49 protein-coding genes, 3 tRNA genes and 3 pseudogenes are annotated in these 45,795 nt (G+C 63.0%); 18 read left to right on the top strand and 37 right to left on the bottom strand.

What is annotated here, in order from left to right; genetic code table 11:
- From VJS90_RS04845 to VJS90_RS04835, 3 genes and pseudogenes are all read left to right on the top strand, one after another.
- Positions 1 to 159, top strand: a pseudogene (locus VJS90_RS04845) (HNH nuclease family protein); the annotation flags it as partial.
- Positions 160 to 206: 47 nt separating this feature from the next.
- Positions 207 to 677 (top strand): RNA methyltransferase, encoded by a 471-nt coding sequence (locus tag VJS90_RS04840; RefSeq protein WP_158460164.1) that lies wholly within the window; start codon positions 207 to 209, stop codon positions 675 to 677.
- A gap of 66 nt (positions 678 to 743) precedes the next feature.
- Entirely contained in the window at positions 744 to 1,106 is a 363-nt protein-coding gene (locus VJS90_RS04835; RefSeq protein ID WP_324119563.1) for a DUF2892 domain-containing protein, read from the top strand.
- A gap of 3 nt (positions 1,107 to 1,109) precedes the next feature.
- Here the strand turns inward: VJS90_RS04835 and VJS90_RS04830 are convergent, their stop codons facing one another.
- Both VJS90_RS04830 and VJS90_RS04825 read right to left on the bottom strand, forming a co-directional pair.
- Positions 1,110 to 2,330, bottom strand: a complete 1,221-nt coding sequence (locus VJS90_RS04830) for a hypothetical protein (protein WP_324119561.1) — start codon at positions 2,328 to 2,330, stop codon at positions 1,110 to 1,112.
- A 47-nt stretch (positions 2,331 to 2,377) separates the two neighbouring features.
- Positions 2,378 to 2,827 carry a YcgN family cysteine cluster protein gene (locus VJS90_RS04825; RefSeq protein ID WP_324119559.1) on the bottom strand — a complete coding sequence of 150 codons (450 nt, stop codon included), beginning with the start codon at positions 2,825 to 2,827 and terminating at the stop codon, positions 2,378 to 2,380.
- A 150-nt stretch (positions 2,828 to 2,977) separates the two neighbouring features.
- On the opposite strand from VJS90_RS04825, the gene VJS90_RS04820 reads away from it, so the two are divergent.
- Positions 2,978 to 3,571 carry a nitroreductase family protein gene (locus tag VJS90_RS04820; protein ID WP_324119557.1) on the top strand — a complete coding sequence of 198 codons (594 nt, stop codon included), beginning with the start codon at positions 2,978 to 2,980 and terminating at the stop codon, positions 3,569 to 3,571.
- 12 nt (positions 3,572 to 3,583) lie between these two features.
- On the opposite strand, the gene VJS90_RS04815 is transcribed toward VJS90_RS04820, so the two are convergent.
- Genes VJS90_RS04815 through rnd form a run of 3 tightly spaced genes read right to left on the bottom strand, consistent with a single transcriptional unit; the run spans position 3,584 to position 5,942 of the window.
- Positions 3,584 to 4,516 (bottom strand): D-2-hydroxyacid dehydrogenase, encoded by a 933-nt coding sequence (locus tag VJS90_RS04815; protein ID WP_324119555.1) that lies wholly within the window; start codon positions 4,514 to 4,516, stop codon positions 3,584 to 3,586.
- Between the two features lie 2 nt (positions 4,517 to 4,518).
- Positions 4,519 to 4,812 (bottom strand): YcgL domain-containing protein, encoded by a 294-nt coding sequence (locus tag VJS90_RS04810; RefSeq protein WP_324119553.1) that lies wholly within the window; start codon positions 4,810 to 4,812, stop codon positions 4,519 to 4,521.
- A complete protein-coding gene (gene rnd / locus VJS90_RS04805) occupies positions 4,812 to 5,942 on the bottom strand; it encodes a ribonuclease D (RefSeq protein WP_324119551.1) in 1,131 nt (376 codons plus the stop codon). The genes VJS90_RS04810 and rnd overlap by 1 nt, the downstream gene beginning before the upstream one ends.
- A 153-nt stretch (positions 5,943 to 6,095) precedes the next feature.
- On the opposite strand from rnd, the gene VJS90_RS04800 reads away from it, so the two are divergent.
- The gene (locus VJS90_RS04800) at positions 6,096 to 6,335 is read left to right on the top strand and encodes a hypothetical protein (RefSeq protein WP_324119549.1); all 240 of its coding nucleotides are present in this window, start codon (positions 6,096 to 6,098) and stop codon (positions 6,333 to 6,335) included.
- A 196-nt stretch (positions 6,336 to 6,531) separates the two neighbouring features.
- Here the strand turns inward: VJS90_RS04800 and VJS90_RS04795 are convergent, their stop codons facing one another.
- Positions 6,532 to 7,707 carry a trans-sulfuration enzyme family protein gene (locus VJS90_RS04795; RefSeq protein ID WP_324119575.1) on the bottom strand — a complete coding sequence of 392 codons (1,176 nt, stop codon included), beginning with the start codon at positions 7,705 to 7,707 and terminating at the stop codon, positions 6,532 to 6,534.
- A gap of 105 nt (positions 7,708 to 7,812) precedes the next feature.
- On the opposite strand from VJS90_RS04795, the gene VJS90_RS04790 reads away from it, so the two are divergent.
- The 4 genes from VJS90_RS04790 to VJS90_RS04775 all read left to right on the top strand — a co-directional run bounded on the left by VJS90_RS04790 (position 7,813) and on the right by VJS90_RS04775 (position 11,287).
- Complete coding sequence (locus tag VJS90_RS04790) at positions 7,813 to 8,271, top strand: Lrp/AsnC family transcriptional regulator (RefSeq protein WP_324119547.1); 459 nt, start codon at positions 7,813 to 7,815, stop codon at positions 8,269 to 8,271.
- Positions 8,272 to 8,376: 105 nt separating this feature from the next.
- Positions 8,377 to 9,381 carry a GTP 3',8-cyclase MoaA gene (gene moaA, locus VJS90_RS04785; protein ID WP_324119545.1) on the top strand — a complete coding sequence of 335 codons (1,005 nt, stop codon included), beginning with the start codon at positions 8,377 to 8,379 and terminating at the stop codon, positions 9,379 to 9,381.
- 22 nt (positions 9,382 to 9,403) lie between these two features.
- Complete coding sequence (locus VJS90_RS04780) at positions 9,404 to 10,303, top strand: bestrophin family protein (protein ID WP_324119542.1); 900 nt, start codon at positions 9,404 to 9,406, stop codon at positions 10,301 to 10,303.
- A gap of 87 nt (positions 10,304 to 10,390) precedes the next feature.
- Positions 10,391 to 11,287, top strand: a complete 897-nt coding sequence (locus VJS90_RS04775) for a LysR family transcriptional regulator (RefSeq protein ID WP_324119573.1) — start codon at positions 10,391 to 10,393, stop codon at positions 11,285 to 11,287.
- A 56-nt stretch (positions 11,288 to 11,343) separates the two neighbouring features.
- Here the strand turns inward: VJS90_RS04775 and mqo are convergent, their stop codons facing one another.
- From mqo to dapA, 6 genes are all read right to left on the bottom strand, one after another.
- Entirely contained in the window at positions 11,344 to 12,981 is a 1,638-nt protein-coding gene (mqo, locus tag VJS90_RS04770; protein WP_324119540.1) for a malate dehydrogenase (quinone), read from the bottom strand.
- A gap of 412 nt (positions 12,982 to 13,393) precedes the next feature.
- Positions 13,394 to 13,483: transfer RNA gene (locus VJS90_RS04765), tRNA-Ser, on the bottom strand.
- Positions 13,484 to 13,576: 93 nt separating this feature from the next.
- Positions 13,577 to 14,287, bottom strand: a complete 711-nt coding sequence (gene purC, locus VJS90_RS04760) for a phosphoribosylaminoimidazolesuccinocarboxamide synthase (protein WP_324119538.1) — start codon at positions 14,285 to 14,287, stop codon at positions 13,577 to 13,579.
- Positions 14,288 to 14,315: 28 nt separating this feature from the next.
- A complete protein-coding gene (locus tag VJS90_RS04755) occupies positions 14,316 to 15,074 on the bottom strand; it encodes an MBL fold metallo-hydrolase (RefSeq protein WP_324119536.1) in 759 nt (252 codons plus the stop codon).
- Positions 15,075 to 16,190, bottom strand: a complete 1,116-nt coding sequence (gene bamC / locus VJS90_RS04750; protein WP_324119534.1) for an outer membrane protein assembly factor BamC — start codon at positions 16,188 to 16,190, stop codon at positions 15,075 to 15,077.
- A 17-nt stretch (positions 16,191 to 16,207) separates the two neighbouring features.
- Positions 16,208 to 17,086 (bottom strand): 4-hydroxy-tetrahydrodipicolinate synthase, encoded by an 879-nt coding sequence (dapA, locus tag VJS90_RS04745; RefSeq protein ID WP_324119532.1) that lies wholly within the window; start codon positions 17,084 to 17,086, stop codon positions 16,208 to 16,210.
- A 259-nt stretch (positions 17,087 to 17,345) separates the two neighbouring features.
- Between dapA and VJS90_RS04740 the strand changes: the two genes are divergently transcribed.
- Positions 17,346 to 17,906, top strand: a complete 561-nt coding sequence (locus VJS90_RS04740; protein ID WP_324119530.1) for a glycine cleavage system protein R — start codon at positions 17,346 to 17,348, stop codon at positions 17,904 to 17,906.
- A gap of 10 nt (positions 17,907 to 17,916) precedes the next feature.
- On the top strand, positions 17,917 to 18,390 hold the full coding sequence (locus tag VJS90_RS04735; protein WP_324119528.1) for a peroxiredoxin: 474 nt from the start codon (positions 17,917 to 17,919) through the stop codon (positions 18,388 to 18,390).
- Between the two features lie 42 nt (positions 18,391 to 18,432).
- On the opposite strand, the gene VJS90_RS04730 is transcribed toward VJS90_RS04735, so the two are convergent.
- Both VJS90_RS04730 and VJS90_RS04725 read right to left on the bottom strand, forming a co-directional pair.
- Positions 18,433 to 19,503, bottom strand: coding sequence for an AI-2E family transporter (locus VJS90_RS04730; RefSeq protein WP_324119526.1), 1,071 nt, complete (start codon positions 19,501 to 19,503; stop codon positions 18,433 to 18,435).
- Between the two features lie 23 nt (positions 19,504 to 19,526).
- On the bottom strand, positions 19,527 to 19,766 hold the full coding sequence (locus VJS90_RS04725) for a sulfurtransferase TusA family protein (protein WP_324119524.1): 240 nt from the start codon (positions 19,764 to 19,766) through the stop codon (positions 19,527 to 19,529).
- A 116-nt stretch (positions 19,767 to 19,882) separates the two neighbouring features.
- Here VJS90_RS04725 and VJS90_RS04720 point away from each other — a divergent pair, with 116 nt between their 5' ends.
- A complete protein-coding gene (locus VJS90_RS04720) occupies positions 19,883 to 21,316 on the top strand; it encodes a M48 family metalloprotease (RefSeq protein WP_324119571.1) in 1,434 nt (477 codons plus the stop codon).
- Positions 21,317 to 21,397: 81 nt separating this feature from the next.
- Here VJS90_RS04720 and nadA read toward each other — a convergent pair whose 3' ends face one another.
- From nadA to VJS90_RS04620, 20 genes are all read right to left on the bottom strand, one after another.
- Positions 21,398 to 22,456, bottom strand: a complete 1,059-nt coding sequence (nadA, locus tag VJS90_RS04715) for a quinolinate synthase NadA (RefSeq protein ID WP_324119522.1) — start codon at positions 22,454 to 22,456, stop codon at positions 21,398 to 21,400.
- 245 nt (positions 22,457 to 22,701) lie between these two features.
- A complete protein-coding gene (locus tag VJS90_RS04710; protein ID WP_324119520.1) occupies positions 22,702 to 24,210 on the bottom strand; it encodes a YdgA family protein in 1,509 nt (502 codons plus the stop codon).
- A gap of 187 nt (positions 24,211 to 24,397) precedes the next feature.
- A tRNA-Lys gene (locus tag VJS90_RS04705) sits at positions 24,398 to 24,473 on the bottom strand.
- 60 nt (positions 24,474 to 24,533) lie between these two features.
- Complete coding sequence (gene queC / locus VJS90_RS04700; RefSeq protein ID WP_324119518.1) at positions 24,534 to 25,208, bottom strand: 7-cyano-7-deazaguanine synthase QueC; 675 nt, start codon at positions 25,206 to 25,208, stop codon at positions 24,534 to 24,536.
- A gap of 16 nt (positions 25,209 to 25,224) precedes the next feature.
- Entirely contained in the window at positions 25,225 to 25,872 is a 648-nt protein-coding gene (gene queE, locus VJS90_RS04695) for a 7-carboxy-7-deazaguanine synthase QueE (protein WP_324119516.1), read from the bottom strand.
- 159 nt (positions 25,873 to 26,031) lie between these two features.
- Complete coding sequence (gene ybgF / locus VJS90_RS04690) at positions 26,032 to 26,856, bottom strand: tol-pal system protein YbgF (protein WP_324119514.1); 825 nt, start codon at positions 26,854 to 26,856, stop codon at positions 26,032 to 26,034.
- 6 nt (positions 26,857 to 26,862) lie between these two features.
- Entirely contained in the window at positions 26,863 to 27,363 is a 501-nt protein-coding gene (pal, locus tag VJS90_RS04685; protein ID WP_043201913.1) for a peptidoglycan-associated lipoprotein Pal, read from the bottom strand.
- 58 nt (positions 27,364 to 27,421) lie between these two features.
- On the bottom strand, positions 27,422 to 28,693 hold the full coding sequence (gene tolB, locus VJS90_RS04680) for a Tol-Pal system beta propeller repeat protein TolB (protein WP_324119569.1): 1,272 nt from the start codon (positions 28,691 to 28,693) through the stop codon (positions 27,422 to 27,424).
- Between the two features lie 26 nt (positions 28,694 to 28,719).
- Positions 28,720 to 29,796: a cell envelope integrity protein TolA gene (gene tolA, locus VJS90_RS04675; RefSeq protein WP_324119511.1), complete on the bottom strand. Its 1,077-nt coding sequence runs from the start codon at positions 29,794 to 29,796 to the stop codon at positions 28,720 to 28,722.
- Entirely contained in the window at positions 29,796 to 30,248 is a 453-nt protein-coding gene (tolR, locus tag VJS90_RS04670) for a protein TolR (RefSeq protein WP_324119510.1), read from the bottom strand. The genes tolA and tolR overlap by 1 nt, the downstream gene beginning before the upstream one ends.
- 14 nt (positions 30,249 to 30,262) lie before the next feature.
- A complete protein-coding gene (tolQ, locus tag VJS90_RS04665) occupies positions 30,263 to 30,958 on the bottom strand; it encodes a protein TolQ (RefSeq protein ID WP_010223192.1) in 696 nt (231 codons plus the stop codon).
- 3 nt (positions 30,959 to 30,961) lie between these two features.
- Complete coding sequence (gene ybgC, locus VJS90_RS04660; RefSeq protein ID WP_324119506.1) at positions 30,962 to 31,414, bottom strand: tol-pal system-associated acyl-CoA thioesterase; 453 nt, start codon at positions 31,412 to 31,414, stop codon at positions 30,962 to 30,964.
- A 125-nt stretch (positions 31,415 to 31,539) separates the two neighbouring features.
- Entirely contained in the window at positions 31,540 to 32,586 is a 1,047-nt protein-coding gene (ruvB, locus tag VJS90_RS04655; protein ID WP_324119505.1) for a Holliday junction branch migration DNA helicase RuvB, read from the bottom strand.
- Complete coding sequence (gene ruvA, locus VJS90_RS04650) at positions 32,583 to 33,200, bottom strand: Holliday junction branch migration protein RuvA (protein ID WP_324119504.1); 618 nt, start codon at positions 33,198 to 33,200, stop codon at positions 32,583 to 32,585. Before ruvA ends, ruvB begins: the two co-directional genes overlap by 4 nt.
- Positions 33,201 to 33,307: 107 nt before the next feature.
- Positions 33,308 to 33,832, bottom strand: coding sequence for a crossover junction endodeoxyribonuclease RuvC (gene ruvC / locus VJS90_RS04645; RefSeq protein WP_324119503.1), 525 nt, complete (start codon positions 33,830 to 33,832; stop codon positions 33,308 to 33,310).
- A gap of 112 nt (positions 33,833 to 33,944) precedes the next feature.
- Positions 33,945 to 34,691 carry a YebC/PmpR family DNA-binding transcriptional regulator gene (locus VJS90_RS04640; RefSeq protein WP_324119502.1) on the bottom strand — a complete coding sequence of 249 codons (747 nt, stop codon included), beginning with the start codon at positions 34,689 to 34,691 and terminating at the stop codon, positions 33,945 to 33,947.
- 114 nt (positions 34,692 to 34,805) lie between these two features.
- Positions 34,806 to 36,581, bottom strand: coding sequence for an aspartate--tRNA ligase (aspS, locus tag VJS90_RS04635; protein ID WP_324119501.1), 1,776 nt, complete (start codon positions 36,579 to 36,581; stop codon positions 34,806 to 34,808).
- A 93-nt stretch (positions 36,582 to 36,674) separates the two neighbouring features.
- The gene (locus VJS90_RS04630) at positions 36,675 to 36,896 is read right to left on the bottom strand and encodes a zinc ribbon domain-containing protein (RefSeq protein ID WP_324119500.1); all 222 of its coding nucleotides are present in this window, start codon (positions 36,894 to 36,896) and stop codon (positions 36,675 to 36,677) included.
- A gap of 94 nt (positions 36,897 to 36,990) precedes the next feature.
- Complete coding sequence (locus VJS90_RS04625) at positions 36,991 to 37,320, bottom strand: ribbon-helix-helix domain-containing protein (RefSeq protein ID WP_324119567.1); 330 nt, start codon at positions 37,318 to 37,320, stop codon at positions 36,991 to 36,993.
- Between the two features lie 194 nt (positions 37,321 to 37,514).
- Positions 37,515 to 37,988: a Dps family protein gene (locus tag VJS90_RS04620; protein ID WP_324119499.1), complete on the bottom strand. Its 474-nt coding sequence runs from the start codon at positions 37,986 to 37,988 to the stop codon at positions 37,515 to 37,517.
- 212 nt (positions 37,989 to 38,200) lie between these two features.
- On the opposite strand from VJS90_RS04620, the pseudogene VJS90_RS04615 reads away from it, so the two are divergent.
- Both VJS90_RS04615 and VJS90_RS04610 read left to right on the top strand, forming a co-directional pair.
- Positions 38,201 to 38,524 (top strand): annotated as a pseudogene (locus VJS90_RS04615) (cold shock domain-containing protein membrane protein); the annotation flags it as partial.
- 126 nt (positions 38,525 to 38,650) lie between these two features.
- A pseudogene (locus VJS90_RS04610) lies at positions 38,651 to 38,860 on the top strand (cold shock domain-containing protein); the annotation flags it as partial.
- A gap of 53 nt (positions 38,861 to 38,913) precedes the next feature.
- On the opposite strand, the gene VJS90_RS04605 reads toward VJS90_RS04610, so the two are convergent.
- The gene (locus VJS90_RS04605; protein WP_324119497.1) at positions 38,914 to 39,120 is read right to left on the bottom strand and encodes a SlyX family protein; all 207 of its coding nucleotides are present in this window, start codon (positions 39,118 to 39,120) and stop codon (positions 38,914 to 38,916) included.
- Positions 39,121 to 39,123: 3 nt separating this feature from the next.
- Positions 39,124 to 39,549, bottom strand: a complete 426-nt coding sequence (locus tag VJS90_RS04600; protein ID WP_324119494.1) for an HIT domain-containing protein — start codon at positions 39,547 to 39,549, stop codon at positions 39,124 to 39,126.
- A 683-nt stretch (positions 39,550 to 40,232) separates the two neighbouring features.
- On the opposite strand from VJS90_RS04600, the gene VJS90_RS04595 reads away from it, so the two are divergent.
- The 3 genes from VJS90_RS04595 to VJS90_RS04585 all read left to right on the top strand — a co-directional run bounded on the left by VJS90_RS04595 (position 40,233) and on the right by VJS90_RS04585 (position 44,347).
- Positions 40,233 to 41,498 carry an OprD family porin gene (locus tag VJS90_RS04595; protein WP_324119493.1) on the top strand — a complete coding sequence of 422 codons (1,266 nt, stop codon included), beginning with the start codon at positions 40,233 to 40,235 and terminating at the stop codon, positions 41,496 to 41,498.
- 159 nt (positions 41,499 to 41,657) lie between these two features.
- On the top strand, positions 41,658 to 43,373 hold the full coding sequence (locus VJS90_RS04590) for a proline--tRNA ligase (RefSeq protein ID WP_324119491.1): 1,716 nt from the start codon (positions 41,658 to 41,660) through the stop codon (positions 43,371 to 43,373).
- 20 nt (positions 43,374 to 43,393) lie between these two features.
- Entirely contained in the window at positions 43,394 to 44,347 is a 954-nt protein-coding gene (locus tag VJS90_RS04585) for a hypothetical protein (protein WP_324119489.1), read from the top strand.
- A 36-nt stretch (positions 44,348 to 44,383) separates the two neighbouring features.
- Here VJS90_RS04585 and dinB read toward each other — a convergent pair whose 3' ends face one another.
- Entirely contained in the window at positions 44,384 to 45,442 is a 1,059-nt protein-coding gene (dinB, locus tag VJS90_RS04580) for a DNA polymerase IV (RefSeq protein WP_324119565.1), read from the bottom strand.
- Positions 45,443 to 45,663: 221 nt separating this feature from the next.
- Here dinB and VJS90_RS04575 point away from each other — a divergent pair.
- Positions 45,664 to 45,740: transfer RNA gene (locus VJS90_RS04575), tRNA-Met, on the top strand.
- The last annotated feature ends 55 nt before the right edge of the window (positions 45,741 to 45,795 follow it).

Genomic DNA, 45,795 nt, shown 5'->3' with positions numbered 1-45,795 from the left:
TCCAACTGGGAGCTTCTGTGCCTGTACTGCCACGACAATGAGCACTCGCGCTATACCGACCAGCAGTACTTCAGCGAGGGTTCGCTGAGCACGCCCAGCATCGCCAAGGCGACCCACAACCCCTTCGCAGGGCTCGCGGGGCTGCTGAAAAAGGATTGAGCGCAATAGCGTATAATCGCGCTCTTTTTTGCGAAGGCGCATCGAACGTGGCGAACAAACGCTATAGCTGCATTGGTCTGTTCAATCCCAAGTCAGCCGAGAACGTAGGTTCGGTGATGCGCGCCGCGGGCTGCTATGGCGTCAACTCGGTGTTCTACACCGGCAAGCGCTATGAGCGCGCCCGCGACTTTGTCACCGACACCAAACGGGTGCACTACGATATCCCTCTGATCGGGATCGACGACCTGCAGCGCATCATCCCCCTGGGCTGCACCCCGGTGGCCGTCGAGCTGGTCGACGGCGCCCGCCCGCTGCCCGAATACACTCATCCGGACCGCGCCATCTACATCTTCGGCCCCGAGGACGGCTCGCTCGACGCCAGCGTTCGCGCCTGGTGCGAGGAAACCATCTATATCCCGACCCAGGGCTGCATGAACCTTGCCGCCACGGTCAACGTGGTGCTCTACGATCGCCTGGCCAAGGGCTTGAACACGCGCTCCGGGCCAAAGTTCAAGTAAGTCGAATGAACACTTCGGCCGGGGCGCAAGTCTGCTGATAACCATCGCCCTTACCGGAGAATCATCATGTTTGAGAAACCGACCCTCGTTTCGAATCATTCGACGCCCGCGAGCGAACACAATGTGCATGGCCTGGAACGTGCGGGCTCCCTTGCCGGGGGCGCGCTGATGCTCGCCAAGGGCGTGCGCCGGGGCGGCGTGGTGGGCATTTTGCAAGCGGTGGTCGGCGGCCTGGCGCTGGTGCGCGGTGTGCGCGGCCAATGCGCGACCAAGGCCTGGCTGCAACGCCACCGCAGCGAACTGGACAGCCTTCGCGATGATGTCGAGCGTGGCGCGGCCGACCTTGCACTGCTCAAGGCCAGCGCCGATGCCGCGACGCGGACCGCCACGGTCACCGGCGATACCTCGCTGAAGACCCCGAAGCTCTAAGCCCTAGCGCAGCAGCGTGCTGTCCAGTACCTCGGAGCGCCGACCCAGGACGTTTTCGCTGATCTGGACGAAATCGCCGGTGCTGACGCTCCGCAGGCGCATCAGGGCGCGGGTGACGTCGTCAAGCGAGCGCTTTTCCTGATTATGCAGGCGGATCTCACGGTCCAGGGCCTGCAACAGCAGCACACCACGGGCCACCTGCTGCGCGCTGGCCTGCGCGCCGCGCAGGCTGGTGACCTTGGCGCCTTGCTTATGCAACCGTGCCTGCAAGGTGCGGTAGCGGTCCTCGCTCATGCCCCCCGAGCGATAGAGCACAACCGTGGCGTAGTAGTCGGCCAGGCTTTCACCAAGCCAGTCGCTGTCATCATGGTCGTCCACCTGGGCGAACTGGCGCACCAGCTCGCGCAGCAGCGGGCTGTTGCCGTTCTCGCTGATCAGCGGCTGGCTGCTGTGCAGGTAGATCGAGTGATGGGCGCTGCGCGCGCCGCGCCACATCTCGTCGCGCGCCCCGACCAGCAGCAGTTTGGCAGGATTGCGCGGGAACACCGCCTGCAGCTGCGGCCAGATGAATGTCAGCAAGGTCAGTGTGTCCATGCGGTGCATGCCCTGCCCCCGAGGCGCGGCCACGGTGACTTCGGTATCGCCCAGGCGTGCCCGGCGGCTGCCGCTGTTGCCGGCGAGCATCCAGCCGGTCGGACGGTCGAACAGGCGTGAAACGTTGTCGATGCGAAAACGCTGCTTGCCGATGCGCGGCCACGGGGTTTCGATGCTCTTCCAGCCGGCGGGCAGCTCGAAGGTGAGGCGCGACACCAGCTCGGTCCCATCCTGCTGGTCAAGCCGCGCCGGGGGCACCAGCTGGTCACCGCGAAACAGTGCCCATTGCGGGGTAATACGGGTTTCGTACGCACCGCCGCGCTGGCGCTGGTCGAGCCGCACGCGATAACTCAGGCTCGCCTTGCCTGCTCCTGGCCGCCACAGCCCTCGCTGGCCCTGCTCCTGAATCAGCCATTGGCCTTCAGACTCGAAGTCGCTGTAGGCGCTGGCGTTGCCCAGGTCGAAATCCAGGCTACGCACCACGGCGCCGTCGGCCAGGGTCAGGCGCACGAGCGCCTGGCCACTGTCGGGCAGCAGCCGCACGTGATAATCCAGGTCGACCTTTTTCGCCCAGGCGGGCGAGCTGACCAGCACGACCAGGGCCAGCGCCAGGTGGCGATGCGCACGCATACTCAAACTCCTCGGCCCTGTTGCCTGCGACGGCAAGCACGGGCGACTCAACTGGCGCGGAATATCAGATGGTCTTCCCAGTCGTCCTCGGCCACGGCATTCTCGCTGAGCATGCGCCCGGACCGGGAAATCCGCTGCTCATGCACCTGCTGCCGGTCACCGCTGACCAGATGATGCCAACTCGGCAAGTCCTGCCCCTCGCTCACCAGGCGATAGCCGCATGTGCTCGGCAGCCATCGGAACTGGTCGGCCTTGCCTGGGGTGAGCTGGATGCAATCGGGAACCTGCCTGAAGCGCCCGGGATAGTCGCTGCACTGGCACGTCGTGAGGTCGAGCAATTTGCAGGCAATGCTCGTGTAGTAGACGCTGTTGTCGTCCTCGTCCTCGAGCTTCTGCAGGCAGCACAATCCACAGCCATCGCACAGCGACTCCCATTCCTGCGGATCGAGTTGTTCGAGGGTCTTGCGCCGCCAGAAGGGCGCGGGATCTGCAATCATCAAGCGGTGGTCCTGTACGAATCGGTTACGCCAAGGCGTGGCGGCGCCAGTCTAGGGCGTGTCTGCGGTCAATGCCAGACCGCTTGTCAGTGCTGAGCGGACACAGTAGCGTGGGGCGCGATTCTTCCCTTCATCCCTGCAGGAGCAGTCATGAGCGCACCGTCACGCGTTGCCGAATACGCCATTCACGAACAGTTCATCAATCGTTGGTCGCCACGGGCCTTCAGCGCCGAGCCAATCAGCCAGGAGACCCTGCTGAGCTTCCTGGAAGCTGCTCGCTGGGCACCCTCGGCGTACAACTCCCAGCCATGGCGCTTTCTGTACGCGCGCCGCGACACGGCCAGCTGGGAGCGTTACCTGAGCCTTCTGAACCCGTTCAACCGCAGCTGGGCGCAGCAAGCGTCGGCACTGGTGCTGATCATTTCCAAGACCACCTTCACCGCCCCAGGCGCCAGCGAGGAATCGCCTGCCTTGTGGCATACCTTCGACACCGGTTCGGCTTGGGGCCATCTGGCGCTGCAGGCCAGCCTGAGCGGCTGGCACACCCATGGCATGGCAGGCTTCGACCAGGCGCTGGCGCGCCAGGAGCTGAAGATTCCCGAGGGTTACGAGCTGCATGCGATGATCGCGATCGGCAAGCTGGGCGACAAGGCCAGCCTGGCCGAGGGCTTGCAGGCCCGCGAAGTGCCAAGCCCGCGCCGGCCGCTGAGCGAGCTGGCGGCCGAGGGTGACTTCACCCTCTGATCCACGCCAGGTTCAATAGCCGCGCTGGAAGTCCACCTCGCCGCGCACGCCCTGCCCCGCCTGATACGCCCGTATGTTCTCGACGAACAGGCGCACCATGGCCGCGGGCGAGGTGGGCGCCGAGCTGTGGCCAGTGAGCAACAAGCCCCATGCGGTCCAGAAAGGATGGCGCAGCGGCAGTGGCTCCTGTCGGCAGACATCGATGACCGCGCCGGCAAGATGGCCTTGCTTCAAGGCTTCGACCAGGTCTGCGTCGACCACCGCGACACCGCGTCCGGCATTGATGAACAGCGCTGTCGGCCGGAAGCGCGCGAACAGCGCGGCGTCGTACAGGTCGTGGGTAGCCAGGGTGTCGGGCAGCAGGTTGAGCACGTAGTCGGCCTCGCCCACCAGGCGCGGCAACTGGTCCAGCCCGGCAACCTCGACAAACGGAGCTTGCTGGCGTGCCTCGCTGGCGATGCCGTGGAGCGTCACGCCAAAGGGCACGAGAAACTCGGCCACCCGCTGGCCGATGTCACCGGTACCGACAATCAGCACCCGCCGTCCCTCCAGGCTGTTGCCCGGCCGCCCATCCCACCTGCGCTCGACCTGGCTGACCAGCCGCGCCAGCACGTCGCGCTCATGTCCGAGCATGTAGGTCAGCATGTACTCGGCCATCACCTGGCCGAAGATGCCCACCGCCCGGCTGAGGCGGTAGTTGCGCGGCAAACCTTCGGCCAGCAGCGGCGGGATGCCGGCCCACGTCGACTGCGCCCAGTCGGGCACATGGCCCTGGCGCAGCAGCGTGGCAATCAGGTCCGGCTCGCCCAGCCAGACCGTGCAGTGCGAAGCATGGCGGGCAAGCTCGGCCGAATTTCCGCTGGTCAGGACCTCGAGATCCGGCGCCGCCTGGTGCAACAGGCGAGCGTAAACGGCATGGTCCTGTTCCGCGATCAGGATGCGCATGCTCAAACGGGGTCGTTTCGGCGCAGCAACTCTTCTGGCAGGTGCTCGATGTACTCGTCTTCCACAGGCGGCATCTGCAGGTGATAGCCCTGGTTTTCGAGGTTTTCCAGGACCTTGACGATGTCCTCGCGGGCCAGCTTGCGCTCGGGGGACAGCACCAGGTCGAAGGCATGCAGCGGGGTGCCAAAGAATGGCAACAGGGCCTCGGGCACGCGCTCCAGGCCATCGGCCTTGAGCACGTAGAGGTACATCTCGTTCTTGCGTGGGCTTTTATAGATCGAGCAGATTCGTTTCATCAGGATTCTCCGGCGCCTGCCAGGCTATCGAGCAGCGCCTGCCCCATCCGCTCGCGGCGCCAGCCACGCAACGAATCGGGCAATTGATAGGGACCCGCGGGGTAACCGCTCTTGAGCAGCGTTTCCAGGGTTTTCTTGCGCAGCATCAGCTCTGGCGCGATGTCCAGGCGCTCGCCCTCGGCCAGGCCGATGGCACGCAGCTGCTTGAGGATCCCGGACGCTTCGACTGGCAGCGGCTCCGGAAGCAGCGGCGGGCACTGTTCGGCGGGCAGGCTGGCGGCCTGCCTGATCAAGCCGAGCAGGAACTCGCCATCCTGGCGGATGGTGCGCGGGTGCATGTCGTCGATCCTGGCCAGCGCGGAGAGGTTGTCAGGCTGGCTCTTGGCCATCGGCCACAGGGCATGCTCGCGCAGTACCCGGTTGCGCGGCAGGTCGCGGGCACGGGCTTCGCGTTCGCGCCAGGCACACAGCTCGCGCAACACCGCCAACTGGGGCCGTGACAGTTTCCAGGCCAGCTTCACGTCACGGTACAAGCCGTAGGGGTCGATTTCCCGGCGCAACTGGGCAACCAGCTCGGCACCGTCCTCGAGCACCCAGGCGTTCTTGTCGTCCGACAGGCGCGGGCGCAGGCTGGCATACAGTTCGGCCAGGTGCACGGCATCCTCGGCGGCGTAGCTGACCTGGGTTTCCGAGAGCGGGCGCTGCAGCCAGTCGGAGCGGGTCTCGCCCTTGGGCAGCTCGAGATGCAACACTTCCTGGACCAGGCGCGAATAACCCATCGAAAAGCCCAGGTTGAGATACCCGGCGGCCAGCTGCGTGTCGAACAGCGGCTGGGGCAGCTTGCCGGTCAGGCGCGACAGCACTTCGAGGTCTTCACTGCAGGCGTGCAGCACCTTGATCACGCCCATGTCGTCGAGCAGCTCGCCCAGCGGCTGCCAGTCGCTGATCAGCAGCGGGTCGATCAGAAAGGCACTGACGCCGTCGCCAACCTGGATCAGGCCAGCCTTGGGGTAGAAGGTGTCGACCCGCATGAATTCGGTATCGACTGCCACGAAGGGCAGTTCACGCCAGCGCTGGCAGTGCTCGGCCAGGCTGTGGTCGTCACGGATCCAGTGTATTTCGATGGCCACGAGGCTCTCCCACAAACAATGGCGCGCAGTATATACGGCGCGGGCCATGCTCGGGAAACCACACGTCAAGGGTCCTGGCATTGCTCGGAACTCCGCAAAGAGGACTATCCTCAAAGATCAGGACCTTTTCACAACCCTGACAGAGGTGAAGCAATGCCAGTCACGCACGATCTGCTCGCGGACCTTAAGCTGGATGAAGAGAAGTTCGAGGCGCTCAAGAAGAGCGACACGGAACTGGGCCAGCTGCACAAGGACTACCTCGCCAAGGACAAGGAAGTTGTCGTTGCCGAGAAAAATGGCATCAGCGACGAATCGCTGAACACCCTGCGCAAGGAGCGGGCCTGTTTGAAGGAGAAAATCGTCAAGCATGTGGATTATCCGACCAGCACCTGACATTCATGAGGGAGCAACTGTGTTTGTTCCCTGCCAGCATTGCACGATCTTGTGATTCTGCGCCCCGGCGAGGGCTTCGCCCTCGATCGCGGCACAAGGCCGCTCCCACAGTTCCCTGATCCAGAGTCAGATTCAGATCCAGTCCCAGCCCCGGAGTCAGGGGCTGGGTTGGGGCAGCCCCAGGCCATATGTCCAGTCAGGCGCTCAACCGCAGCGCGTTATCCAGATCCGCGATCAGGTCGCGGTGATCCTCGATTCCCACCGACAACCGCAGCAGGCTTTCACACACGCCGATCCGCCCTTTCTGCTCGGGGCTGAGCGAGTTGTGCGACATGCTCCAGGAGTGGTTGATCATGCTCTCCACCCCGCCCAGCGAATCGGCCAGGACGAAGATCGACAGCGCCTCGACCAGCCGGCTGGCAGCCTGGCGGTCACCCTTGATTTTCATCGTCACCACCGCCCCACCGGTGCGCATCTGCGCCTTGCACAGGGCCTGCTGCGGATGGCTGTCCAGCTCCGGGTACCAGACCTGCTCGACCTGCGGATGCCCTTCGAGAAAACGGGCGATGCGCAGGGCGTTGGCGCACTGGCGCTCCATCCGCACGTCGAGGGTCTTGAGGCCACGCAGCGCCAGGTAGCAGTCGAAAGGCCCCTGGATCGCGCCGACGGCCATGCTGATCTTGCGCAGGCGTGTCAGCAGTTCGGCATTGGCCGCCACGACCACCCCACCGATCAGGTCCGAATGCCCGCCGATGTATTTGCTCGCCGAGTGCATCACCAGGTCCACGCCCAGGTTGATCGGCTGCTGGTTCCAGGGCGAGCAGAAGGTGTTGTCGACGCAGGTGAGAATGCCGCGTGCCCGCGCCAGCTCGCACAGCGCCTTGATGTCGACCAGGTGCAGGAGCGGATTGGTCGGGGTCTCGATCCAGATCAGGCGGGTATCGGGGCGTATCGCGGCGGCCACCGCCTCCAGGTCGTTGAGGTCGACGTAGGTGGTGGTCAGGCCCGAGGTCTGGCTGCGGTAGTCCTCAAGCAGGCGGAAGGTGCCGCCATAGACGCCGTTCATCACCACCACGTGGGAGTCCTTGGGCAGCAGCTCCAGCACCGTCGCCGTCGCACCCACGCCCGAGGCGCAGGCGACGGCGCCGGCCCCCTGTTCAAGGGCGGCGACACAGGTTTCGTACGCGTGCCGGGTCGGGTTGCCAACCCGGCTGTAGGCGTACTCCGTGTCCTCGTCGAGGCTGCGCTTGATGAACGTGCTGGCAGTGACGATCGCAGGAAAGATCGCGTTGTCGGCAACCGAGAACTGGTCGCCAGCGTGGAGGGTACGGGTTGCGAAATGACGCGGCTTGTCGGACATGCTCAGGACCAGGGATACGGTTGGGTACCGCCAACTATGGCATATCCGCAGGTTCCATTGTTTCCACGACATGGCTAGTCTGGAGAAACCTTTTCTCCTCATCGGCACGCGAGCAACATGGACAGTTTCGACCAGCACATCCTTACCCTGCTCCAGCGCGACGCCTCGATTTCCCTGAAGGACCTGGCCGAAGCGGTCAACCTGACCACCACGCCCTGCTGGAAGCGGGTCAAGCGCCTGGAGGATGAAGGCTTTATCCGCGGCCGTGTTGCGCTGCTCGACCCGCAACGCCTTGGACTCGGCCTGTCGGTCTTCGTCCAGCTCAAGACCCAGCGCCATGACAGCGCCTGGCTCGAGCAGTTTGCCAGGACCGTGACCGGCTTCGAGGAGGTGATGGAGTTCTACCGCATGTCCGGCGACTGGGACTACATGATCCGTGTGGTGGTCAGTGATATCGGGGCCTACGACCGCTTCTACAAGAAACTCATCACCAGCACCGACGGTCTCTCGAACATCACCTCGAGCTTTGCCATGGAGCAGATCAAGTACACCACGGCGTACCCGGTAAGCCGGTGATAGACCCTGCCAATCAGCTGGTCGAGCAAAGCTATTTGACGGCCGCGGGCGCAAGCGATAGCTTCAATTGAATGTCACTGCCAAGGCAGCCCACGAGACCCTCAAGTGAACGATGACAGCGGCGCACTGATCGACAGCTTCAACCGCAAGATCGACTACCTCCGGATGTCGGTCACGGATCGCTGCGACTTCCGCTGCGTCTACTGCATGGCCGAAGACATGCAGTTCCTGCCCCGCCAGCAGATCCTCAGCCTTGAAGAGCTGTACCAGGTCGCCGAGCGCTTTGTCGCCCTGGGCACGCGCAAGATTCGCCTCACCGGCGGCGAGCCACTGGTGCGCAAGGGGATCGTCGAGCTGTGCCAGCGCATCGCCGCGCTGCCGGGCCTGCGTGAACTGTGCCTGACCAGCAACGGCTCGCAGCTTGGACACCTGGCCCAGCCGTTGTTCGATGCTGGCGTGTCGCGCCTCAACATCAGCCTCGACAGCCTGGATGCGCAGCGTTTCAGGGCGCTGACCCGCACGGGTGACCTGGCCAAGGTGATCGCAGGCATCGATGCCGCGCGCCAGGCGGGCTTCCGCCGGACCAAGCTCAACTGCGTGGTGCTCAAGGGCCGCAACGATGACGAGATCGTCGACCTGGTGCGCTTTGCCATCGATCGCGAGCTCGATATTTCTTTCATCGAGGAAATGCCCCTGGGCGTGATCAGCGAACATGAGCGCGGCGAGTCCTATTGCTCCAGCGACGAGGTCCGTGCCCGTCTCGCCGAACACTTCACCCTGATCGATTCCGCCGAGTCGTCCCAAGGGCCGGCACGCTACTGGCGCCTGGCCGAGGCGCCGCACACCCGCGTCGGGTTCATTTCGCCACATAGCCACAACTTCTGCGCCACCTGCAACCGGGTACGGCTGACCGTCGAAGGACGCCTGCTGCTGTGCCTGGGCAACGAGCATTCGCTGGACCTCAAGCAGGTGCTGCGTGCCCACCCCGGCGATGCCGTGCGCCTGGAAAAGGCCATCCGCCACGCCGTGGGGCTAAAGCCTTGGCAGCACCATTTCGAAGTGGGCGGCGAGGTGCAGATCTTGCGCTTCATGAACATGACCGGCGGTTGAACCGCAGGGAATCCGCGAACTGATGATCGTTCACCCCCGCCCCGACGTACTGCGCGTGCTGTTCACCCTCAAGGGATCGATCGTCAAGCGAATCGCCTTGCGCTGCCTGATGGTCACGTTGCTGGCCGCCTTGATCGTGCTAGCCGAGCGCCACTTCCCCGCATTTTTCTATCCGGTCAGCGCCACGCCCTTCACCTTGCTGGGCCTGTCGCTGTCGATCTTCATGAGCTTTCGCAACAACGCCTGCTACGACCGTTGGTGGGAAGGCCGCAAGGCCTGGGGCAAGCTGATCATCGAGACCCGCTCGCTGGTGCGCGAGAGCGTCATCATCAAGGACGCCGCGCTCCGGGCCGAGCTGCTGCGCGGCCTGTGCGGCTTCGCCCATGCGCTCAACGCGAAGCTGCGCAACGAGGATGAACACCTTGCTGCGCGGGCGTGGCTGTCGGCGTCCGAAAAGCTCAGCGGACACAACCTGTGTGACGGCATCCTCCAGCACATCGGGGCGCAGTGCTCACGGCTGGCCGAGACCGGCCAGATCAGTGACTGGCGCTACGGCCTCCTGGCGCAGCATCTCAGCGGGCTGTCCGAGGTCCAGGCAACCTGCGAGCGCATCAAGGGCACGCCCCTGCCCTTCCCCTACACCCTGCTGCTGCACCGCACCATCTACATCTTCTGCCTGCTGCTGCCCTTCGCCCTCGCCGAGCCGCTGGGCTGGCTGGCGCCCTTGTTCACTACTATCGTCAGCTACACCTTCTTCGGGCTGGACGCCATCGGCAACGAGCTGGAGGACCCCTTCGGCCGCGATGAAAACGACCTGCCCACCGATGCCCTGGTGCGCACGGTCGAGCGCGATGTGCTGGCGGCGCTGGGACATGCCGAACTGCCGGCCGCGCTGGTACCGGTGGACTACGTGCTGAGTTGAAAGCGTTTTCTGTAAAGTTGGATCGCCGCCGCGGAGTTGGGTAAGGTCATGGGAGTTCGTTTCCCGATTCCCGCCTTAGGCCGCACCATGGACATCAAGCAGCTCAAGTTTCTCATTGCCCTGGACCAGACCCGGCATTTTGGCCAGGCGGCCGTGTTGTGCCACATCACCCAGCCGACCTTGTCGATGCGCCTGCGCAACCTGGAAGAGGAACTGAACCTGGTGCTGGTCAAGCGCGGACAGCGTTTCGAGGGTTTCACCGAGGCCGGTGAGCGCATCCTGGCCTGGGCCCGCACCTTGCTGGCAGCCCACGACGGCCTGCAGGCCGAAGCCGCCAGTTGCCGGGGGCAGGTTGTCGGCAGCCTGCGCCTGGGCACCGTGCCGCTGTCGAGCTTCAACCCCATGCACCTGCTCGCGCCCCTGCGGGAAAAATACCCCGAGCTGCACTTTCAGTTGTCGTCACTCAGCTCCGAGCAGATCATCGACGGCCTGAGCCGCAACCAGCTGGATCTGGGCATCTGTTACCTGGACCAGGTCGACGCCAGCGTCTTCGATGTCATCGAGCTGGGTACCACGACCATGGGCCTGCTGCACGACACCCGGCACTTCCGCTTCGAAGCCAGCTCACTGCCGTGGCAGGCCTTGGCCGGATTGCCGCTGGGGCTGTTGAGCAAGGGCATGCATTATCGCCAGTCGCTTGACCTGAGCCTGCGCACCCGCGGACTGGACCCGAACGCCGTGCTGGAAAGTGATTCGAGCTTCCAGCTGGTGCAGGCGATCAGTGCCGGCATCTGCTGCGCGGTGATGCCGCTGGACTGTGGAATGGAAGACTTGAGCGAGCACCTGCGGATCGTGCCCATCGAGGAGGCCAGTATTCACAGCCCGATCGGGCTGCTGCTGCGCCGCAGCGAACCGCGCTCCGGGATCGCCGAGCAATGCTTCACCGAGGCACGGGCGTTGTTCGCCCAGATACCGCAAGCCTGAATGCAAAAAAGCCACGAGGCCGCCTGCTGGCTGCCTCGTGGCTTTTTTAGTGACGCTTACAACGCCATGTCGTTCGCAGGGTTGCTTTCGACGGGCGCGGTTGCCTCGGTGGTGGTGCCAACGCTCTGGTCGATGACCGGCGGCTTCTCCAGCTGCAGCACTTCAGCGGTGTAGTTCCACTCTTTCTGCACGGCGGCAGGCGAGTCGTTCAGCTTGGTGCCGTAGCTTGGCACGATCTGGCGGATCTTGGCTTGCCACTCTGGGGTCGCAACCTTGTCCTTGAAGACCGTTTCCAGCACGTTCAGCATGATCGGCGCGGCAGTCGAGGCACCTGGCGATGCACCCAGCAGGCCAGCGATGGTGCGGTCCTGGGAAGCAACGATCTCGGTGCCCAGCTTCAGCACGCCGCCCTTCTCTTCGTCACGCTTGATGATCTGCACACGCTGGCCGGCCTGCCACAGGCGCCAGTCTTCCTTCTTGGCGTTCGGGAAGTATTCCTGCAGGGCCTTGAAGCGATCGTCGTCGGACAGCATCAGCTGGTCAGCGAGGTACTCGACCAACGGATACTGGTCGATACCCACGCGGGTCATCGGCCATACGTTGTGCATGGTGGTGCTCGCCAGCAGGTCCAGGTACGAACCGTTCTTCAGGAACTTCGGCGAGAAGGTCGCGAATGGGCCAAACAGAATGACGCGCTTGCCGTCCAGCACGCGGGTATCCAGGTGCGGTACGGACATGGGCGGCGCGCCGGTCGAGGCGATGCCGTAGGCCTTGGCCATGTGCTGCATGGCCACGGTCGGGTTCTCGGTCACCAGGAACGAGCCACCCACCGGGAAGCCTGCGTATTCCTTGGCTTCCGGAATACCCGATTCTTGCAGCAGCTTCAGCGCGCCGCCGCCAGCACCAATGAACAGGAACTTGGCATCGGTGGCGGTGGTGTCGCCTGTCTTGAGGTTCTTGTACTCAACGTGCCACGAGCCATCCTTGTTGCGGGAAATATCCTGCACTTCGCTCGACAGCTTGAGCGAGAACTGAGGCTGGGTCTTGAGGTGGCCAACGAACTGGCGGGTGATCTCGCCGAAGTTGACGTCGGTGCCGATCGGCGTCCAGGTGACCGCCAGCTTCTGCTTGGGATCACGCCCTTCCATCATCAGCGGGACCCACTTGGCGATCTGCGCGTGGTCCTCGGAGAACTGCATTGGCTGGAACAGCGGGCTCGCCTGCAGCGCGGCATAGCGCTTCTTGAGGAACTCGATGTTGTCATCGCCCCAGACGAAGCTCATGTGCGGCGTGGTGTTGATGAACGAGTGCGGGTTCTTCAGCACGCCGTTACGGACCTGCCACGACCAGAACTGGCGGGAGATCTGGAAGGCTTCGTTGATCTCGATGGCCTTGGAGATGTTGACGTTGCCGTCTTTGTCTTCAGGGGTGTAGTTCAGCTCGGCCAGCGCGGAGTGACCAGTACCTGCGTTGTTCCATCCGTTGGAGCTTTCTTCAGCGACGCCGTCCAGGCGCTCGACCATTTCCATCGACCAGCTCGGCTCCAGCTCGTGCAGCCAGACGCCCAGGGTCGAACTCATGATACCGCCGCCGACCAGCAGCACGTCCACTTTACGGGTTTCTTCGGCGTGCGCTTGCAGGACACCTGCCGCTACAGCCAACGCCAGCAAGGCCTTGCTCGTTTTCTTGAACATTGATCAATCCACTCGATAGACATTTGTCGCCCGCTACTCTTCATCACAGCGGCCGGGGCCAGCCATCTCGGTTGGGATGACGACAGGTTGGCGATGTGAAAGACGAAGGAGGCTGGTTTCGAGGCCGGTGATACCGCCCTCAACGTTCATGCCCTTCAGTGCTCGCTTTTTTTTGGAGGGATTGAGCAGCTTTAGAAACATCGGACGCCGTTCTGCGCGGGCCCGAAGGACCGGCTAAGGCTGAAACGTTTTATCGATTGTAACTGAAACGCCACTACAAACAAAGTGAACGCGTCAATATGACAGTTTGTCTCAGGGGGCCGCGGACAAACGGTGGGGCTGGCTCTGGGGAGTGAAACGACAAGGCCCCTGAAAACGGTCAGGTTTCCAGGGGCCTTGTGCACTACGCATATGGCGGAGAGATAGGGATTTGAACCCTAGGTACTGTCGCCAGTACAACGGATTTCGAATCCGTCCCGTTCGGCCACTCCGGCATCTCTCCAGTGGCGCGCATGATACCAGCAGTTTCTTTGAACGCAAACCTTTCTTTCAAAAAAATTCGCGTGGTATCAGGCGCTTGCGCGGATGCACCGCCTTACAGCGGCACACCCAGGCGTTTTGCAACTTCTTCATAGGCTTCGATGACGTTGCCCAGACCCTGGCGGAAGCGGTCCTTGTCCATCTTCTCGCGGGTCTGCTTGTCCCACAGGCGGCAGCCGTCCGGGCTGAACTCGTCGCCCAGCACGATCTGGCCGTGGAACACACCGAATTCGAGCTTGAAGTCGACCAGCAGCAGGCCGGCGTCGTCGAACAGCTTGGTCAGCACTTCGTTGACCTTCAGCGACAAGGTCTTCATGACCGCCAGTTGATCGGCGGTACCCCAGCCGAACGCCACGACGTGGGATTCGTTGATGAAGGGATCGCCCTTCTCGTCGTTCTTCAGGAACAGTTCGAAAGTCGACGGCTCGAGCTTGATGCCTTCCTCGACGCCCAGGCGCTTGACCAGGCTGCCGGCGGCATAGTTGCGCACCACGCATTCGACCGGGATCATGTCGAGTTTCTTGACCAGGCATTCGTTGTCGCCCAGCAGTGCGTCGAACTGGGTCGGGATGCCGGCTTCTTCAAGCTTCTGCATGATGAAGGCATTGAACTTGTTGTTCACCATGCCCTTGCGGTCGAGCTGCTCGATACGCTTGCCGTCGAACGCCGAGGTGTCGTTGCGGAACAGCAGGATCAGGCGGTCGGCGTCATCGGTCTTGTACACCGACTTGGCTTTGCCACGGTAGAGTTCTTCGCGTTTTTCCATGATGGGCTCCGCTTGCTGAGTAGTTGGGCTAGGCGATTTCACGCCAGTCGAGCCCATGGTCCTGATTGGCCACCTGGAGCCAGTCCGGGTCGCACCCCAAGGTGTCGACAAAGCACTGACGCGCCAGCTGTGGCAGGTTGTTCTTGCTGCTGAGGTGGGCCAGCACCAGGTGTTGCAGGTTTTTCCAGCCCAGCTCGGACACCAGGCTCGCGGCCTGGTGATTGTTCAGATGTCCCTGGCTGCCGCCGACCCGCTGCTTGAGAAAATACGGGTAATGCCCGCGTGCCAGCAGGTCACGGCAATGGTTGGCCTCGATCAGCAATGCATCCAGGTCCTGATAGCGCTCCAGCAGGTGCATGTCATAGGAACCCAGGTCGGTCAGCATGCCGAACCGGCGGCGGCCATCGCTGACCACATACTGCAGCGGCTCGAGGGCATCGTGCTCGACGCGCGAGGCGCTGATCTCGAGCCCGCCGACCTGCAGGCTGCCCCGACAGGCGAGAAAGCCCGCCGCCTCGACTGGCTTGCGCATGCCGCGCAACGTGCCCTGGCTGAGGTAGACCGGTACATTGTAGCGCCGCGACAACAGACCGACCCCGTGCACGTGGTCGGCATGTTCATGGGTCACCACTACCGCGCTGAGCTGCGCCGCGGTCACGCCGAGCAGCGCCAGGCGCCGCTCGGTCTCGCGCAGGGAAAAGCCGCAATCGACCAGAATGTAGGTATCACCACTGGCGATCAGCGTGCCGTTTCCCTGGCTGCCGCTTCCAAGTACCGCGAAGCGCACTTAACCCAGGTTGTCCTGAATGACGCTCAGCACGCGGCGGGCGACATCGGCCGGAGCCACGGTGTTGATGTTCTTCTCGACGGTGACCTGGACGCTGTCGCCCACCTTGGCAAGACGCACCTGATAGCGCTCGGCGCGGGCTTCGCGTTCTTCCTGGGTCGGCTCGCTGCCGAACAGGCGGCTGAAGAAGCCAGGCTGTTGCTGCTTGTCTTCAGGCTTCTCGGAGAGGTTGATGTAGTACAGGCCGAGGCTGCGGTTGATGTCCTCGACACGCCACTCGCCCTGCTCCAGGGCGCGGCCCACGCTCGACCAGGCACGGTCCAGGTCGGCCCCCAGGAACAGCACGGGGTTGCCGCTGCCATCCTCGCTCAGGCTGACCTGGCTTGGCGCATCGAAGTCACGCGCGGCCAGCAGCGACACCGAACCGCCCTTCTCGGCGCTGCGGGTCATGCTGGCCAGCATTTCATCGACCAGCAAGGCATCGACGCCGGTGTTGCTGGAGCTCGACGGGAAGCCAGGCTCGGCCGTGCTGCCCGCCGGGCGCTCGACGCTGACGATGTAGATTTCGCTGGTGTTGCGCTGCACGCCCGGCTCCATGCGCACACGCACACGGACTTCGCTGTCGCCGCTGCTCGCGGCGCTGCCCAGGCGCTGGCCCATCGAGGCCGACAGCTCGTCGAAACGCTGCCAGGTGGTGTTGAATTCACCCGTCTGCGGACGTTCCTCGGCAATGCGGAAGCCATTGTCCTCGAAGAACTGCCGCGCGATCGGCCAGACTTCGGCCGGCGCGCGCTGGGCCAGCACCCAGCGGCTGCTGCCACTGCGCTGCAGGCTGAAATCGCTGACATCGGCGGTGGCCGACAGCGGTTGCGGGCGCGGCACTTCGTACTCGCCGCTGACGTTGTCGTCGGCGACGTTACGCGGGATCGGCAACAGCGGATCGAGACGCTTGACGCTGGAAGCATCGGGCGGCAGCTGCATCGGCGCAGTCTGGTTCGCCGTCAGGTAGTCGCTGCCACGGTCACGGAAATAACCCTCGTCGCCCCACAGCCAACCACAGCCGCTGGTGCTGGAAATAATCAGGGCAAGGGCGGAAAGACCAGCCAGTCGCTTCATGCGGTGTACGTCCTCAATCAAACATTCAGGCCGCACTGGCGCAGGGCCTGGCGTACCGTTTCGTGACAGGATGCGCTCAGCCAGGTCAGTGGCAGGCGAATGCCTTCATGCATCAGGCCCATCTCAACCATCGCCCATTTCACCGGGATCGGGTTGGCTTCGACGAACAGGTTCTTGTGCAGCGGCATCAGTTTTTCGTTGATTGCGCGGGCCTTCTCGGCATCGCCCGCAAGGGCGGCCTCGCACATGTCGGCCATCTCGCGCGGGGCGACGTTGGCGGTAACGGAGATGTTGCCCTTGCCGCCCAGCAGGATCAGTTCGACCGCGGTCGGGTCGTCGCCGGACATCACGATGAAGTCATCGCCGACGCCGTCGATGATGGCTTTGGCGCGCTGCAGGTCGCCGGTGGCTTCCTTGATGCCGATGATGTTCGGCACGCTCGACAGGCGGATCACGGTCTCGGCCTGCATGTCGCAGGAGGTGCGGCCGGGGACGTTGTAGAGGATCTGCGGGATGTCGACGGCTTCGGCGATGTGCTTGAAGTGCTGGTACAGGCCTTCCTGGGTCGGCTTGTTGTAGTACGGGACGACCAGCAGGCAGGCATCGGCGCCGGCCGTCTTGGCATTGCGGGTCAGTTCCACGGCTTCACGGGTGGAGTTGGCGCCGGTGCCGGCGATGACCGGGATGCGGCCATTGACGCGCTTGACCACGAACTCGATGACCTTGATGTGCTCGTCGACATCCAGGGTCGCCGATTCACCGGTGGTGCCGACGGCAACGATTGCGTGGGTACCGTTCTCCAGGTGGAAGTCCACGAGTTTGCTGAGGCTATCCCAATCAAGACGCCCTTCTGCATCCATGGGTGTGACCAATGCCACCATACTGCCCGCAATCATGAAACTGCTCCTGCCGGAAAAAGAGAGCGGTAATGGTACTGGCGCCATCGACCTTGCACAAGCGAAGCAGGCGGGTGGAGCATTCCCCTCGGCGCCAGATTTCGCTACCCTCTCTCCTTTGATCGGTACAGCGTGGCCCGCCGGGCCGCCGACAACGCTTGCTGCCCGCGCCCACGGCCCCGATGTCGAGCCACGGGCCCCGCCTTACAGGCATCTGCACCCGTCCTGTACCGACCGCTCATCGCTTTAGGAATGCTGCATGTCCACCCCCACCGTACGCGAACAATTCCTTGTCATCAGCGCCCTGGGCGCCAACCCCATGGAGCTGGCCAACGTCCTCAGCCGCGCCGCCAACGACAACCGCTGCGCGGTGGTGACCTCGCGCCTGACCCGCCACGGCGAGACCAGCGCCCTGGTGCTGCAGGTCGCCGGCAGCTGGGACACCCTGGCGCGCCTCGAGGCCGGCCTGCCTGCGCTGGGCAAGAAGCACGCCTTCACCCTCAACGTGGTGCGCAGCGCCGAGCTCGAGGTGCGCCCGCAGGCCTTGCCTTATGTGGCCTACGTCAGCGCAGCCTATCGCCCGGACATCATCAGCGAGCTGTGCCAGTTTTTCCTCGACCACCACGTCGAGCTGGAGAACCTGACCAGCGACACCTATGAAGCCCCGCAGACCGGCAGCAGCATGCTCAACGCCACGTTCACCGTGACCCTGCCGGCCGGCACCCAGATCAGCTGGCTGCGCGACCAGTTCCTGGACTTCGCCGACGCCTTGAACCTGGACGCCCTGATCGAACCTTGGCGCCCACAGAACCCGATGTAAGGAAAGCCTCATGGCCGTAGCACTCGACCAACCCGTCGCCGACTTCCAGGCCCAGGCCACCAGTGGCCAGGCCGTCAGCCTGGCTGGCCTCAGCGGCCGCCAGGTGGTGCTGTACTTCTATCCCAAGGACAGCACCCCGGGCTGCACCACCCAGGGCCAGGGTTTCCGTGACCAGTACCCGGCGTTCCAGGCCGCCAACACCGAAGTGATCGGCGTGTCGCGCGACGGGCTCAAGTCGCATGAGAACTTCAAGGCCAAGCAGGGCTTTCCCTTCGAGCTGATCAGCGACAAGGAAGAGGCGCTTTGCCAGCTGTTCGAAGTGATCAAGCTCAAGAAGCTCTATGGCAAGGAGTACCTGGGCGTGGACCGCAGCACCTTCCTGATCGACAAGCACGGCGTGCTGCGCCAGGAGTGGCGCGGGGTGAAGGTGCCTGGGCATGTTGATGCGGTGCTGGCGGCGGCGCAGGCGCTGAACAACGCCTGACCCTGATGCCCTGGAGCGGCCTCGCGCCGCCCCGGGCCTGCCTCACAACAGCGGCGCCACCTCAGGCTCTTTGCGCGGCCAGGCATCGAGCACCGCCTTGAACAAGGTCGCCAGCGGAATGGCGAAGAAGATCCCCCAGAACCCCCACAACCCGCCGAACAGCAGCACCGCGCAGATGATCGCCACCGGGTGCAGGCTGACCGCCTCGGAAAACAGCAGCGGTACCAGCACATTGCCATCGAGCGCCTGGATGATCGCGTACACCGCCATCAGGTAGATGAACTGGTCGCCCCAGCCCCACTGGAAAAGCGCGATCAACGTTACCGGGACCGTCACCACGACCGCGCCCACATAGGGCACCACCACCGACAGACCGACCAGTAGCGCCAGCAGCGCCGCGTAGTTGAGGTCCAGGCTGATGAAGGCGATGTAGGTGGCGATTCCACAGATGAGGATCTCGATACCCTTGCCGCGGATGTAGTTGGCGATCTGCCGGTTCATTTCCTCCGCGACGCGGGTCAGCAGATGGCGCTCGCGTGGCAGGTAGCCGCTGACCCAGCGGGCGATCAGCTCGCGGTCCTTGAGAAAGAAGAACACCAGGATCGGCACCAGCACCAGGTAGATCATGATGTTGACCAGCAACGGCAGGCTCGACAACGAGAAAGTCAGTGCCCATTGGCCAAACTTGCCGATCTCGCCACGCACCGCCTCGATCGCCTGCAGCACCTGCTCGTCCGAGACCAGGTGCGGGTAGCGCTCCGGCAGCAGCAATAGCAGCGATTGCCACTTGGCCAGCATGCCCGGCAATTCGTTGAACAGGGTGATCAACTGGTGCCAGAGAAGCGGCACCAGCACCAGCAGGAATACCGCGAGCGCCCCCATGAACAGCGCGAACACCACCCCCACCGCCACACCGCTCGGCACCCGCAGGCGCTCCAGGGCATTGACCAGGCCTTGCATCAGAAATGCCAGGACCAGGCCCGCCAGCACCGGCGCGAGCATGCCACCGAGAGTAAGCACGGCGGCAAAAGCGAGAAACAAAAGGACGGCGAGCACAACGGCCTCTTCATCGGAGAAGTAGCGCTGCATCCAGTCACGTAGAACCTTGAACATTGACGATCCTTGAAAAAGACGACTCAGGCCTTGCGCAGCCAGTAGGTGTAGACGCCATCCTCGGCGGTTTCGCGCAGCAGCGCATGACCTGCCAGCCTCGCAAAGGTGCGCAGGTCGCGCTGGGAGCCGGCGTCGGTGGCGATGACCTTGAGCACCTCACCGCTGCCCAGGCCATTGAGGGCCATCTTGGCCTTGAGCAGCGGCAAGGGGCAGTTGAGCCCGCTGGCGTCAAGTTCGGCGGCGCAGGTCAGGGTGTCACTCATCTGGAATCTCCTGGCAGGTGCAATGAGATGATGCAAAGGCCCAGCAGGATACCGCCACTGGTCGCCAACGTGTGAGCGGGCTACAGTAAGGCACCTTGAACGACGCGAGTTTCATGATGAACCTGTTGCGCCCTACCCTGTTGACGCTGGCCTGCCTGCTGGCCCTTCCCGGCCACGCCGACGACCTGCCGTCACTGGGCGACGCCAGCTCGGCGATCGTCTCGCCCCAACAGGAGCATCAGCTCGGCCGCGCCTGGCTGAGCCTGCTGCGCGGCAACGTGAACCAGCTCAACGACCCGCAGCTCAAGGACTACGTCGAAACCAGCGTGTACCGCCTGGCCGAATCCAGCCAGCTGCAGGACCGGCGCCTGGAGTTCATCCTTATCGACAGCCGCGAGCTCAATGCCTTTGCCGCGCCCGGCGGCATCGTCGGGGTCAATGGCGGGCTGTTTCTCAATGCCCAGACCGAAGGCGAATATGCCTCGGTACTGGCGCACGAGCTGGCGCACTTGTCGCAACGCCACTTCGCCCGTGGTGTCGAGGCCCAGCAACGCATGCAGATGCCGATGATGGCCGCGCTGCTGGCGGGCATCGTGCTGGCCGCCGCCGGTGGCGGCGACGCCGGCATTGCCGCGATCGCCGGCACCCAGGCGGCGGCAATCCAGGAGCAGCGCCGTTTTTCACGGCAGAACGAGCAGGAAGCCGACCGCATCGGCATCCAGAACCTGGAAAAGGCCGGCTTCGATCCACGCACCATGCCCACCATGTTCGAGCGCCTGATGCGCCAGTATCGCTATGACGCCAAGCCGCCGGAGTTCCTGCTCACCCACCCGGTCACCGAGTCGCGGGTCGCCGACACCCGCAACCGCGCCGAGCAGGCGCCCAAGGGCGGCGTCGAGGACAGCCTGCGCTACCAGCTGATCCGCGCCCGCGTCGCGCTGACCTACGAAGGTACGCCAGGGCTCGCCGCCAAGCGATTCCGCGCCCAGCTGGACGAGAACCCCAAGCTCGATGCTGCCCGTTATGGCCTGGCGCTGGCCCAGATCAAGGGCGGACAACTGAACGAGGCGCGTGAAAACCTCAAGCCGCTGCTGGAAAAGGCACCCAACGACCTGACGTACAACCTGGCGCAGATCGATCTGGACATCACCAACAACCGCCTGGCCGATGCGCAGCAGCGGGTCGAGCGGCTGCGCAGCCTGTACCCCAGCAGCTATCCGCTGCAGCAGGTGCGCGCCGACCTGCTGCTCAAGCAGAATCGTCCGGCCGAATCCGAAAAGGTGCTCGACGCACTGCTCAAGAGCCGACCGGACGATCCGGACGTGTGGTATGAGGTGGCCGAAGTACGTGGTCTGTCAGGCAATACCATCGGCCTGCACCAGGCGCGGGCCGAGTATTTCGCCCTGGTGGGCGACTACGACCAGGCCATCCAGCAGCTGGACTTCGCCAAGCGCCGTGCGGGCAACAACTTCCAGCTGGCCTCGCGGATCGATGCCCGCCAGCGGGATATGCTGGAGCAGCAGCGGATGGTCAAGGAGATGATGCGCTGATGCCGGTTTGCGGGCCTCTTCGCGGCGGTTGGGCGCGAAGCGGCCTGAAAGATCACTTCAACGCCCGCTGACCTGCTCTGCTCAGGCATTTCCGGACAGTTTCAACCGCGCCGCCTGGGTGAAGTCCAGCATGCGCTTGAGCGGCTTGATCGCCTTGGGAATCAGCGATGGTTCAACGAAGATCTCGTTGCTGCCCTTGCGCAGGCAATCCAGGGTGCGCTCCAGGGTATTCATGGCCATCCACGGGCAATGAGCGCAACTGCGGCACGCGGCGCCGTTACCGGCCGTAGGCGCCTCGACAAACACCTTGTCCGGGCACAGCTGCTGCATCTTGTAGAAGATGCCGCGATCGGTCGCGACGATGAACGTCTTGTTCGGCAGGGTCTGCGCGGCGGCAATCAGCTGGCTGGTCGAACCGACCGCATCGGCCAGGTCGATCACCGACTCCGGCGACTCGGGGTGCACGAGGATCGCGGCATCCGGATACAGGGCCTTCATGTCGGCCAGCTGGCGCGACTTGAACTCTTCGTGGACGATGCAGGCACCGTCCCACAGCAGCATGTCGGCGCCGGTCTTCTTCTGGATATAGCGGCCCAGGTGCTGGTCCGGCCCCCAGATGATGGTCTCGCCGTTGTCCATCAGTGTTTCGACGATCTCTAGCGCGCAACTGGAGGTCACCACCCAGTCGGCACGCGCCTTGACCGCCGCCGAGGTGTTGGCATAGACCACCACGGTGCGCTCCGGGTGCTGGTCGCAGAACGCCGAGAACTCGTCCACCGGGCAGCCCAGGTCGAGCGAGCAGGTGGCCTCGAGGGTGGGCATCAGCACGCGCTTTTCGGGGGTCAGGATTTTCGCCGTCTCACCCATGAAGCGCACCCCGGCCACCACCACGGTGCTGGCCGAGTGGTTCTTGCCAAAGCGGGCCATTTCGAGGGAGTCGGACACGCAGCCGCCGGTCTCCTCGGCCAAGGCCTGGATGACCGGATCGCAGTAGAAATGGGCAACCAGGACAGCGTCCTGGGCCTTGAGCTCGGCAGCGATGGCCGCACGGTACTCGGCCTCCTGCTCGGGCGTCAGGGGGTTGGGCTGCTTGGCATCAAGGTGAGCTTGGACCAATAGGCGTTCGGAAATCTGGGTCATGATCGCTGGACCTGCAGGCGCTTCGCGCGTCAGTCGAGTGTATCACCGGGCCCTGGCGGATCGGCTACAGGTCGCGCGACAAGGGCCGAACGGGCGTTCGCCATGCCATCACAGACCTACCGCGGGCTCGGATTATTATCGGACGCCGAAGGCTACAGCCAATCACATGAATTCAAAAGCGTTTTTTGTAGCTCAAGGCCCGGGCGCGCAAGGTGCCCGCCCGGGTGGCGGTGGGGTCGGCCGCGTCACCCCTCCACACCCTGCAGCAGGCCGCCAAGCATCATGGCAAATGCCTCGACCGTCATCTTGCGGCCGTTGAAATCGACCATGCCGTCGGCATAGTGCAGGCTTGCCACCACATCATCGCCCTGCACGGTCGCCAAGCCGCTCTGCACGGCCATCAGGCCCACGACCTCGCCCGCCTGGCCGGCTTGCCGGGCAATGCTCTGAGCATCGTCCTGACCTTGCAGCAGTGCTTGCAGCGTTGCCAGATCGCCTATCATCGGCTTGGACAGCGTCAGTTTGCCCTGTACCTGACTGATCACCTGCCTGGCCAACTGGTCAGCCGGCAGGTCGAAAGAGGCGGGGTTTGCCAGGTCGACACTCAGACTGAAACGGCTTTCGCCATGGGCGGTCTTGAGCGAGAGGTTTTCCAGGGCGATCCGCGGCTTGCCCGAGAGCAACCGCGCAAGGTCAGCATGGACCTTGGCACGCTCCTGCGCGGTCATGTCGATCGGCGGGAACGGTATGCCTGCGGCCTGCGCCGCCTGTACCTGAGGCAGCCTGGTCGCGTACCACTCGGCCAGTGACTGCAACGCCAGGGCGTCGTAGCCCTTCAAGGAGAAGGCCGCCTCGCCCGCCCCCACGGCCCGCCCTGCGAAGCTGATATCAGCAATCTTGTAGAGCACCCGGCCGTCCACCCTGTCACCGCTGGCGGTGGTCACGCTATGCCCTTCCAGGCCCTTGAGCACCACGCCCGGATCATCGTCACCCTGCCCCGCACCCGGGACGAAGCGACTTTCAGCCAGCGCGGCATCCAGTGACCCGGCATAGACCATGGCCTCGCCGGAACGGGTCAGGACGCCAGCAAGACTGAAGCCCTTGAAGTGCATGCGGATCGGCTGCTGGTCTTGGTCCAGCAGGGTCGCGTCCAGCGTGTCGGCCGTACCGCTGAGCTTGAAGTGCTGGCCATCGCGATCACTGTCGACCCGCAACCGCAGCCCCGAGAAATCAAGCGTGTTGCCGTTACCCTCATCCATCTGCAAAGGCAACACGCTGATCCTGCTGTCGACGCTGCCACCGTAGCCCAGACTGACCTGCGCTTGCACTGGCGACTGCCCGCCTGCCGCGGCGAACCAGGCCGCCGTGCGATCGTCCTTCTGCAGCTCGGCGTTGCTGGCGGCCATGACGGGCAGCAACCTGAGCGCTTTCACTCGCGACCACGGGAACGGGCCATGCTCGAGATGGTCGACCACGGCGACCTCGAAGTTCAGCGGCGCATCCCCAGCCTGGATATCCGTCGCCTTGACACGGTAGTGGGCAGTACTGGTGAACAGGTGCTGGTCGAGCGAGACCAGTTCAAGAGTGACGCTGCCGCCCGTTCCGCTCAGGGAGTGTTTGAGCTGCTTGTTGGCCACGGCAAGGGAGCGTTCAAGCTCGGCGGGCAACTGCTTGCCGGTGTACCAGGCGCCAGCGGTGGTCACCGCAGCGATGGCGATTACCAGAACGGAGAATACACCTGTAGTTTTCTTCATGAATCCGACCGATTGCTGTCCATAGGGGATAAGCCAGACCGCATGGCGAGCTGGGATACGAAGGTTATCATCCCAGGCCGCGCAGCCGGCACAACGTTACCCGTGTACAGCCAAGTGCATCATTTCCAGATGTGAGAAACGAAAAAGCCCGCTTCCGTTGCCGGAAGCGGGCTCTCTCTACTGCGTATGGTGGGTCGTGTAGGATTCGAACCTACGACCAATTGGTTAAAAGCCAACTGCTCTACCAACTGAGCTAACGACCCGTCGATGGCGCGTATAATACTGATTTCTAACAGGAAATCAACACCCCATCGCAAAATAATTCAAAAATAGCGTGTCGGGTCCTGAACGCCGGCCGCGCTGAAGCCCTCGGCACGCAGGCGGCAGCTGTCGCATTTGCCGCAGGCCCGGCCCTGATCGTCCGCCTGGTAGCAGGAAACCGTCAGGCTGTAATCCACGCCACGGGCAATGCCGGCCTGGACAATCTGCGCCTTGCTCATGTTTTGCAGAGGCGCCTGGATGCGGAACCCTTGCCCTTCCACACCCGCTTTCGTCGCCAGGTTGGCCAGGCGCTCGAAGGCCTCGACGAACTCGGGGCGGCAGTCCGGGTAACCTGAGTAGTCCACCGCATTGACCCCAATGAAGATGTCATGGGCTTCGAGCACCTCCGCCCACCCGAGGGCCAGCGAGAGGAAAACCGTGTTCCGCGCGGGCACGTAGGTGACGGGGATGCCTTCGCCTGGGGTTTCGGGTACATCGATGCTGCTGTCGGTCAGGGCCGAACCGCCGATGCCGTTCAGGTTCAGGCCGATGACCTTGTGCTCGACCACACCCAGGTCGCGGGCGACACGTGCCGCCGCTTCGAGCTCGGCGCGATGGCGCTGGCCGTAGTCGAAGCTCATGGTGTAGCAGGTGTAGCCATCGGCCTGGGCCATGGCGACCACGGTGGCCGAATCCAGGCCGCCGGAAAGCAGGATTACCGCGCGTTTCTCAGTCATGTGGAAGTCTCTTCTGTCAGCGTCCGGGTTCGTCGTTCCACAGCAGTTTGTGCAGCTGCAACTGGAAGCGCACCGGCAGGTTGTCGGCAACGATCCAGTCGGCAAGCTGCGAAGCGCTCACCTGCTGATGGCTGGGTGAGAACAGCACTTCGCCAGCGCGCCGCTCCAGGCCATGCTGGATAAGCCTGGACACCGCCCAGTCATAGTCCTCGCGCGAGCAGATGACAAACTTGACCTGGTCGTTGGGTGTCAGGTGCTCGATGTTCTCGTAGAGATTGCGATGCGACTCCTGCGAGCCTGGCGTCTTGAGGTCGACCACGCGGCTCACGCGGGTGTCCACGCGAGAGATGTCCAGCGCGCCACTGGTCTCGAGGGAAACCTCGTAACCGGCGTCACAGAGCCTTTCGAGCAAGGGCAAGGCATTGGGCTGGGCCAATGGCTCGCCGCCCGTGACGCAGACATAGCGCGGCTTGAATCCCGCGACCTGCTCAAGGATCGAGTCAAGGGTGCGGATGGTGCCGCCGGTGAAGGCATAGGCGCTGTCACAGTATTGGCAGCGCAGGGGGCAGCCGGTCAGGCGCACGAACACGGTCGGCAGACCAGCCGTTCGCGTTTCACCCTGCAAAGAGTAAAAGACTTCGGTAATGCGTAATGTGTCTTGCATAATCGCCACGGGCGTAACAGCTGAACAGGCTGTCCGCCTCCGTCAGGCACCGCTGCGAACCCGGCATTGCGTTATCCGCAGCAGCGTAGTGAACAAAAAGGGCAGAGATTCTAACGAAAAAACCCGCGCCAAGCGCGGGTTTCTTTCAAGCGGTCGGCCTCAGAGCTTCTGCAGGTCTCGCTGCGCAAGCTGCGCCGCGGAGGTGCCGGGGTACTGGGTCACCACCTGCTGCAGGATGCCCTTGACCCGATCCGTATGCCCCAGGCGACGTTCTACGTCGGCCAGCTTGTACAGGGAATCAGGCACCTTGCTGTGCTTGGGATAAAGCTGACTGACCTTGGCAAACGCCTGGCCGGCGGCCTGCAGGTCACCTTTGGCCAGGTTCACTTCACCGAGCCAGTACTGGGCATTGCCGGCGTACTGGCTGTTGGGGTACTTGCGCAGGAAGGCAGCGAACGCCTGGCTGGCCTTGTCGAAATCCTTGGCTTTGATCAGGTCGAAAGCAGCGTCATAGTAGAGCTTTTCTTTCGCCGGATCGCCAGGCTCGCTGCTGGCGGCAGGTTGCTGCGCGGCGGCAGCCCCTGCGGCAGCACCGGCGGCGGCATCAGGCGCACCACCGGTGGAGGAATTGTCGGGGGTTGCGGCGGGTGCCACACCGGATCCGATACGCCGATCCAGGTCCTGGTAACGCTCCAGGCTTTCCTGTTTCATGCGGGCCACATCATTCTGCAGCTCTTCGATGACGCCCTGTTGCCGTGCAATCTGGTCTTGCATCTGTTGCAGCTGCATGAACAGCTGACCCTGTGCCGAGGCAGGGGTGGATACCCCTCCCCCGGCATAGGCGCCGTTCGTGCCATAACCCGCGGGCGGATAGCTGCTTGCGCCGCTAGAGCCTGCGTTGTCATCAACTACGGGAACCTCAGCCCAGGCCGCGAGCGGCAGGCTGAGTGCGAGGACGGTTACGACACGACGGCAGATTCGCATATCGAATTACTTGCGCAGTTCGACGCGACGGTTCTGAGCCCAGGATTGCTCGTCGTTACCGGTAGCAACTGGACGCTCTTCACCGTAGGAAACCAGTTCCAGCTGAGCAGGGGAAACACCCTGCAGAACCAGGTAGCGCTGGACGGCCTTGGCACGACGCTCACCCAGAGCCATGTTGTACTCGCGGGTGCCGCGCTCGTCAGTGTTGCCTTCCAGGACAACACGGCTGCCGTTGGACTTCAGGTCCTTGGCGTGAACGTCCAGAGCGCGCATGGCTTCTGGCTTCAGGTCCGAGCTGTCGTATTCGAAGTAGAAGGTGGTGATTGCGCGCAGAGCTGCTTCTTCGCTCAGGCTGCCGTCGACAGCACCGGTGTTGGCGCCGTAGCCAGCGTTAGGATCAACTGCTGCGCCTTCGCCAGCATTGTCACCGCCCTTGGAGGAGCAACCTACAGCTACAGCCATGGCCAGAGCCAGCGCAGCAAATTTACCAAACTTCAGCATTTCCATCGTGAAACTCCTTGTGAACCCCAGTGTGTTAAGAAAAACGTAAAGCAATTACGCCGCATCAGTTCAGGTAAGGGGACCAGGACGGTTCTCTGACTTCGCCTTGAGCGGTAGGAAGCGGGAGCCTCACACGTCCGTTGAGAGAGACGAGCATCAAGACTCCCCGGCCCTGCTGGCGGGTGGCGTAGATTAGCATGGTGCCGTTGGGCGCAACAGTAGGCGACTCATCAAGACTTGTTTCGGAAAGAATCTTTACACTTCCCCGCTCCAAGTCCTGCGCTGCCACTTTGAAGTTGGTAAAACCTTGTTGGCGATGAATCATCACCAGGGTCTTTTCATCCGCCGACAATTTAGGGTTGGCGTTGTAGTTACCCACGAAAGTTACCCGCTCGGCGCCACCGCCACTCACGCTCGACTTGTAGATCTGCGGCTTGCCGCCACGGTCGGAGGTGAAGTAGAGGGTGTTGCCATCCTTGCCCCAGAAAGGCTCGGTGTTGATGCCAGGACCAGAGGTCACACGGCTGATCTGACGCGAAGCCATGTTCATCACGTAGATGTCCGGGTTGCCGTCCTTGGACAGCACGAACGCCAGGCGCGAACCATCGGGCGACCAGGCTGGCGCGCCATTGAGGCCCTCGAAGTTGGTGATCTGTTCACGGCGGCCAGTGTCGATGTGCTGCACGAAGATGCGCGGGCGGCGCTGCTCGAACGACACATAGGCAATACGCTTGCCATCCGGGGCGAAACGCGGCGACAGGATCGGCTCGCGCGACTGCAGCAGGGTGACCGCGCGCGCGCCGTCGTAGTCCGAGCGCTGCAGGGTGTAACGGGTGTTGTTGGTCGAGAAGCGCTCGGCGGTCACGTAGAGCATGCGAGTGGAGAACGCACCCTTGATGCCCGTGAGTTTTTCGAACGACTGATCGGCGATGTAGTGCGACATGTCGCGCAGCTGGTCGACGCCGCCGGTCACGCTACCGGTCAGCACCTGCTGCTCGGTGGCAACGTTGAACAGCGCGTACTGCACCTGCAGGCGGCCACCGGACGGCACGATGCTGCCGACCATCACATACTGGGCGCCCAAGGCTTTCCAGTCACGGAAGATCACTTCGCTGGCCTGGCTCGGCTGGCTGATCATGTTCTGCCGCGGGATCGGGGCGTAGTAACCGGAGTTGCGCAGGTCATTGCCAATGATATCGGCCATGTCCTCTGGCAGCACGCTACCACCCTGCAGACCGAACGGCACTACCGCGATGGGCGTGGCCCGGTCGCTGCCGCTGGTGACCAGGATGTTCTTTTCCTCTGCCATGGCCACACCCGCCACGCAGCAGAGCATGACCAGCAGTCCTCGAAGAAGTTTAATCACAACGCAAGATCCTCAGGTGTAAATGTCATCTTGAATGAACGATAGGCATTGAAATCGCTCGGCTTCAAGCCCTGCATTTCGGTCAAACGACCAATGTTCTTGACCGCGGCAACCGCCGAGCTGTCGAACGGACCGTCACCACTGGAGCGCGAAACACTCACGTTGGTGATGGTGCCATCGGGCAGCATGTTGATCTGCAGCACCACTGTCATGTTCTTGCGCGCCGACGGCGGGCGGGCCCAACCTTCAGCTGCACGCATGCGGATAAGGTCGTCGAAGTCACCCGCGACCTGATCACCCTGCTCATCGGCCAGCGCCTGCTGGCGCTCGGTGGTATCAGACAGAAGCTCGGCAAGCGCCTGGGCTTTCTTGTCTTCGGCCGCCTTGCGGGCTGCATCCTGTGCCTTTTTCTTGGCTGCATCGGCTGCGGCTTTCTTTTTCGCCTCTTCCGCGGCCTTCTTCTTGGCGTCCTCGGCGGCCGCTTTCTTCTTGGCGTCCTCGGCTGCTTTTTTCTTCGCCTCTTCAGCGGCGGTTTTCTTCGCGTCCTCGGCGGCCTGCTTCTTGGCCTCCTCGTCGGCTTTCTTCTTCGCCTCGTCCTCAGCCTTCTTCCTGGCGATGTCAGCCTGCTGCTTCTCGGCAGCTTTCTTGGCCTCGTCAGCCTTCTTGGCTTCGGCGGCCTTCTTGGCCTCGGCTACCTTCTGGGACTCTTCGGCCTTCTTGGCCTCGGCGGCGGCACGCGCCTCTTCGGCCTTTTGAGCAGCTTCCTCTTTCTTTTGTTCCGCCGCCTTTACAGCCTGTTGCTCGACCTTCTTCTGCTCAAGCTGCTCGACCTCGGTCTGACGCGAGGCGGTTTTCTTCGCCTCCCCGGCAATCTTCTGATTGGTCTGGGTAGTCGCCTGGCTCTTTGACTTGAGCTGATAGAGGGTCGCCTGGACGATCGGCTTGGACGGCGGCAGCTCAGGCGTCATGGCGAAGCTGACGAACAGCATGCCGAACACCAGCACGTGCAGCCCGATGGCCCAGACACTGGGCCAGAAGTAGCTTTCCGAAGCGGATGGCTCACGCTGCTGCATCAGGGCGCCTCGGTAATCAGGCCAACGTTACCGACACCGGCCCTCTGCAACCCGCCCATGGCGCCCATCACCGCGCCGTAGTCCACCGACTTGTCGCCACGGATGAAGACCTGGGTCTGCTTGCCCTGGTCGCGACCGGCAGCGATGATCTTGGTCACCGCATTGGTCATGTCGGGCAAGGTCATGGCCTTGTCCATCTGTTTTTCGGTATCGACTTCGCTGCCAAGGTTCCAGAAGTAGGTCTTGTCAGCCTTGATCGAAATGGTCAGCACCTGAACGTTGTTGTCCTGCGGCAAGGCTTCGCTGGAAACCTTGGGCAGGTCGACCTTCACACCCTGGTTGAGCATGGGGGCGGTCACCATGAAGATGACCAGCAGCACCAGCATCACGTCGATGTAGGGCACCACGTTCATCTCGGCGACCGGCTTGCGTTTCTGGCGAACTCGGGCCATGGGTATCTACCTGATCACTCTTCGCTGGTGTGCACTTTACGGTGCAGGATCGCCTGGAACTCGTCGGCGAACGTGTAGTAACGGCCAATCAGCACTTCGCTGCGCGCGGCAAAACGGTTGTAGGCGATGACCGCCGGAATCGCGGCGAACAGGCCAATGGCCGTGGCGATCAGCGCCTCGGCGATGCCGGGGGCGACGGTGGCCAGGGTGGCCTGCTGGGCGCTGGCCAGGCCGCGGAAGGAGTTCATGATCCCCCAGACGGTACCGAACAGGCCGATGTACGGGCTGGTGGAGCCGACGGTGGCCAGGAAGGGCAAGCTCTGTTCGAGCTTCTCTTCCTCGCGGGAGATGGCGACGCGCATCGCACGGCCGACACCTTCCATGACGGCGTCAGGATCGACACCCGGCTGCTGGCGCAGGCGCGAGAACTCCTTGAAGCCGGCCCGGAAGACCTGCTCGACACCCGAGTCCGGGTCCGGGTTGCTGCCCGCCTGGCGGTACAGCTTGGAGAGGTCGATACCCGACCAGAAGCGTTCCTCAAAACTGTCCAGCGCACGACGACCCGCGCGCAGCATGGTGCTGCGCTGGAAAATCATGATCCATGAGGTTACCGATGCTGCTACCAGAATCAGCATCACCAGCTGCACCACAATGCTGGCATTACTGACCAGGCTCCACATGGAGGTATGGTCGACGACGTTAGCTTCCACGCTTTAATCTCCTGCGTTCGATTGAGTACCCGTGCCGTCCGCCATGAAGGCGTCACGCAGCTCAGGAGGAATGGCCCGGGGTTTGAAAGTGTCGGCGCGCACGGCGGCCACCAGGAACTGCCCTTCGCAGAGCAGCGTTGCATCTTTTTCGCGCCAGACCTGCTGCTCGAAGCGCAGGCTGGCACGGTTCAATTCAAGTACTCGCGCGGTAATGCGCAGTTCATCGTCCAGGCGGGCCGGCGCGTGGTAGCGCGCCTGCGCGGAATGGACCACGAACAGCAGGTTCTGCCCTGCCAGTTCAGACTGGGCGAAGCCCAGGTGACGCAGCCGCTCGGTGCGCGCACGCTCCATGAATTTCAGGTAGTTGACGTAATAAACAACGCCGCCCGCATCGGTGTCTTCGTAGTAGACGCGACACCGATATGCGAACGGCTCAAGCCCATTTTGCGCGCGCATACTCTAGTGGTTACTCCTCAGCTTGCCAATCCGCCCCGGCAACTGTTTTTTCATGAATAATGTCGTAGTGCCAGCCCGCAGGTGCAGTGCCTGCGGTAGGACCACGAAATCAGGGTTTTGATCTGTCATTCATCGCCTGTGCCGCAATTTTCCGCGGGATCTCCAAGGCGGCCGGGAATGTTCAGGCCGAAGTGCAGGTAGGCATGACGGGTCACCACCCGGCCCCGTGGCGTGCGCATGATGTAGCCCTGCTGGATCAGATAGGGCTCGAGCACGTCCTCGATGGTGTGGCGCTCTTCGCTGATGGCCGCCGCGAGGTTGTCCACGCCCACCGGCCCACCGTCGAACTTCTCGATCATGGTCAACAGCAGGCGCCGGTCCTGGTGGTCGAACCCTCGTTCATCGACATCCAGCAGGTTCAGCGCCATGTCCGCGACGGCCTTGGTGATGTGGCCCTTGCCGCGCACCTCGGCATAGTCCCGCACGCGGCGCAGCAGGCGGTTGGCGATCCGCGGCGTGCCACGGGCGCGACGGGCGATCTCGAAGGCGCCCTGATCCTCGATCGCCAGCCCCAGGATGCTGCCCGAGCGGCTGACGATGGTCGCCAGGTCGTCGTTGTTGTAGAACTCCAGGCGCTGGACGATACCGAAGCGGTCGCGCAGCGGGTTGGTGAGCATGCCCGCCCGCGTGGTCGCCCCGACCAGGGTGAACGGCGGAAGGTCGAGCTTGATCGAGCGCGCCGCCGGCCCCTCGCCGATCATGATGTCGAGCTGGAAGTCTTCCATGGCCGGATACAGCACCTCCTCGACCACCGGTGAAAGCCGGTGGATCTCGTCGATGAACAGCACATCGTGGGGCTCGAGGTTGGTCAGCAACGCGGCCAGGTCGCCCGGACGCTCGAGAATCGGCCCCGAGGTGCTCTTGATCGCAACGCCCATTTCCTGGGCAATGATGTTGGCAAGCGTGGTCTTGCCAAGCCCGGGCGGGCCGAAGATCAAGGTGTGATCGAGGGATTCGCTGCGCGCGCGGGCGGCCTGGATGAACAGCGCCATCTGCTCGCGCACCACCGGCTGGCCGATGTAATCCTCCAGGCTCAGCGGACGGATCGCGCGGTCCTGGACCTCTTCGCGGTCGCGCCCTGCGGCGGCTATCAAACGGTCGGCTTCGATCACTTGGAGATCATTCCCTTCAGACTGCCGCGGATCAGTTCTTCACTGCTCAGGCCGGCCTTGCCCGGCACGGCAGCCACGGCCTTGCTGGCCTCCTGGGGCTTGTAGCCGAGCGAGATGAGCGCGCTGACGGCGTCGGCCTCGGCGCTGGAGGCGCTCGCCGCCGGCGTCGGGCCGTCTGAGACCAGGGCGAACATGGCCGGGGAGGTTTCCCAGGCCTTGAAGCGATCCTTGAGCTCCACCAACAGACGCTCGGCTGTCTTCTTGCCGACGCCGGGGACGCGCACCAGCACCGAGGTGTCCTGGGCCTGCACGCAGCGCACCAGCTCATCGACCTCGAGGCCCGACATGAGCGCCAGCGCCAGCTTCGGGCCGACGCCATTGAGACGGATCAGCTCGCGGAACAGTTCACGCTCGCGCTTTTCGGAGAACCCATAGAGCAGGTGGGCGTCCTCGCGCACCACCAGGTGGGTATGCAGGGTCACCGGCTCGCCAACCTTGGGCAGGCGATACAATGTTGTCATCGGCACCTCCAGCTCGTAGCCCACGCCATTCACATCGACAATCAGGTGTGGCGGTTGTTTTTCCGCCAGGGTACCGCGCAAACGTCCAATCACGTTCCGATCCTTATCCTGGGTACCGGCCAGCGACCGTTAAACCCTATCAGCAAATGCCACGGGTGAGCATTTCACCCGCACAAAATATGTATCAGCTCATGAAGCGGCTACAGACGCAAGCGTCCGCCACGTCGGCGTGCCGTGGCCAGCCCATGGGGCACCAGGCTCGAGCGCGTATGGGCGTGGCACAGTGCGATGGCCAGGGCATCGGAGGCGTCTATCTGCGGCTTTTTCACAAGCTTGAGCAGGTGCATCACCATCAATTGCACCTGTTCCTTGTTAGCGCCGCCGGTGCCGGCCACGGCCTGCTTGACCTGCGTCGCGCTGTACTCGGCGACCTCCAACCCCTCCTCCATCGCGGCCACGATAGCCGCGCCGCGGGCCTGGCCCAGCTTGAGCGCCGAGTCGGCATTACGCGCCATGAACACTCGCTCGATGCCCATGGTCACCGGGCCGTGCTCCCTGATGATGTCCCGCACCCCACGAAAAACGACCTGCAAGCGCTCATGCAGCTCGCCGGCGCCGGTGCGGATACAGCCTGACGCCACATACTCGCAGCCACGCGGGGTCTGGCGCACCACGCCGTAGCCGGTGATCCGCGAGCCGGGGTCGATACCAAGAATCAGAGTCATAACGCCTGCATGCAAAGGGCGCCGGAGCGCCGCTGAAAAAACAGAAGCCGGAGCCGCCAGGGGTGCGATCGCACCCGCTGGTGGCTCCGGCCTCGAAGAGTCTGGTGCAACCCTAGCCGAGCTGTTCCATCACCTCGTCCGGGATCTCGGCATTGGAATAGACGTTCTGCACGTCATCCAGGTCCTCGAGCATATCGATAAGCTTGAGCACTTTCTGCGCGCCTTCCAGGTCGAGCTCGGCGCTGGTGGTCGGCTGCATGACGATTTCGGCGTCCGCGGCCTTGAACCCGGCCTCTTCGAGGGCGCTGCGCACCGCATAGAAGCTGCTGAACGAGGTGAAGACGTCGAAGGAGCCGTCGTCGTTGGCCACCACGTCGTCAGCGTCGGCTTCCATCGCCGCTTCCATCAGGGCGTCCTCTTCGAGCCCGGCGGCAAAGCTGATCTGCCCCTTGCGCTCGAACAGGTAGGCCACCGAACCGTCGGTGCCGAGGTTGCCACCACACTTGCTGAAGGCATGACGCACCGCTGCGGCGGTACGGTTGCGATTGTCGGTCATGGCCTCGACCATGATCGCCACGCCACCGGGACCGTAGCCTTCGTAGGTCAGCTCCTCGACGTCGTCGCTCTCGGCGGTGCCGGCACCGCGGGCGACCGCCCGGTCAATGATGTCGCGACTCATGTTGGCGCCCAGCGCCTTGTCCAGCGCCAGACGCAGACGCGGGTTGGACGCCGGATCACCACCGCCCTGCTTGGCGGCGACGGTCAGCTCGCGAATCCACTTGGTGAAGATCTTGCCTCTCTTGGCATCCTGGCGCTCTTTGCGGTGCTTGATGTTCGCCCACTTGGAATGACCAGCCATAAACCCACTCCGAATCCTTTGAAACACAATCATGCTCCGCCCTACGGGGCGAAACGACAAAAATTCCATGCCTGAACGCAAAGGCGCATCCATCTGGATGCGCCCGGGGTCCGCTTACTCAGCCTTGGGCTGTTCGCGCAGACGGATATGCAGCTCGCGCAGTGCCTTGGCATCGACCTGGCCTGGGGCCTGGGTCATCACGTCGGCGGCGCTCTGGGTTTTCGGGAAGGCGATCACTTCACGGATCGACTGCGCGCCGGTCATCAGCATGACCAGGCGATCCAGGCCGAACGCCAGGCCACCGTGCGGCGGAGCGCCGAATTTCAGGGCGTCGAGCAGGAAGCCGAACTTCTCTTCCTGTTCCGCCGCCTCGATACCCAGCAGGCGGAACACCGCCTGTTGCATTTCCTTGCGGTGGATACGGATCGAACCGCCGCCCAGCTCGGTGCCGTTGAGCACCATGTCATAGGCACGCGACAGCGCTGTGGCCGGGTTGGCCTCGAGCTCGGCCGGGGTGCACTTTGGCGCGGTGAACGGGTGGTGCAGCGCGGAGAAGCTGCCGTCGTCGTTCTCTTCGAACATCGGGAAGTCGACGACCCACATTGGCGCCCACTTGCACGTGTGCAGGTTGAAATCGTTACCAACCTTGATACGCAGCGCGCCCAGGGCCTCGCTGACGATCTTGGCTTTGTCCGCGCCGAAGAACACGATATCGCCGTCGACCGCGCCAACGCGATCAAGGATCACGTTCAGATTGGCCTCAGGGATGTTCTTGACGATCGGCGATTGCAGGCCTTCGACGCCCTTGGCGCGCTCGTTGACCTTGATGTAGGCCAGGCCGCGGGCACCGTAGATGCCGACGAACTTGGTGTACTCATCGATACGGCTCCGCGGCATGCTCGCGCCACCTGGCACGCGCAGGGCGGCAACGCGGCTCTTCGGATCGTTGGCCGGGCCGCTGAACACCTTGAACTCGACATCCTTGAGCTGATCGGCAACGTCGACCAGTTCAAGCGGGTTGCGCAGGTCAGGCTTGTCGGAACCGTAGCGGCGCATGGCTTCTTCGAAGGTCATGTGCGGGAATTCGCCGAACTCCAGGTCCAGGACTTCCTTGAACAGCTTGCGGATCATGCTTTCGGTCAGGCCCATGATCTCGGACTCGTCGAGGAAGCTGGTCTCGATGTCGATCTGGGTGAACTCAGGCTGGCGGTCGGCGCGCAGGTCTTCGTCGCGGAAGCATTTGGCGATCTGGTAGTAACGGTCGAAACCGGCAACCATCAGCAGCTGCTTGAACAGCTGTGGCGACTGCGGCAGGGCGAAGAAGCTGCCCGCGTGGGTACGGCTCGGCACCAGGTAGTCGCGCGCGCCTTCTGGCGTGGCACGGGTGAGGATCGGCGTCTCGACGTCCAGGAAGCCGTTCTCGTCGAGGAAGCGACGGATGCTGCTGGTGATACGCGAGCGCAGGCGCAGCTTCTCGGCCATCTCGGGACGACGCAGGTCGATGAAGCGATAACGCAGACGGGTTTCTTCGCCGACGTCGGAGAATTCGTTCAGCGGGAACGGCGGGGTTTCCGCCTCGTTCAGAACGGTCAGCTCGTAGCCCAGCACTTCGATGGCGCCGGAGGCCATGTTCGGGTTGACCGCACCAGCCGGACGCGGACGCACCTTGCCGGTGATCTGCACCACGTACTCGCTGCGCACGCGGTCGGCAGCGGCGAAGCTGTCGGCGCGATCAGGGTCGAAGACGACCTGGGCCATGCCTTCGCGATCACGGATATCGAGGAAGATCACCCCGCCGTGGTCGCGGCGACGATGAACCCAGCCGCAAAGGGTAATTTCCTGGCCGTCCAGGCTCTCGTTCAGTTGGCCGCAATAATGGCTGCGCATCATGATGGTGTTTTCGCTTCTCGTGATTCGTGTATTCGGGGAGGTCTTGGCCGCCCAAGGGGCTCATAGTGCAAGACCCGGACGGGGCAATTCAACTCAGTCGGCCTTGTCGCCGCCTGCAAGGTTCTTTTTCGCACCGGTCTTGAAGTCGGTTTCGTACCAGCCGGTACCGCTCAGGCGAAAGCCGGGCACCGACAGCATCTTCTGCAGCGCGGGCGCCTGGCAGGCCGGGCAATCGGTCAGCGGCGGCGCGCTGATCTTCTGCAACTTCTCCATCTGGTGATTGCAGGAGGTACATTGATAGTCATAAAGGGGCATGGGGCGTCTCTCGTCAACCACAACGCGCGCTGCTTCAGGCAGCAAAAGGCGGGATTATATATGGTTAAGGAGTGCTGTGCAGCCCGCCCGCCGATCAGCGCCGTGCCGGTGGATCCATCAGCCACGCCACGCAGATCACCCGAATCAGGCCACTGAAATTCTTCACCCCGCCATGGCGCAGGTGGACCTCGCGGTCGACATACGACAGCACCGCGCTGACCGAGCAGCGATTGGCCTGGGCGATCGACTGCAAGATACGCCAGTAGATGGTTTCAAGACGCAGGCAGGTGGCAAAGCCATTGAGCCGGACCGAGCGGGAGACAGGCCGCAGCTGCTCCATGTCGAAACCCATGGTGAACGGATCCACGCAGTCCTTGGTGGGCCAAGGTCCTGCGCAGACACCTCGCGTGGTCAGTACTGGCATCGCTTCCACTGCATCGCTCCATACCCGAGGGAAAATCCTTCGCCCATGCCGCGCGAAGTCCTGTCCTAATGAAGCGCCGCAACCGCGCCACGAACCAGCCGAAAACACTTCCTCCATGAACGAGAATGCCCGGATCCTTCAGGGATCCGGGCATCGGGCCAGCGCCGGGCTGAAACTGCCGGTTCAGTGCGTCATTACTTCTCGTCCAGCAGCACGCGCAGCATCCAGGCGGTCTTCTCGTGCACCTGCATGCGCTGGGTGAGCAAGTCGGCGGTCGGTTCGTCACTGACCTTGTCCACCACCGGGAAGATGCTGCGGGCAGTACGAACCACCGCCTCTTGCCCCTGCACCAGCTGGCGGATCATCTCGCCAGCCGCTGGCACCCCTTCCTCTTCCTTGATGGAGGAGTGGCGTGCATAGAACGCGTAGGAACCGGGCGCCGGGAAGCCCAGGGCGCGAATACGTTCGGCGATGGAATCGACGGCCAGGGCCAGCTCGTTGTACTGCTCCTCGAACATCAAGTGCAGGGTACGGAAGGATGGACCGGTGACGTTCCAGTGGAAGTTATGGGTTTTCAGATACAGGACGTAGGTGTCCGACAACAGACGTGACAGCCCGTCAACGATGGACTTGCGGTCTTCTTCGCTGATACCGATATCAATTGCCATGAAGCGCCCCTTACAAGTGGGTTGATGATGCAGCAGGTTGGAAACACTGTATCAATTCCCGGCGCGGCCTGCATGCGCTGCGGCGCCACGCTGCGCGCCGGTCGCCGCCCTGATTTGAGAACCCCCAGCCTTTGCTGTTAAATAGGCAGCGTGCCATCCGTGCGGATTTCGAATGCCGGGTGCATAGGCTGGCGTTCACGTTTTCGCGCTTCATGACCCCGCGCACCGTGCTGCCAGCTCTTCCTGTGATCGACCTTATCGACTGTGAGCCAACCCATATGTTCAAGATCGTCCATCTGGTGACGGGCGTAGCGGCTCTGCTGCTATCGTTCTTTCCCAGCCTCAAAACCGATGCAATGCCATTGCTGCAACAACCGCAGGCCGTCTACCTCGCGCTGCTCGGCCTTCTCAACCTGCTTCTCGCTCCGCTGGTGCCGCATTACTACAAAGGCATGCGCAACCACCTTCAGCGGCTCGCCAGTGCCCTGCTGGTAGCATCCGTCGTATTGCAGGCCCTCACGCTGCTGGCTCGCCCTGAGCTGGGTGACCTGCCAGCACTGGGCTGCGCCCTCCTGGCCGTGGCGGTAAATCTGGCGGCGGGCTTCGCACCCGCCGCCAACACGGCACGCAGCACACCGGGCGCGCAATACGAGCAAAGCAAGCGCGATACCGGCACCGTCAAGTGGTTCAACACCTCCAAGGGCTTCGGCTTCATCTCCCGAGACTCTGGCGACGATATCTTCGTGCATTTCCGCGCCATTCGCGGCGAAGGCCACCGGGTGCTGGTCGAAGGCCAGCGCGTGGAGTTTTCTGTCATGCACCGCGACAAGGGCCTGCAGGCCGAAGATGTGATCGCAGCGCCGCGACGCTGAGACGCATGCAGTAACAGAACAGGCCCTTCGAGGGCCTGTTCTGTTTTGGTGCATCAGTAGTGTGGCGGCGGCGCCTCGTCCTCGCCGGCCGAGTACTGGCCTACCATTTCCTCGTAACGCTTGAGCAGCGCGGCCATCTGCATCTGCAGACGCTCGACCAGCCTACCCTGCTCGACCAGCACATCGTTGAGCGCCTGAAGGGTATCGTCCTGAAATGCCAGACGACTCTCAAGCTCGGTGACCCGTGATTCCAGCGACATGGCTCAGGACTCCTGGAAAGTGAAGTCGTCGCCCACAACAGCCCGCAGACGCTCGACGACTTGCTGGAGCCGCGCGTCGTCGTACTCGAGCGCCGGCACCTTGCCCCAGACCGGCGCTGGCCATGCGGCATCCGTGCGATGACGAACGATGACATGCATGTGCAACTGGCTGACCACGTTGCCCAGCGTCGCGACATTCATCTTGTCGGCGGCGAAAGCACCTTGCAGTGCCTGAGCCAGTCGAGTGGTTTCGTGCCAGAGCTGTTGCTGCTCGGCAGCCTCAAGCTCGAACAGCTCGCTGATTCCGGCACGCCGCGGCACCAGGATGAACCAGGGATAATTGGCATCCCTGCTCAACAGCAGGCGGCACAACGGGAAATCCCCAAGGACAACAGTGTCCTGCTGAAGCCGTGCATCCAGAGCAAACACGATCAAACCTCCTCCAAAGCGATAGCTGCCTGCGCGATGCAGGCAAAGACGCCAAGGATACCTGCCTTCGGTATGAAGAGCACCGTCCTGCAGCCGAGCCGGCATTTCTGCACGTTTACAAACAGAAAAAAACACGCCTTGCGCCACTTCGGTAACACAGCGCTACTTTTCGCACCAAAACAAGGCTGAAATGCCGGCTTACCTACTTTAAGTAATGTACAAAATACTCAGGTTGAACAGTCGACGGTAACGTATTGACTCACAAGGCAGCTTTACTTGAACGCCGACCGCGCACTTTTGGCACACCATCAGACAGCCGCCCCCTAGTGTTTACGGCACTTGGCGATGGGGGCGTGAAGCGGATGTGAAAAATTCATCAACCGGGCACCCATTTGAGCACGCTTGTTGCATTTCCATCGATCAGGTCCGCATGACACCTGCCATGGCAGAGGCACAGTGGCCAAGGGGCGCGGCACGCGTCTGAAAACGAGTGTGATTTGCGACACCGACGTAACTGTAAGCGACATGGAAATAAAGTTCCCCAGGGCACGGTTTCTCCATATCGCCAAAGCCAGTCAGCGTGATATACATTTTCGCCGACATAACAAGAAAGAGCTGTCCCATATAACTAAAACACTTGGGTGCAGCGGTACTCTTCCTAAAAACCAAAGGAGCAAATCACGATGCGCGTGATGAAGTGGAGCATGATCGCCCTTGCCGTTGCGGCGGGGACTTCGCAGTTGGCAATCGCCTCTTCGCAAGATGAATCAAAGGGCTTTGTCGAAGACAGCCAATTGAATGTAAAGCTGCGCAATCTGTACTTCAGCCGTGACTTCCGCAACAACGAGACCGGCCAGAGCCGCCGTGCAGAATGGGGCCAAGGCTTCATCGGCACCTTCGAGTCCGGCTTCACGCAGGGCACCATCGGCGTAGGCGTCGATGCCATCGGCATGCTCGGCCTCAAGCTCGACGGCGGCCGTGGCACCACCAACACCGGCCTGTTCCCGGTAGGCTCCGACGGTCGCCCCGAGGATGACTACTCCAAGGCAGGCGGCGCGGTTAAATTCCGCGTCTCCGATACCGTCCTGAAGGTCGGCGACCAGTTCACCGCGCTGCCGGTGTTCGCCACCGATGACAGCCGCCTGCTGCCTGAGATGGCCCAAGGCGCCCTCATCACCAGCAGCGAGATCAAGGGCCTGACCCTGCACGCCGGCCGCTTCACCAGCCTGACCGCGCAAGAGCAGACCGACCGCGACAGCTTCCGCCTGAAGAAAGCCGATGTAGTGGGTGGCACCTACTCCATCACCGACAGCCTGAGCACCAGCCTGTACTACTCGAAGGTCGAAGACTACTGGCGCAAATACTACGCCAACGTCAACTGGGCGCTGCCGATCTCCGATACCCAGGGCCTGGTGTTCGACCTCAACGCGTACAACACCAAGAGTGATGGTTCGGGCCTGGTTCGCGCATTCGACGGCGACAAGCTGGACAACACCATCTTCAGCCTCTCGGCCGCCTGGAACATCGGCGCGCACACCTTCACCATCGCCGGCCAGCGCGTGACCGGTGACGGCGACTACGCCTATGGCGTGGACGGTGGCGGCACCGTGTTCGTGGCCAACTCGATCGCCCGCTCCGACTTCAACGCCGAGGACGAGCGCTCCTGGCAGGTACGCTACGACCTGAACTTCGCCGAGTACGGCATTCCGGGCCTGAGCTTCATGACCCGTTATGTCCGCGGTACCGGCGCCAACGTCGAAGGCACCGACAACGGCAAGGAATGGGAACGCGACGTCGACATCAAGTACGTACTGCAGGATGGCCCGGCCAAGGACCTCAGCTTCCGCGTCCGCCAGGCCACCTACCGCTCCGCCGACGGCGTCTACTACGGCTCCCCTTCGCTGGACGAGCTGCGCCTGATCGTCGAGTACCCGCTGAGCATCCTGTAAGCCCTGGCTTGCAATGCCCCGCACTGAAAAGCCCGGCAGCGATGCCGGGCTTTTTCTTGGCTGACAAGCACGGCGCCCTGGGGCATCCTGTACGCCTTCGACTCGCCCCCGTACAATGCGGGGTCAATCAATGTCTTACGCAACCGACAACGGCCCAACATGCGCACCAGTCAATATTTGCTCGCCACCCAGAAAGAAACCCCTGCCGACGCGGTGGTCATCAGCCACCAGCTCATGCTGCGCGCCGGCATGATCCGCAAACTGGCGTCCGGCCTCTACACCTGGCTGCCGATGGGCCTGCGGGTGATGCGCAAGGTCGAGGCCGTGGTACGCGAGGAAATGAACGCTGCCGGTGCGCTCGAAGTGCTGATGCCCAGCATCCAGCCCGCCGAGTTGTGGCAGGAGTCCGGCCGCTGGGAACAGTACGGCCCTGAGCTGCTGCGTCTCAAGGACCGCCATGGCCGGGACTTCTGCGTCGGCCCGACCCATGAAGAAGTCATCACCGACATGGCCCGCAACGAGCTGTCGAGCTATAAACAGCTGCCGTTGAACATGTACCAGATCCAGACCAAGTTCCGTGACGAGATCCGTCCGCGCTTCGGCCTGATGCGTGGCCGCGAATTCATCATGAAGGATGCCTACTCCTTCCATGCCGACCAGGCTTCCCTCCAGGAAACCTACGACCGCATGCACCAGGCATACTCCAACATCTTTACCCGCCTGGGCCTGGATTTCCGTCCGGTGCAGGCCGACACCGGCTCGATCGGTGGCAGCTACTCACACGAATTCCACGTCCTGGCCGAATCGGGCGAGGATGATGTGATCTTCAGCGACAGCTCCGACTACGCCGCCAACATCGAGAAGGCCGAAGCCATTCCGGGCGAGACCGTGCGCCCTGCCCCAACGCAGGAGCTGCGCCTGGTCGACACGCCGGACGCCAAGACCATCGCGCAGCTGGTCGAGAACCACGGGCTGCCGATCGAGAAGACCGTCAAGACCCTGATCGTGCGTGGCGCCGAAGAGGGCAAGCTGATTGCCCTGATCGTGCGTGGCGACCATGAGCTGAACGAAATCAAGGCCGCCAACCTGGAGCAGGTCGCGAGCCCCCTGGTCATGGCCACCGATGCCGACCTGCGTGCAGCCATCGGCGCCGGCGCAGGCTCCCTGGGCCCGCTGAACCTGCCGCTCGAATGCATCATCGACCGCTCCGTCGCGCTGATGAGCGACTTCGGCATTGGCGCCAACATCGACGACAAGCACTACTTCGGCGTGAACTGGGAACGCGACCTGCCGGTTCCCCAGGTGGCCGACCTGCGCAACGTCGTCGCTGGCGACGCCAGCCCGGATGGCCAAGGTACCCTGGTCATCAAGCGTGGCATCGAAGTCGGTCATATCTTCCAGCTCGGCACCAAGTACAGCGAGGCGCTCAAGTGCCAGGTGCTCGGCGAGAACGGCAAGCCGGTGGTCCTGTCCATGGGCTGCTACGGTATTGGCGTGTCCCGTGTGGTCGCCGCCGCCATCGAACAGAGCTACGACGACAAGGGCATCGTCTGGAACGACGCCCTGGCCCCGTTCCAGATCGCCCTGGTGCCGCTGCGCTATGAAACCGACGTGGTCCGCGAGGCGACCGACAAGCTCTACGCCGAACTCACCGCCGCGGGCTTCGAAGTGCTGCTCGATGACCGTGACAAGAAGACCAGCCCGGGCATCAAGTTCGCCGACATGGAGCTGATCGGCATTCCGCACCGCATCGTGGTCAGCGACCGCGGCCTGGCCGATGGCAACCTGGAATACAAGCACCGCACCGAGCAGGACGCCCAACCGCTGCCAGTGGCCGAGGTACTGTCGTTCCTGCAAGCCCGTATCCGTCGCTGATAGCCAATGCGCGAGTGATCATGTTCAAGCGAAGTACCATTACCCTGGGGGGCGCCGCGTTGAGCGGCGCCCTGCTCGTCAGCGGCTGCGCCAACCAGATGTCCCAGCGCAGCGAGCATGAGGAGCGCGTCGAGCGCAAGTTGCTCGCCCACAGCCTGCAGATCGACGTCGGCGAGCCCAAGGTGCTTGAGCTGCCCCAGCGGCGCGTACGCATCCATGAGCAGAAGCATTTCGAGGTGACCGAGTTCGAGGTCACTCGCCGCTATGACCGCTATACGCCCTACCAGCCGTGGCGGGAGATCTACGAAATCCCGCTGGGCGCGGTGGCCGTGGTCGCCGGTGTGGGCGCCAATGTGGTCAACCTCTTCGCACTGGGCAACCTGCCGGACAGCGTCACGCGCGACTGGCTGAACTATGGCGTGGCCGGGCTCAACCCGTTCATGAACGTGCAGTCCAATGGCCGGGCACAACAGAACCTGGCCGGCCTCGATGAGGTCCAGAAAGCCAAGCGCCAGGAGTACACCACCCTGCCGTGGAGCGAGCGGCTGGTCGAGGTCAAGGCCGGCAAGATGACCCACGAACTCGCCACCGACAGCAACGGCGTACTGCGCCTGAACCTGCTGGATGCCCCGTTCTCGGAGCAGAACCTGAACCGAGTCGGCACCTTGCACCTGCAGGTGGCGGACGAGGACAACGGTGTTCGCGCCGACGCCAGCCTGCTGGTCAGCGGCGACTTGCGCAGCAAACTGGCCGAAGCGCACAACCTGATCTTCGACGACCTGGAAGATGACGAGGTGGGCCAATGGGTTCACCGGGTCAAGCGCCTGTCAGAGCTGGGTCTTGAAGAGGAAGCCAGTGAGCTGGAGCAGAGCCTGATCGAGCTGACCCGCAATGATCCGGAACTGCAGCAGGAGTTTCTTCAGGCCCTGACCAAAAATGGGGGTCGCCTGGTCGCCGATCCGGGCGCCAGATGATGTGCCTGGCCGGCGTCGCCCTGACGCCGGCCATTTTCAGGTCGCCTCGAACAGCTCGAGCTGTTCATGGGCGCCGCGCAAATCCAGCAGACGTACCCCCACCCCCAACAATCGCACTGGCTTGTCGCCGCGGGCGTATGCCTGGCTGAGCAGTTGCCGGTAGCTGTCCAGGTCCCTCCCTGCGCCCGACTGCTCCAGCGTGGTCTGACTGAAGTCATGGAACTTGACCTTGACGAAAGGCTTGCCCGGCCGATAGCTGCTATCCATCCGCCCTACCCGCTCGTTCAGGCTGAGCAGCAGCTCGGGAAGCTTCTCCAGACAACTTGGCAAGTCCGGGAGATCGGTATCGTAGGTGTTCTCGACGCTGACTGACTGCCGACGGCTGTCGTTGTGTACCACCCGATCGTCCACGCCCCGGGCAAGCCCCCACAGCCGCTCGCCGAAACTCCCGAACTCGCGCACCAGCGAAAGCCTGGACCACTCGCGCAACTCCAGGCATGTGGTAATGCCCAGGCGCGCCAGCTTGTCCGCCGTGACCTTGCCCACCCCATGCAGCTTGGCGACAGGCAAGGCTGCCACAAAGGCTTCCACCTGCGGCGGCGTGATCACGAACAGTCCATTGGGCTTGCGCCAGTCACTGGCGATCTTCGCCAGGAACTTGTTGGGCGCCACCCCGGCCGACACAGTGATATGCAACGTGCGCGCAACCCGGCGGCGAATGTCCTCGGCGATCCGCGTGGCGCTGCCCGCGAACCACTGGCTATCGGAAACATCCAGGTAGGCCTCATCCAGCGAGAGCGGCTCGATCAGGTCGGTGTAGTCGCGAAAAATCGCCTGAATCTCGCGCGAGGCCTCTTTATAGGCATCAAAGCGCGGTTTGACGATAAGCAGGTCGGGACAAAGCTTCAGCGCATGCCGGGACGACATCGCAGAACGTACACCATACGCGCGCGCCTCGTAGTTACAGGTGGCAATCACCCCCCGCCGCTCCGCTGAACCACCCACGGCCATGGGCCGACCGGCAAGACGCGGGTCGTCACGCATCTCGATCGCGGCGTAGAAGCAGTCGCAGTCGATGTGGATGATCTTGCGCAAGGACATGGATGACCGTCAGTACTGTAAATTCATACAGATGATAGCTTATTCGAACACGCAGACCGCATCCACTGGCAAGCGACACCTGGGGTTCGGCCTGTAACCCACGCCGCACCTGAGCCGCGGGCTAAACCGAGCCGCTAACAGACTGAACAAAAAAGGTTTTTCCGTTAAAAACAATTGACACGCGAGCAGAAATCCGTAGAATTCGATCTCACAGGCGCGGGATGGAGCAGCCTGGTAGCTCGTCGGGCTCATAACCCGAAGGTCGTCGGTTCAAATCCGGCCCCCGCAACCACGTGGAACAAGGCGCTCTTCGGGAATCCGAAGAGCGCCTTTTTCGTGCTCACGGC

Origin of the sequence: Pseudomonas sp., assembly GCF_035277045.1 — a bacterium.
Taxonomy (GTDB): domain Bacteria; phylum Pseudomonadota; class Gammaproteobacteria; order Pseudomonadales; family Pseudomonadaceae; genus Aquipseudomonas.
This window is presented reverse-complemented; position numbering and strand designations above follow the sequence as displayed.

What these genes read in the sequence shown, in the direction of transcription:
- VJS90_RS04835 (WP_324119563.1), top strand. Translation starts at nt 744, where the DNA reads ATGTTTGAGAAACCGACCCTCGTTTCGAATCATTCGACGCCCGCGAGC.
- VJS90_RS04830 (WP_324119561.1), bottom strand. Translation starts at nt 2,330, where the DNA reads ATGCGTGCGCATCGCCACCTGGCGCTGGCCCTGGTCGTGCTGGTCAGC.
- VJS90_RS04825 (WP_324119559.1), bottom strand. Translation starts at nt 2,827, where the DNA reads ATGATTGCAGATCCCGCGCCCTTCTGGCGGCGCAAGACCCTCGAACAA.
- VJS90_RS04820 (WP_324119557.1), top strand. Translation starts at nt 2,978, where the DNA reads ATGAGCGCACCGTCACGCGTTGCCGAATACGCCATTCACGAACAGTTC.
- VJS90_RS04815 (WP_324119555.1), bottom strand. Translation starts at nt 4,516, where the DNA reads ATGCGCATCCTGATCGCGGAACAGGACCATGCCGTTTACGCTCGCCTG.
- VJS90_RS04810 (WP_324119553.1), bottom strand. Translation starts at nt 4,812, where the DNA reads ATGAAACGAATCTGCTCGATCTATAAAAGCCCACGCAAGAACGAGATG.
- VJS90_RS04800 (WP_324119549.1), top strand. Translation starts at nt 6,096, where the DNA reads ATGCCAGTCACGCACGATCTGCTCGCGGACCTTAAGCTGGATGAAGAG.
- VJS90_RS04790 (WP_324119547.1), top strand. Translation starts at nt 7,813, where the DNA reads ATGGACAGTTTCGACCAGCACATCCTTACCCTGCTCCAGCGCGACGCC.
- VJS90_RS04780 (WP_324119542.1), top strand. Translation starts at nt 9,404, where the DNA reads ATGATCGTTCACCCCCGCCCCGACGTACTGCGCGTGCTGTTCACCCTC.
- VJS90_RS04775 (WP_324119573.1), top strand. Translation starts at nt 10,391, where the DNA reads ATGGACATCAAGCAGCTCAAGTTTCTCATTGCCCTGGACCAGACCCGG.
- mqo (WP_324119540.1), bottom strand. Translation starts at nt 12,981, where the DNA reads ATGTTCAAGAAAACGAGCAAGGCCTTGCTGGCGTTGGCTGTAGCGGCA.
- purC (WP_324119538.1), bottom strand. Translation starts at nt 14,287, where the DNA reads ATGGAAAAACGCGAAGAACTCTACCGTGGCAAAGCCAAGTCGGTGTAC.
- bamC (WP_324119534.1), bottom strand. Translation starts at nt 16,190, where the DNA reads ATGAAGCGACTGGCTGGTCTTTCCGCCCTTGCCCTGATTATTTCCAGC.
- dapA (WP_324119532.1), bottom strand. Translation starts at nt 17,086, where the DNA reads ATGATTGCGGGCAGTATGGTGGCATTGGTCACACCCATGGATGCAGAA.
- VJS90_RS04740 (WP_324119530.1), top strand. Translation starts at nt 17,346, where the DNA reads ATGTCCACCCCCACCGTACGCGAACAATTCCTTGTCATCAGCGCCCTG.
- VJS90_RS04735 (WP_324119528.1), top strand. Translation starts at nt 17,917, where the DNA reads ATGGCCGTAGCACTCGACCAACCCGTCGCCGACTTCCAGGCCCAGGCC.
- VJS90_RS04730 (WP_324119526.1), bottom strand. Translation starts at nt 19,503, where the DNA reads ATGTTCAAGGTTCTACGTGACTGGATGCAGCGCTACTTCTCCGATGAA.
- VJS90_RS04725 (WP_324119524.1), bottom strand. Translation starts at nt 19,766, where the DNA reads ATGAGTGACACCCTGACCTGCGCCGCCGAACTTGACGCCAGCGGGCTC.
- VJS90_RS04720 (WP_324119571.1), top strand. Translation starts at nt 19,883, where the DNA reads ATGAACCTGTTGCGCCCTACCCTGTTGACGCTGGCCTGCCTGCTGGCC.
- nadA (WP_324119522.1), bottom strand. Translation starts at nt 22,456, where the DNA reads ATGACCCAGATTTCCGAACGCCTATTGGTCCAAGCTCACCTTGATGCC.
- VJS90_RS04710 (WP_324119520.1), bottom strand. Translation starts at nt 24,210, where the DNA reads ATGAAGAAAACTACAGGTGTATTCTCCGTTCTGGTAATCGCCATCGCT.
- queC (WP_324119518.1), bottom strand. Translation starts at nt 25,208, where the DNA reads ATGACTGAGAAACGCGCGGTAATCCTGCTTTCCGGCGGCCTGGATTCG.
- queE (WP_324119516.1), bottom strand. Translation starts at nt 25,872, where the DNA reads ATGCAAGACACATTACGCATTACCGAAGTCTTTTACTCTTTGCAGGGT.
- ybgF (WP_324119514.1), bottom strand. Translation starts at nt 26,856, where the DNA reads ATGCGAATCTGCCGTCGTGTCGTAACCGTCCTCGCACTCAGCCTGCCG.
- pal (WP_043201913.1), bottom strand. Translation starts at nt 27,363, where the DNA reads ATGGAAATGCTGAAGTTTGGTAAATTTGCTGCGCTGGCTCTGGCCATG.
- tolB (WP_324119569.1), bottom strand. Translation starts at nt 28,693, where the DNA reads ATGCTCTGCTGCGTGGCGGGTGTGGCCATGGCAGAGGAAAAGAACATC.
- tolA (WP_324119511.1), bottom strand. Translation starts at nt 29,796, where the DNA reads ATGCAGCAGCGTGAGCCATCCGCTTCGGAAAGCTACTTCTGGCCCAGT.
- tolR (WP_324119510.1), bottom strand. Translation starts at nt 30,248, where the DNA reads ATGGCCCGAGTTCGCCAGAAACGCAAGCCGGTCGCCGAGATGAACGTG.
- ybgC (WP_324119506.1), bottom strand. Translation starts at nt 31,414, where the DNA reads ATGCGCGCGCAAAATGGGCTTGAGCCGTTCGCATATCGGTGTCGCGTC.
- ruvC (WP_324119503.1), bottom strand. Translation starts at nt 33,832, where the DNA reads ATGACTCTGATTCTTGGTATCGACCCCGGCTCGCGGATCACCGGCTAC.
- VJS90_RS04640 (WP_324119502.1), bottom strand. Translation starts at nt 34,691, where the DNA reads ATGGCTGGTCATTCCAAGTGGGCGAACATCAAGCACCGCAAAGAGCGC.
- aspS (WP_324119501.1), bottom strand. Translation starts at nt 36,581, where the DNA reads ATGATGCGCAGCCATTATTGCGGCCAACTGAACGAGAGCCTGGACGGC.
- VJS90_RS04630 (WP_324119500.1), bottom strand. Translation starts at nt 36,896, where the DNA reads ATGCCCCTTTATGACTATCAATGTACCTCCTGCAATCACCAGATGGAG.
- VJS90_RS04625 (WP_324119567.1), bottom strand. Translation starts at nt 37,320, where the DNA reads ATGCCAGTACTGACCACGCGAGGTGTCTGCGCAGGACCTTGGCCCACC.
- VJS90_RS04620 (WP_324119499.1), bottom strand. Translation starts at nt 37,988, where the DNA reads ATGGCAATTGATATCGGTATCAGCGAAGAAGACCGCAAGTCCATCGTT.
- VJS90_RS04605 (WP_324119497.1), bottom strand. Translation starts at nt 39,120, where the DNA reads ATGTCGCTGGAATCACGGGTCACCGAGCTTGAGAGTCGTCTGGCATTT.
- VJS90_RS04595 (WP_324119493.1), top strand. Translation starts at nt 40,233, where the DNA reads ATGCGCGTGATGAAGTGGAGCATGATCGCCCTTGCCGTTGCGGCGGGG.
- VJS90_RS04590 (WP_324119491.1), top strand. Translation starts at nt 41,658, where the DNA reads ATGCGCACCAGTCAATATTTGCTCGCCACCCAGAAAGAAACCCCTGCC.
- VJS90_RS04585 (WP_324119489.1), top strand. Translation starts at nt 43,394, where the DNA reads ATGTTCAAGCGAAGTACCATTACCCTGGGGGGCGCCGCGTTGAGCGGC.